53 protein-coding genes (1 of these 53 running past the window's edge) are annotated in these 57,671 nt (G+C 65.9%); 19 read left to right on the top strand and 34 right to left on the bottom strand.

Translation table 11 applies throughout. The features are described from left to right. Positions 1-785, top strand: partial view of a PfkB family carbohydrate kinase gene (locus ABIE56_RS20830; RefSeq protein WP_429245722.1) — the 3' portion only. The gene continues 70 nt to the left of window position 1, outside the view; only the last 785 of its 855 coding nucleotides appear in the window; its start codon lies off the left edge, out of view; the stop codon is at positions 783-785. 88 nt (positions 786-873) lie between these two features. On the opposite strand, the gene ABIE56_RS20825 is transcribed toward ABIE56_RS20830, so the two are convergent. From ABIE56_RS20825 to ABIE56_RS20815, 3 genes are all read right to left on the bottom strand, one after another. Further along, positions 874-1,656, bottom strand: coding sequence for a glutaminyl-peptide cyclotransferase (locus ABIE56_RS20825; RefSeq protein WP_429245721.1), 783 nt, complete (start codon positions 1,654-1,656; stop codon positions 874-876). Positions 1,657-1,755: 99 nt separating this feature from the next. Beyond that, a complete protein-coding gene (locus tag ABIE56_RS20820; protein ID WP_429245720.1) occupies positions 1,756-4,374 on the bottom strand; it encodes a M1 family metallopeptidase in 2,619 nt (872 codons plus the stop codon). Positions 4,375-4,468: 94 nt separating this feature from the next. Beyond that, on the bottom strand, positions 4,469-5,707 hold the full coding sequence (locus tag ABIE56_RS20815) for a tetratricopeptide repeat protein (RefSeq protein ID WP_429245719.1): 1,239 nt from the start codon (positions 5,705-5,707) through the stop codon (positions 4,469-4,471). Positions 5,708-5,893: 186 nt separating this feature from the next. On the opposite strand from ABIE56_RS20815, the gene ABIE56_RS20810 reads away from it, so the two are divergent. Continuing rightward, positions 5,894-6,247: a response regulator gene (locus ABIE56_RS20810; protein WP_429245718.1), complete on the top strand. Its 354-nt coding sequence runs from the start codon at positions 5,894-5,896 to the stop codon at positions 6,245-6,247. A 59-nt stretch (positions 6,248-6,306) separates the two neighbouring features. On the opposite strand, the gene ABIE56_RS20805 is transcribed toward ABIE56_RS20810, so the two are convergent. Next, the gene (locus ABIE56_RS20805; protein WP_429245717.1) at positions 6,307-6,690 is read right to left on the bottom strand and encodes a nuclear transport factor 2 family protein; all 384 of its coding nucleotides are present in this window, start codon (positions 6,688-6,690) and stop codon (positions 6,307-6,309) included. 18 nt (positions 6,691-6,708) lie between these two features. Further along, the gene (locus tag ABIE56_RS20800) at positions 6,709-7,608 is read right to left on the bottom strand and encodes a LysR substrate-binding domain-containing protein (protein ID WP_429245716.1); all 900 of its coding nucleotides are present in this window, start codon (positions 7,606-7,608) and stop codon (positions 6,709-6,711) included. Between the two features lie 115 nt (positions 7,609-7,723). Between ABIE56_RS20800 and ABIE56_RS20795 the strand changes: the two genes are divergently transcribed. The 4 genes from ABIE56_RS20795 to ABIE56_RS20780 all read left to right on the top strand — a co-directional run bounded on the left by ABIE56_RS20795 (position 7,724) and on the right by ABIE56_RS20780 (position 12,293). Next, positions 7,724-8,788: an aldo/keto reductase gene (locus ABIE56_RS20795; RefSeq protein ID WP_429245715.1), complete on the top strand. Its 1,065-nt coding sequence runs from the start codon at positions 7,724-7,726 to the stop codon at positions 8,786-8,788. Positions 8,789-8,904: 116 nt separating this feature from the next. Further along, a complete protein-coding gene (locus tag ABIE56_RS20790) occupies positions 8,905-10,254 on the top strand; it encodes a hypothetical protein (RefSeq protein ID WP_429245714.1) in 1,350 nt (449 codons plus the stop codon). Positions 10,255-10,426: 172 nt separating this feature from the next. Beyond that, on the top strand, positions 10,427-11,803 hold the full coding sequence (gene cycA / locus ABIE56_RS20785) for a D-serine/D-alanine/glycine transporter (RefSeq protein WP_429245713.1): 1,377 nt from the start codon (positions 10,427-10,429) through the stop codon (positions 11,801-11,803). A gap of 154 nt (positions 11,804-11,957) precedes the next feature. After that, on the top strand, positions 11,958-12,293 hold the full coding sequence (locus ABIE56_RS20780) for a hypothetical protein (RefSeq protein WP_429245712.1): 336 nt from the start codon (positions 11,958-11,960) through the stop codon (positions 12,291-12,293). A gap of 12 nt (positions 12,294-12,305) precedes the next feature. On the opposite strand, the gene ABIE56_RS20775 is transcribed toward ABIE56_RS20780, so the two are convergent. From ABIE56_RS20775 to ABIE56_RS20765, 3 genes are all read right to left on the bottom strand, one after another. After that, positions 12,306-12,791, bottom strand: coding sequence for a hypothetical protein (locus ABIE56_RS20775; RefSeq protein WP_429245711.1), 486 nt, complete (start codon positions 12,789-12,791; stop codon positions 12,306-12,308). Positions 12,792-12,874: 83 nt separating this feature from the next. Further along, the gene (locus tag ABIE56_RS20770) at positions 12,875-13,372 is read right to left on the bottom strand and encodes a PH domain-containing protein (RefSeq protein ID WP_429245710.1); all 498 of its coding nucleotides are present in this window, start codon (positions 13,370-13,372) and stop codon (positions 12,875-12,877) included. A gap of 13 nt (positions 13,373-13,385) precedes the next feature. Further along, positions 13,386-14,708 carry a lysozyme inhibitor LprI family protein gene (locus ABIE56_RS20765; RefSeq protein WP_429245709.1) on the bottom strand — a complete coding sequence of 441 codons (1,323 nt, stop codon included), beginning with the start codon at positions 14,706-14,708 and terminating at the stop codon, positions 13,386-13,388. A 285-nt stretch (positions 14,709-14,993) separates the two neighbouring features. On the opposite strand from ABIE56_RS20765, the gene ABIE56_RS20760 reads away from it, so the two are divergent. The 3 genes from ABIE56_RS20760 (at position 14,994) to dbpA (ending at position 17,458) form a co-directional block, all read left to right on the top strand. After that, positions 14,994-15,704 (top strand): restriction endonuclease, encoded by a 711-nt coding sequence (locus ABIE56_RS20760; protein WP_429245708.1) that lies wholly within the window; start codon positions 14,994-14,996, stop codon positions 15,702-15,704. 52 nt (positions 15,705-15,756) lie between these two features. Next, positions 15,757-16,020 carry a hypothetical protein gene (locus ABIE56_RS20755; protein ID WP_429245707.1) on the top strand — a complete coding sequence of 88 codons (264 nt, stop codon included), beginning with the start codon at positions 15,757-15,759 and terminating at the stop codon, positions 16,018-16,020. A 67-nt stretch (positions 16,021-16,087) separates the two neighbouring features. Further along, positions 16,088-17,458, top strand: a complete 1,371-nt coding sequence (gene dbpA / locus ABIE56_RS20750; protein ID WP_429245706.1) for an ATP-dependent RNA helicase DbpA — start codon at positions 16,088-16,090, stop codon at positions 17,456-17,458. Positions 17,459-17,908: 450 nt separating this feature from the next. On the opposite strand, the gene ABIE56_RS20745 is transcribed toward dbpA, so the two are convergent. The 9 genes from ABIE56_RS20745 to ABIE56_RS20705 all read right to left on the bottom strand — a co-directional run bounded on the left by ABIE56_RS20745 (position 17,909) and on the right by ABIE56_RS20705 (position 30,084). Then, positions 17,909-19,417, bottom strand: a complete 1,509-nt coding sequence (locus ABIE56_RS20745; RefSeq protein WP_429245705.1) for an N-acetylmuramoyl-L-alanine amidase family protein — start codon at positions 19,415-19,417, stop codon at positions 17,909-17,911. Between the two features lie 489 nt (positions 19,418-19,906). Beyond that, the gene (locus tag ABIE56_RS20740; RefSeq protein ID WP_429245704.1) at positions 19,907-21,421 is read right to left on the bottom strand and encodes an FAD-dependent oxidoreductase; all 1,515 of its coding nucleotides are present in this window, start codon (positions 21,419-21,421) and stop codon (positions 19,907-19,909) included. Between the two features lie 175 nt (positions 21,422-21,596). Beyond that, positions 21,597-22,862 carry a diguanylate cyclase gene (locus tag ABIE56_RS20735; RefSeq protein ID WP_429245703.1) on the bottom strand — a complete coding sequence of 422 codons (1,266 nt, stop codon included), beginning with the start codon at positions 22,860-22,862 and terminating at the stop codon, positions 21,597-21,599. Positions 22,863-22,929: 67 nt separating this feature from the next. Next, positions 22,930-24,111: a hypothetical protein gene (locus ABIE56_RS20730; protein ID WP_429245702.1), complete on the bottom strand. Its 1,182-nt coding sequence runs from the start codon at positions 24,109-24,111 to the stop codon at positions 22,930-22,932. Further along, the gene (locus ABIE56_RS20725; protein WP_429245701.1) at positions 24,108-26,441 is read right to left on the bottom strand and encodes a putative bifunctional diguanylate cyclase/phosphodiesterase; all 2,334 of its coding nucleotides are present in this window, start codon (positions 26,439-26,441) and stop codon (positions 24,108-24,110) included. Before ABIE56_RS20725 ends, ABIE56_RS20730 begins: the two co-directional genes overlap by 4 nt. A 6-nt stretch (positions 26,442-26,447) precedes the next feature. Then, complete coding sequence (locus ABIE56_RS20720) at positions 26,448-27,092, bottom strand: carboxypeptidase regulatory-like domain-containing protein (protein ID WP_429245700.1); 645 nt, start codon at positions 27,090-27,092, stop codon at positions 26,448-26,450. 46 nt (positions 27,093-27,138) lie between these two features. Continuing rightward, complete coding sequence (locus ABIE56_RS20715) at positions 27,139-27,339, bottom strand: hypothetical protein (protein ID WP_429245699.1); 201 nt, start codon at positions 27,337-27,339, stop codon at positions 27,139-27,141. 34 nt (positions 27,340-27,373) lie between these two features. Beyond that, a complete protein-coding gene (locus tag ABIE56_RS20710) occupies positions 27,374-29,056 on the bottom strand; it encodes an ATP-binding cassette domain-containing protein (protein ID WP_429245698.1) in 1,683 nt (560 codons plus the stop codon). A 2-nt stretch (positions 29,057-29,058) separates the two neighbouring features. Further along, complete coding sequence (locus ABIE56_RS20705) at positions 29,059-30,084, bottom strand: serine kinase (RefSeq protein ID WP_429245697.1); 1,026 nt, start codon at positions 30,082-30,084, stop codon at positions 29,059-29,061. Positions 30,085-30,217: 133 nt separating this feature from the next. On the opposite strand from ABIE56_RS20705, the gene ABIE56_RS20700 reads away from it, so the two are divergent. Beyond that, positions 30,218-31,654: a B12-binding domain-containing radical SAM protein gene (locus ABIE56_RS20700; protein WP_429245696.1), complete on the top strand. Its 1,437-nt coding sequence runs from the start codon at positions 30,218-30,220 to the stop codon at positions 31,652-31,654. Positions 31,655-31,656: 2 nt separating this feature from the next. After that, positions 31,657-32,865: a nucleotidyltransferase family protein gene (locus tag ABIE56_RS20695; RefSeq protein WP_429245695.1), complete on the top strand. Its 1,209-nt coding sequence runs from the start codon at positions 31,657-31,659 to the stop codon at positions 32,863-32,865. Positions 32,866-32,963: 98 nt separating this feature from the next. On the opposite strand, the gene ABIE56_RS20690 is transcribed toward ABIE56_RS20695, so the two are convergent. Genes ABIE56_RS20690 through ABIE56_RS20620 form a run of 15 tightly spaced genes read right to left on the bottom strand, consistent with a single transcriptional unit; the run spans position 32,964 to position 47,741 of the window. After that, a complete protein-coding gene (locus ABIE56_RS20690; protein WP_429245694.1) occupies positions 32,964-34,130 on the bottom strand; it encodes a glycosyltransferase in 1,167 nt (388 codons plus the stop codon). Continuing rightward, positions 34,127-35,251, bottom strand: a complete 1,125-nt coding sequence (locus ABIE56_RS20685) for a glycosyltransferase (protein ID WP_429245693.1) — start codon at positions 35,249-35,251, stop codon at positions 34,127-34,129. Before ABIE56_RS20685 ends, ABIE56_RS20690 begins: the two co-directional genes overlap by 4 nt. A 12-nt stretch (positions 35,252-35,263) precedes the next feature. Continuing rightward, positions 35,264-36,769: a B12-binding domain-containing radical SAM protein gene (locus tag ABIE56_RS20680; protein ID WP_429245692.1), complete on the bottom strand. Its 1,506-nt coding sequence runs from the start codon at positions 36,767-36,769 to the stop codon at positions 35,264-35,266. Between the two features lie 9 nt (positions 36,770-36,778). Further along, on the bottom strand, positions 36,779-37,480 hold the full coding sequence (locus ABIE56_RS20675) for a class I SAM-dependent methyltransferase (RefSeq protein ID WP_429245691.1): 702 nt from the start codon (positions 37,478-37,480) through the stop codon (positions 36,779-36,781). Continuing rightward, complete coding sequence (locus tag ABIE56_RS20670) at positions 37,480-38,640, bottom strand: amidohydrolase family protein (protein WP_429245738.1); 1,161 nt, start codon at positions 38,638-38,640, stop codon at positions 37,480-37,482. The genes ABIE56_RS20675 and ABIE56_RS20670 overlap by 1 nt, the downstream gene beginning before the upstream one ends. Positions 38,641-38,666: 26 nt before the next feature. Then, positions 38,667-39,503 carry a class I SAM-dependent methyltransferase gene (locus ABIE56_RS20665; RefSeq protein WP_429245690.1) on the bottom strand — a complete coding sequence of 279 codons (837 nt, stop codon included), beginning with the start codon at positions 39,501-39,503 and terminating at the stop codon, positions 38,667-38,669. Continuing rightward, positions 39,463-40,362: a Wzz/FepE/Etk N-terminal domain-containing protein gene (locus ABIE56_RS20660; RefSeq protein ID WP_429245689.1), complete on the bottom strand. Its 900-nt coding sequence runs from the start codon at positions 40,360-40,362 to the stop codon at positions 39,463-39,465. Before ABIE56_RS20660 ends, ABIE56_RS20665 begins: the two co-directional genes overlap by 41 nt. Before the next feature lie 13 nt (positions 40,363-40,375). After that, the gene (locus ABIE56_RS20655) at positions 40,376-41,509 is read right to left on the bottom strand and encodes a hypothetical protein (RefSeq protein WP_429245688.1); all 1,134 of its coding nucleotides are present in this window, start codon (positions 41,507-41,509) and stop codon (positions 40,376-40,378) included. Beyond that, the gene (locus tag ABIE56_RS20650) at positions 41,506-42,429 is read right to left on the bottom strand and encodes a glycosyltransferase (protein ID WP_429245687.1); all 924 of its coding nucleotides are present in this window, start codon (positions 42,427-42,429) and stop codon (positions 41,506-41,508) included. Before ABIE56_RS20650 ends, ABIE56_RS20655 begins: the two co-directional genes overlap by 4 nt. After that, positions 42,426-43,682 carry an O-antigen translocase gene (locus tag ABIE56_RS20645; RefSeq protein WP_429245686.1) on the bottom strand — a complete coding sequence of 419 codons (1,257 nt, stop codon included), beginning with the start codon at positions 43,680-43,682 and terminating at the stop codon, positions 42,426-42,428. The genes ABIE56_RS20650 and ABIE56_RS20645 overlap by 4 nt, the downstream gene beginning before the upstream one ends. After that, entirely contained in the window at positions 43,679-44,794 is a 1,116-nt protein-coding gene (locus tag ABIE56_RS20640; RefSeq protein ID WP_429245685.1) for a DegT/DnrJ/EryC1/StrS family aminotransferase, read from the bottom strand. Before ABIE56_RS20640 ends, ABIE56_RS20645 begins: the two co-directional genes overlap by 4 nt. Then, complete coding sequence (locus tag ABIE56_RS20635) at positions 44,794-45,726, bottom strand: GNAT family N-acetyltransferase (RefSeq protein ID WP_429245684.1); 933 nt, start codon at positions 45,724-45,726, stop codon at positions 44,794-44,796. Before ABIE56_RS20635 ends, ABIE56_RS20640 begins: the two co-directional genes overlap by 1 nt. Beyond that, a complete protein-coding gene (locus ABIE56_RS20630; RefSeq protein WP_429245683.1) occupies positions 45,719-46,642 on the bottom strand; it encodes a hypothetical protein in 924 nt (307 codons plus the stop codon). Before ABIE56_RS20630 ends, ABIE56_RS20635 begins: the two co-directional genes overlap by 8 nt. 11 nt (positions 46,643-46,653) lie before the next feature. After that, positions 46,654-47,319, bottom strand: coding sequence for an acetyltransferase (locus ABIE56_RS20625; RefSeq protein ID WP_429245682.1), 666 nt, complete (start codon positions 47,317-47,319; stop codon positions 46,654-46,656). After that, entirely contained in the window at positions 47,304-47,741 is a 438-nt protein-coding gene (locus ABIE56_RS20620; RefSeq protein WP_429245681.1) for a sugar 3,4-ketoisomerase, read from the bottom strand. Before ABIE56_RS20620 ends, ABIE56_RS20625 begins: the two co-directional genes overlap by 16 nt. Before the next feature lie 151 nt (positions 47,742-47,892). Between ABIE56_RS20620 and ABIE56_RS20615 the strand changes: the two genes are divergently transcribed. From ABIE56_RS20615 to dusB, 8 genes are all read left to right on the top strand, one after another. Beyond that, positions 47,893-48,447, top strand: a complete 555-nt coding sequence (locus ABIE56_RS20615; protein WP_429245680.1) for a cytochrome b — start codon at positions 47,893-47,895, stop codon at positions 48,445-48,447. A 38-nt stretch (positions 48,448-48,485) separates the two neighbouring features. After that, entirely contained in the window at positions 48,486-49,835 is a 1,350-nt protein-coding gene (locus ABIE56_RS20610) for a cytochrome C (RefSeq protein ID WP_429245679.1), read from the top strand. A 19-nt stretch (positions 49,836-49,854) separates the two neighbouring features. Next, positions 49,855-50,256, top strand: coding sequence for a c-type cytochrome (locus tag ABIE56_RS20605; RefSeq protein WP_429245678.1), 402 nt, complete (start codon positions 49,855-49,857; stop codon positions 50,254-50,256). A gap of 54 nt (positions 50,257-50,310) precedes the next feature. After that, positions 50,311-51,102, top strand: coding sequence for a TorF family putative porin (locus tag ABIE56_RS20600; RefSeq protein WP_429245677.1), 792 nt, complete (start codon positions 50,311-50,313; stop codon positions 51,100-51,102). A 66-nt stretch (positions 51,103-51,168) separates the two neighbouring features. Next, on the top strand, positions 51,169-51,747 hold the full coding sequence (locus ABIE56_RS20595; RefSeq protein WP_247432988.1) for an RNA polymerase sigma factor: 579 nt from the start codon (positions 51,169-51,171) through the stop codon (positions 51,745-51,747). Further along, a complete protein-coding gene (locus ABIE56_RS20590; RefSeq protein ID WP_429245676.1) occupies positions 51,744-52,385 on the top strand; it encodes an anti-sigma factor family protein in 642 nt (213 codons plus the stop codon). Before ABIE56_RS20595 ends, ABIE56_RS20590 begins: the two co-directional genes overlap by 4 nt. Next, entirely contained in the window at positions 52,382-53,674 is a 1,293-nt protein-coding gene (locus ABIE56_RS20585; protein WP_429245675.1) for a S8 family serine peptidase, read from the top strand. Before ABIE56_RS20590 ends, ABIE56_RS20585 begins: the two co-directional genes overlap by 4 nt. Before the next feature lie 902 nt (positions 53,675-54,576). Further along, positions 54,577-55,563, top strand: coding sequence for a tRNA dihydrouridine synthase DusB (dusB, locus tag ABIE56_RS20580; protein ID WP_429245674.1), 987 nt, complete (start codon positions 54,577-54,579; stop codon positions 55,561-55,563). Positions 55,564-55,709: 146 nt separating this feature from the next. Here dusB and ABIE56_RS20575 read toward each other — a convergent pair whose 3' ends face one another. After that, a complete protein-coding gene (locus ABIE56_RS20575) occupies positions 55,710-56,585 on the bottom strand; it encodes a hypothetical protein (protein WP_429245673.1) in 876 nt (291 codons plus the stop codon). Positions 56,586-56,598: 13 nt separating this feature from the next. After that, positions 56,599-57,363, bottom strand: coding sequence for an SDR family oxidoreductase (locus ABIE56_RS20570; protein ID WP_429245672.1), 765 nt, complete (start codon positions 57,361-57,363; stop codon positions 56,599-56,601). Positions 57,364-57,671 lie beyond the last annotated feature (308 nt).

The raw sequence follows: 57,671 nt of genomic DNA, 5'->3' as shown, positions 1-57,671 counted from the left end.
CTCGCCCCGGTGAACCGGTCCACGCTGAGAACTTCGAACGCCGGCCGGGAGGCAAGGCGTTCCACCAGGCGGTCGCCGCCGCGCACTCCGACGCCGGTGTCGGCCTGATCGCCGCCATCGGCGACGATGTCATCGATCCCTCCGGGCTCCCGCCCCTGGTCGATGCGCGCTGGCAGGTCGTCTCCGGCATACGAACAGGCCGTTCCGGCCTGTTCGAGGATTCGCGCGGCCAGACGCTGGCCGTGCTCTCCTCCGGTGCCAACGATCACCTCGATGCGGCGTTCGTCGCCGCGCAGGGCGATATGTTCGATGACGCCTCGGTATTGCTCGCTTCGGCGGAAGCCAATATCGATACGATCGCCGCCGCCCTGGAGTTTGCCGGCGCCCGCCGCATGCTGCGCATCCTGGATCCAGGCCCGCTGCCGCCGCGTTTATCCGTACGCGAGTTCGCCAGTACCGATGTGCTGCTGCTCGGTCTGCATGAGTTTGCCCAGGCCTGCGGCCGGTTTCTCTCGATTGAGATCACAGCGCAGGCGGTGACCGGCATGGATGACACCACGATCAACGCACTCGCCCGCCGCCTCTGCGCCGGCACGGTGGTCGTTTCGCTCGACAAGAGCTGCCTGGTCTCGCACGGTGCCGACCGGCACGACGATCATGCGGATGTGTACCGTGTCCCTTCCTGCGGCCACGGCGATGCGTTCAAGGGCACGCTGGCCGCGCGCCTGACCATGCCCGGCAGTTTCCGCGACGCCCTGACCGCCGCCTGCGACCGCTCCGTGTAGGAGCGCGCTTGCGCGCGATTCGGTTTACGGCGAGCCCCTATCGCGCGCAAGCGCGCTCCTACAGGGGCTGGGGCATTGCGATGGCAGGTCAGGGTTTGATCTTGATCTCGTAAAGGTTCGCCCAGCGCTTGCCGGTAACGAACAGGCGATCGTGTTGTTCGTCGTAAGCGATGCCGTTGAGCACGGCATCCGGGTCGTTACCCACGTGCTGCTGCGCGACCAACGGGGCCAGGTCGATCCAGTCGATCACGTGGCCGGTCTTCGGATCGATGCGGGCGATGCGGCTGGTTTGCCACACGTTGGCGTAGATCACGCCCTTCACCCACTCCAGTTCATTGACCTGCTGCACGGGCTCACCGTGGTCGGTGACCGTGATGGTGCTCGTAGGCTGGAACGTATCCGGATCGAGCACGCGGATCACCGGCGTGCCATCGCTCATATAAAGGTGTTTGGCATCGCGCGTGAGCGCCCAGCCTTCGCCGGGGTAATGGAGCGTGCCCTTCAGTTCGAAGGTGCTGCGGTCGTAGAGGAAGCCCACGCCCTGCTGCCAGGTGAGTTGCAACAGGTAGGGACCGGCAAAGATGATGCCTTCGCCGAAATAGCCGGTGGGTACGTCGCGCTGCTGCACGATCTCGCCCGTCTCCAGACGCACCTTGCGCACGCCGGCGCCGTCGTATTCGCCGGTGGCTTCGTAGAGGTAGCCGTCGTCGTAGAACAGGCCTTCGGTGAAGGCTTTGGGATCGTGCGGGTAGCGATGGACGACCGTATACCCGCGCACCGGGGTGGTGTCTTTCGCGCAGGCCGGGAGCGTGGTGGCCGCTGCGACGGTGGCGAGCATCGCAAGATGTAGCGGTTTCAGGATCGTTCGCATTCGACAGCCGTGGTGTGGGAGCGCGCTTGCGCGCGATGGAGGGTGAGGCAAACGTCCATCGCGTGCAAGCACGCTCCTACGGGGAACGGCGCTAGCGGTTTAGCCGTTCTTCTTCAGCCACGCATCCACGGCCGGCAGGCGCTGGTCGCGAACCATCACGCGGTAGCGAATGGTCGCCACCGTGGTGTCGGCATCGCGGCGTGAGCCTTCGGCGATGTACTTGGTGGCGAACGCCTGCACCTTGTCGATCATCTTCAGGTCCAGGGCGCTGGTGGCGATCGCGGGGTAATAGCGGGCGGTCGAGGTCGAGTCGACGAACTTGTCGACCTGGTCCTTGTGCGCCACGGCGAAATCGAACGCCAGCTCCGGATGCAGGCGCGAGACGCCGCGGATCAGGGCGGCGCTGTTGGTCGCACCCGGCTCATCGGTGAGCGAAAGATCCAGCGCGCGCTTGGCCAGTGCTTCATCGCGGGCGGCCGAGAGCATGCCGTACAAGCGATCCTTCACCAGCGGGGTCTTCTCCGCCTTCGCCTGCTCGTGCAGCTTGTCCCAGGTGGCGCTATCGGCGTTGGTGGCGACCACGCCCAGGATCACCTTGCGCAGCTCGGCCGGCATGGTGTTCTTGGCGTAGCGATCGCGCGCCTCGGCCACCACCTTCGCATCACCCAGGAAACCGAGCGTGCCGATCAGGTGCGAGCGCAGGATGGCGACCGGGGCTTCCTCGCCCTGCTTCGCTTCCCAGCCCACCTGGTCGAGCTTGGGCGACAGGCGGCTGATGGCGTACTTGCGGAACGTCGCCTGGCGCTTCGCATCGCCCTCGTAGTAGGCATCGAGGCTGGACAGGTCGGTCGCGATCTCATCCCACAGCTGCGGCGTGGCATCCAGCGGCGCGGCCTTGATCAGGTCAAGCACGTCGGAGGTCGGCTGCAAGCCCACCATGCCCTGGGCCCAGGTATCGCCCATCACGCCGAGCTGGTCGATCGGCTCCAGCTTGGCGAACGCGCCCTGCAGCTGCTTGGTCTGCGCCGGGGCGTACAGCGTGCGGTAGTAGCCGGTCTGGCCGGCGTTGACGATCACCGGGCCGCAGCCGGCGACGGTGAGCGTGCCCTTGCCATCAAGCAGCGTGGAAGCGGGTGCGCCGCCCACGGTCTTCGCAATGACCGGCACGTGCCAGGCCAGCGGCTTCTTGTCCGGGCGATCGCGGGTGAACTCACCCTGCGACAGGGTCAGTGTGGTCGAACCATTGGCGCACGACACGGATTCCACCTTCACCAGGGGGATGCCCGGCTGGAGCGTGAAATCGTGGGCGATCTGCGTGACCGGCTTGCCGGCGGCCGCTTCGATTTCCTTCCACAGGTCATCGGAAACCGTGTTGCCATAGGCGTGGGCCTTGATATAAGCCTGCACGCCCTTGCGCCACGCATCCGGGCCCACATAGGCCTCGAGCATGCGGATCACTGATTCGCCCTTGGCGTAGGTGATCGCATCGAAAGCCTGGCTGGCCTGTTCCACCGTTTCCACGTGCTGCACCACCGGGTGGGTGGTGGCGATCGCGTCGCGGCCCATGGCGCCTTCGCGCGTATCCACGGCATCGAGGTTGGTGTGCCATTCCGGGTGCAGGCGCTCGGTGGTGCGCGAGGCCAGCCACGAGGCGAAGCCTTCGTTCAACCACAGGTCATCCCACCAGCGCATGGTGACCAGGTCGCCGAACCACTGGTGCGCCATTTCATGCGCCGCGGTGTTGAACACTTCCTGCTTGTCGCCCTGCGTGGAGATGCTAGGGTCGAGCAGCAGCGCGTATTCGAAGGTGTAGATGGCGCCCCAGTTTTCCATGGCCGCGAAGAACTGGCTCGAGCCCGGGCTGGCGATGTTATCCAGCTTCGGCAGCGGGTACGGCACGCCAAAGTAATCGTTGTATTCCTTGAGCACGGCACTGCCGGAGTCCAGCGTGAACTGTGCCTGCGAGGTAAGGCCCTTCTGCGTGATGACGCCGATCTCGACGCCTTCGCTCTTGGTGGTGATGCGATCGAACTCACCGGCACCAAAGAAGACCAGATAGGTGGACATCTTCGGCGACTGGTTGAAGGTCCACTTCACCAGGCCATTGCCCACGTCCTTCTTTGACGCGGCCGGCATGTTGCTCACTGCCATGTCTTCCGACGGCACCGTGGCATCCAGCGTGAACGTGGCCTTGTAGTTCGGCTCGTCCCACGACGGGATGAAGCGGCGGGCATCGGAGTTCTCGAACTGGGTGTACAGCGCGCGCTTCTTGCCTGAGGCCTTGGTGTCGTAATCGATGGCGAACAGGCCGTTGGCCTGCGTGCCGATCTTGCCGGTGTAGTCCATCGAGAGGCGGTAGGCACCCGCCGGCACCGGCTTGTCGAAGGTGAAGGTGGCTGTCTGGTTTTCGGCATCGACCGAAACCTTCGGGGTGCCGAACGATGCCTTGCCCTTGGCCGGGGCGAGCTTCACGTTGGCAAACGTCATGTCGATCGCGTTCAGCGTGATCGTCGCGGTGGGTTCCAGCACATCGATGTTGATCGCGACCTTGCCATCGAAAGCAAGCTTGTCGGCGTGCGGCACCACCGACACATCGTAGTGCGACGGGCGCACGGTACGCGGCAACTGGGTGGGGGCCTGCTGGGCGTCGACGGCGCCGGCGAGGGTGGAGAGGCCGGCGAGCGCAAAGGCGATCGCGCTGACGAGAGTTTTACGCATGGGGAACCCCTGATGGTGGACCGTGTGATGGTCAGCCCAAACGAGGGGTTTTAGTAGCGCCGGAAGTCATGCTCGCAAATTCATGCGCCGAAAATCACCAGAACTTCCACCAACGCCGCTTTTCAAGCTTTTTCAATGCCTTGAGATGCCCCCGCGCCGCCGCCTTGCGATACCAGGCGCGGGCAATGGCGGCGCTGCGCGGCACCCCATCGCCATTTTCGTGCAGCACACCCAGCTCGTACTGGGCATCGGGCACGGCCTGTCCCGCTGCCAGGCGGAGCAGGCGCAACACTTCTTCGATATGGCGCGGCACGCCGCGGCCACCATCGATCATCCGGGCCAGCGCGAACTGTGCCTGGGGGTGGCCCTTGTCGGCGGCCAGGGCCAGCCAGCGCACGGCATCCGGATCGTTGCGGGCCACGCCATCGCCGGTGGCCAGGCGCATACCCAGCTGGTACTGCCCCGCGGCATCCTGCGGGCCGGTCACGGCCTGGCGCGCGGATACGACCGGGTCAGCCGCCTCGGCATCCAGTTCCGCCAGGCGTTGCTTCGCCTCGTTGTCGCCCTGCTCGGCCGCGCGGCCGAACCAGTAGCGGGCCTGCTCGCGATCGGCGGGCAGGCCACTGGCTTCCACATACATCTTGCCCAGGGTGAACTGCGCGATGCTGTTGCCCAGTTCGGCGGCGCGCCGGTAGTGGTGCGCTCCCATCGCCGCGTCGCGCGGCACGCCCACGCCATCGACGTACATATGCGCGACGCTGCACAGGGCATCCGCGTAACCGCGGCTGGTCGGGTCGCCACGTTCGATGGCCTTGCTATAGAAAGCGAAGGCAAGCTCCGCATCGCGCGGTACGCCGCGGCCGAAATAATGCGAAACGCCAAGGTTCACGCAGGCCTGGGCATGGCCCTGATCTGCCGCCATCCCCCACCAGTGCAGGGCTTGTTCGCGATCGGCGGTGACACCGTGGCCGCGCGCGTAGAGGGTGCCAAGGGCGCACTGGGCCTCGGCGTGGCCGGCATCCGCGGCACGGCGCAGCCACTCGGCCGCCTCTCCGGTATCGCGAAGTACCCCATGACCCTCCGCGTATTGCATGGCCAGGCGGAACTGGCCATCAAGGTGGCCTTGTTCTGCGGCACGGCGCAGCCAGTGGGCCGAGCGGGTACGGTCCTGGGCCACGTGCTCGCCATCGAAATACATGACGCCGACGCGAAACTGCGCCTGCGCGTCGCCAAGCTGCGCATCTTTCTCCAGCCGGCCGAATTTTTGCAGCGCGTCCATTTCCGCGACGAACCGATGGTCGCCGAGCACGCCGCCCCTGGTACCTTCCGACATCCCGTTCCCCTGCAAAACGCCTGTCGTCGTTTGTGGGGGCATCATAAGTGGTTGCGGGGTATTGGGATATCGGCAATTTCGGATAGCCAGGGGCAACCATGGCCGTGCGCCGACGTACGTACCTCCACGGCACCTTCACGGCGGCCGCGTTATTTGCCTCGATGATCCATCTGTGAAAGCTGAGCCATGCCCACTGATCCCCTGGTCGTACTCCTTGTCGAGGACGACGACGCTATCCGCGAAATCTCCGCCATGATCCTTGAGGGCGAGGGGCATACCGTGCATACCGCCCAGAACGGGGACGAAGCCGAGCGCTGGCTCGAGACCGGCACGGCGGACATCCTGTTCACCGATGTACGCATGCCCGGCATGGTGTCCGGACAGGAACTTGCGATGCGACACGCCGACATGCGGGTCCTCGTCGCCTCCGGCGAATTGCGTGAACAGCACGACTGGCTGCTGCCGCGGATGGAGTACCTGGCCAAGCCGTATGACCGGAAGACGTTGCTGGCGACGGTGGCGAGGCTGGCGGCGGCCTGAGGGGCATCGCGCGCGAGCGCGCTCCTACACGGAGCGCGGCATCGGACGGACCGGCGGGATCAGGCGCGGTCGATGACTTTGTTGATCTTGCCGTTGGCGAAGCCGAACTCGGTCGTGCCTTGCATCTCGATGATGGTGCCCGCGCCCGGGCCATCGGGAATGTCTTCGGCGATCTCGCCGTGGAAATCGATGGTGGCAATGATGTCGTTGCCGTGCTCTTCGAGCGACACGATGGTTTGTTCGCGCGCGGCGAACAGCTGCGCGCCAACGCGTGCGAGCTTCTCCAGGTCGGGCTTGCCATCGGTGGCCACGCTTAATTCGCCACCCTGGTGGTGCTCGAAACGCACGTCATCGGTAAGCGCCGCCAGCATGGCGGGGATATCGAAGTGGTTGTACGCGGCAAGGTAGATCTCGATCAGTTGCCGGCGTGCGGGATCGATCATGACAGCCTCCGTGGACACTTACGTGGCGTGGCGCTGGCGCAGGAAATCGATGAAGACGCGCAGCTTCCTGGGCATGTGCACACGGCTTGGATAGTACAGGTGGAACGCGCCAAAGGTAGGCCAATAGTCCGTTAGTACCGGTACCAGCGTTCCACTGGCGAGATCCGCGGCCACGACGCCCTCCAGGTGGCAACACACGCCCAGCCCCTCGCGTGCCGTGGCCAGCAGCAGGTCACCATCGTTGCTGATGATGGCCGGGCGCGCTTCCACTTCCACGATCCGGCCATCGATGGCGTATTCCCACCGCTCCACGCTGCGATCGTGATCCAGCCGGATGCAGGCGCAGCGGTGCCTGAGCAGGTCGGCCGGCGTCGCGGGGGCTCCATGCACGGCGATATAAGCGGGCGAGGCAAACGTCGCGACGCGTTGTGGCGGCCCGATCGGCACGGCGACGACATCATTGGCCAGGCTTTCGCCCAAACGGAAACCCGCATCGAAGCCCATGGCGACCAGGTCGATAAAACGGTTCTCGCAGTGCATCTCCACCGTGACATCGGGGTAGGCGCGGGCAAAGTCCGCCAGGTGGGGCACGACCACGATATCGGCGACCGCCTTGGGCAGGTTCAGCCGGAGCACGCCCGCGGGCGCCTCGCGCGCATCGTTCACCGTATCCACTGCGCGTTCGATGGCGCCCAGCCCCGCGCGCGCCTCTTCGAGGAAGCGCTGTCCGATCTCGGTCACCCCTACCCGCCGCGTACTGCGATCAAGCAGGCGCACGCCCAGCTTTGCCTCGAGGGCGCGGACGCTTTGTGACAGCGCCGAGGGCGAGACCCCCAGTTCGCGGGCGGCCCGGGTAAAGCTGGCGTGGTGGGCCACGCGCGCAAACGCCGCGATGGCGGGCAGAAGGTCGTTCGGCACCGTGGGCACCCTCATTGTGAAGCCATGCTTCAAAGCGTATGCGCGCAAGATCCGTATATCCAGCACTATCGGAGCGCCTAAGGTGTGCGCATCCCCCAACACCCGAGGCAACCCCATGGCTCTGCAACTGGATAGCTACACCACCCTGGGCCGTTCCGGCCTGCGCGTCAGCCCAGTGTCCCTGGGCACCATGACCTTCGGCGAAGGCTGGGGCTGGGGTGCCGGCGAGGCCGAGTCGCGCAGCATGCTCGACACCTACATGGAGCGCGGCGGCAACTTCATCGATACCGCCAACTTCTACACCGGCGGCACATCCGAAACCCTGCTCGGCAGGTTCCTGGAAGGCCGGCGCGATCGCGCGGTGATCGCCACCAAGTACAGCCTCAACACCGAGCCGGGCAACGTGAACACGGGCGGCAACCACCGCCGCAATATGGTCCGTGCCGTCGAGGCCAGCCTGAAGCGCCTGGGCACCGATTACATCGACCTGTACTACCTGCACGTGTGGGACTACACCACGCCGGTCGAGGAGATCATGCGCGGCTTCGACGACCTGGTCCGCTCCGGCAAGATCGTCTACGCCGGTATCTCCGATGCACCGGCATGGCAGGTGTCGCGCATGCAGATGCTCGCCGAGTTGCGCGGCTGGGCCCCGTTCGTCGCGCTGCAGATCGAGTACAGCCTGATCGAGCGCACGGTGGAACACGATCTGCTGCCCATGGCCGACGCGCTCGACCTGGGCGTGCTGGCATGGTCGCCGCTGGGCAGTGGCGTACTCACTGGCAAATACAGCCGCGCGGATATCGAAGCGAACAAGGGCAAGGACATGTTCAACGGCGGCCGTGCCGCGGTGGCCGCGAACATGGGTGCGCTCAGCGAGCACAACCTCGATATCGTGGAAGTGCTGAAGGAAGTCGCCGAGGATGTGGGGCATTCACCTGCGCAGACGGCGATCGCATGGCTGCTCGCGAAACAGGCACCGCGCGTGATCCCGATCCTTGGCGCGCGTACCGCTAAACAGTTCGAAGAGAATCTCGCGGCACTGGATGTCACCTTTACACCGGCACAGTTGCAGCGCCTTGATGACGCCAGCGCGATCGATCCGATCTTCCCACACCGCTTCCTGCCGATCGTGCAGGCCTCGGTGAGTGGCGGTGCATCCATCGAGCGCGGCTGGTAAGCCAAAGTGTCCGGCCGGTGTCCGCGGACACCGGCCGCGATGCCACAGGCCGCATGGCACCGTGCTGGCCCGTGCCTTGCAATGACGTTCCCCGGATCACTACGGAGACGCCACGCATGGCACACGTTCCACGGAAGCTGGTACTCGCCGCACTCGTCGCCACCACCTCGATGGCCCAGGCCGATGAGCCACCGCCGCTGCGTTACACCATCACGCCGGTGCTGGTGAAGGGCGTGCTTACGGCGCTGGATATTTCGCTGGAGGCTGCCACCGGCTCGGATGGGAGCCTTCTGCTCAGGATCGGCAGCCCGCCAGGCGACATCCGCGCCACCGCGGCCGTCGATAGCAGCAAAGCGGGCCTCATCAAGGTCACCGCCGTAGCCGGTGCACCGTTTGTCCTGCATTACCGAATCACCGCCGATGCCGATCCGGCGGCGAAACACAACGTGGGCCCCTTCTTCACCGCGGACTGGAGCAACAGCGCCTGCCCCATGATCCTGGCCCTCCCCGACGATTGGGTTCCGCGCAAGATCGACCTGGACTGGAGGCTGCCCGCAGGATGGCGTGGCTTATCGAGCATTCCGGCGGGTGTACCGGTGGATGCTGGCAAGCTTGGGATGTCCGGTTGCCTGATCGGCAGGCACATCGTCGATGCCAGCCGCCCGCTTGGTACGACAGCGACCCTGCATGCGTACACCACGGATGCCCAGGCATCGGCAAGCCTGATCGACAGCGCTGCCGCCGCGTTGCGCCCGTTCGCGGAAGCCGCCGGCAGTGGTGCCGTCGATTTCCCGATGTACATCGGCGTACTGCCAACCACCGGCACGTTCTATAGCGCGTGGAGCAGCGGTGGCTTCATGAGCGTGGTGCAGGGACCGGATGCGCCGGGACGGGAACTGGCCGCACCCCTCATCCAGAACTACGCAAGCATGGTGCAAGCGGGCACGGGCGACCCCGCCACGGCCTGGTACACCCATGGCCTGCGTACCTACCTTGCGGTAAGCCAGGTCACAGAAACCAACACGTTGGCCCGGCAGGATGTCGCCGCCTATCTCGACCAGATCAGTGCGGACTATGGCAACTCGCCCTTTCGCCGCGCCAGCAATGCGCAGGTGGTCGCGGACTGGCAACGCGCGCCGCTTATCCAGAACATCCCCACCCAACGCGGCCTGCTGTTCGGCTGGTTGCTTGATGCCCAGCTGCGCAACGCGACCGGTGGCAAGGCGTGCATGGCCGATGTGCTGCGCGCCATGGACCCGAAGGAAGCCGATCCGGCCGCTGCCCTGGTGGCCGCCATCAAGGCAGCCGGCGGTGGCGACATCACCCCGCTGTACGAGAAGTACATCGTGCGTGGTGAGCTTCTGCAGCTGCCACCGGGTGCACTGGGGCCCTGCATGTCAGTCAGCACCCTGGCCGATAGCTCCGGCTGGCAGGTCCAGGGCATCGCAGATACCTGTAGCCCATGAAGCTTCCGTAGGAGCGCGCTTGCGCGCGATAAGGCTTGCCGCAAGCACCCATCGCGCGCGAGCGCGCTCCTACAAGAGCCGGGGTGGGGGGCGTATGCCGGGGTGCCTGGCGTTTGCCGGAATCCGGTAACGCGACTATGGTGCAGCCTTCCGTCCCGTCCCGAGCACCTCGATGAGCCAAACGCAGGAATCCAGCCCCGATCACCTCCGGCGCAGCCTTTCCAACCGCCACCTGCAACTCATCGCCATCGGCGGCGCCATCGGTACCGGGCTGTTCATGGGCTCGGGCAAGACCATCAGCCTGGCTGGCCCCTCCATCCTGTTCGTGTACCTCATCATCGGCGTGATGCTGTTCTTCGTCATGCGCGCCATGGGCGAGTTGCTGCTCTCCAATCTCGACTACAAGTCGTTCATCGACTTCTCCACCGACCTGCTCGGCCCCTGGGCCGGTTTCTTCTGCGGGTGGACGTACTGGTTCTGCTGGATCATCACCGCCATCGCGGATGTGATCGCCATCGCGAACTACGCGCAGTTCTGGTTCCCGTCGCTGGCGCCGTGGATACCTGCCGTGTTCTGCGTGGTGCTGTTGCTCGCGCTAAACCTCACGACTGTGCGCCTGTTCGGCGAACTGGAGTTCTGGTTCGCGCTGATCAAGATCATTGCCATCTGCGCGCTGGTCGTCACCGGCTTCGGCATGGTCGCGTGGGCGTTCCGCTCACCGGATGGGCACGTGGCCTCGCTGGCCAACCTGTGGAACGACGGCGGCATGTTCCCCATGGGCATCAACGGCTTCTTCGCCGGCTTCCAGATCGCGGTGTTCGCCTTCGTCGGCATCGAGCTGGTCGGTACCACCGCGGCGGAAACGGCGGACCCGGAACGGAACCTGCCCAAGGCGATCAACTCGATCCCCGTGCGCATCATCATCTTCTACGTGCTCGCGCTGGTAGTGATCATGTCGGTGACACCGTGGCGCCAGGTGCTCCCGGGCAAGAGTCCGTTCGTGGAACTGTTCGTGCTGGCTGGTATTCCTGCCGCGGCAAGCCTGATCAACTTCGTCGTACTCACCTCGGCCACCTCTTCCGCCAACAGCGGCATCTTTTCCACCAGCCGCATGCTTTACGGCCTGGCTGAAGAAGACCACGCACCGTCGGCGTTCAAGCGCCTTTCGAAAGCGGCGGTGCCTTCGCGCGGCCTGCTGTTCTCGTGCGTGTGCCTGCTTGGCGGCGCCATGCTTGTGTATGTCGTGCCGAACCTGGTCACCGCATTCACCCTGGTCACCACGCTCTCGGCCATCCTCTTCATGTTCGTCTGGTCGCTGATCCTTTGCTCGTACATGGCATACCGGAAGAAACGCCCTGAACTGCATGCCGTGTCGTCGTACAAGATGCCCGGCGGCGTGATCATGTGCTGGGTGTGCCTGGTGTTCTTCGCGTTTGTACTCGTGCTGCTTACGCTCGAATCGGATACCCGCCAGGCGTTGATCGCCAGCCCGGTGTGGTTCGCGATCCTGGGCATCGCGTATGTCCTTCGCCGGAAACGCGCATCCTGACAACGCTCGTGTAGGGGCGCGCTCGCGCGCTTCTACACATACGTGAAAGGCCGGGGTGGTTCTTCACACCCCGTGGCACGCGCATTGCTGCCTTCCCGCAACGGGGAGCGCTTCGTCGGCTTCCCGTCGCCATATGCCCGGGAACCCAGCCCCCATGCCCTTTCCGCTACCTGCCGCGTCGCGGCCAAAAGTGCCCCTGCTTGCCGCCCTTTGCGCGGCGGCTTGCCTGTGCGTCGCGCTGCCGGCTTCCGCTGCGGGGCCGCTTGACGGTAGCCAGCCTGCTTTCCGGCCCGGCAACCCACTGGACGACAGCCAGCCGTATCGCACCGCAGTGCTTCCCGATGCCTTGGTCCAGGACCGCAGCGTGCTGCGCACCTGGGGCAAGGGCAGCTATCGCCTGTCGATATCGCGCGAAACCATGGCGCCCGGCCTGTTCAGCGGTGGCGCGCGGGACCAGGCCCTGCGGGTGAGCGTCACCATCAAGTGGTGACGCCCTGGGCGGTTAGTGTCGTTCGCGGCTGGCGATCTGGACGTTCAACGCCTGGTGCACGGCAGGCAGGCCAGCCAGGTCGAACGTAAACGGGAAGAACGACGGCGCACGCATGTGCAGCACCGGATGGGTCGCCAACAGGTTCTCGAAGGCACGCCGCGTCGGCGTGCTACGCGGCACGAAGGTAAACGTGCCGTTGATGCATTCGCGGCGGAAGTTGAGCCGCTGGCCTTCAATATCGAACGTGGTGCTGCGGCCGATCGAGCCCGCGGCGCAGTTCGAGCGCTGCGGCAGCTCCCGGAATCCATATGACACCCGATGCGTGGGGCGATCGACATACGCGACCAGGCCCAACTGGGCGCCGTGCTCGTCGGGCAACAGGTACACACCGCGGCCCTGGTCCCAGCCCTGCGATTCGGTGGCGAACGACGTGGTGGCGACCGCAAGGCACGCGAGGGCGGCCGCGGCGAGGGGGAACATCCGTGAAGCACGTGCCATGGTGTCGGCTCCTGCCGGTGGGGATAGTTCGTATATAGCACCAGGGCGCAAGTTCTTGCCACCTCGCCCTTGCCCTCACCCGGTCAATTCGACAGCACGGCGCCCTCGGCTACCGCGGCGGCCACGAACGCCCTGGGATCATCCGGCGACACGACCACCTTGCGGCCGCTGGGGGGCTGGATCACGACGCCGTGGTCACGATGACGGGAAGCCACCTTCACCATGCCCAGGTGGCGCGAATAGAACAGGCCATCGAAGGCAAAGAAGCCGCCATTGCCGAACACGCGGACCAGGCCTTTGAACGCGTCCTTGTCCTCGCGAATTATCGCGCCGCGCAGCTCCACGGTCGAGCGGCCCACCTGCCGGCGGATGACCAGGCGGCCACCACCCATTTCGTAGCGTAGTGGCGAGATCGCATAGGCGAGCGCCAGGGCAAGCGTGAGGATGCCGGCAAGTGGCACGCCAAGCGTGGCCGGTGCATCGCGGCTCATCACGATCGCGATGGCGGCGAGCACGATCATGACCGTGGAGATACCGATCCAGCGCACGGCGTTCGACATGGTGGTGGCGAAGGTTTTCATGCGGCGCGGGGTCTCAGTGGGTCTCGGGCGGCGGTGCCGGAACCGGCGCGGCCAGGAGCAGTTTGCTGCGGCCCACCGCGACGTAGGCCGCGGCGGCGGGCTCCAGCTTGCCGGCCTTCAACCGCCATGCGGACACCATCCAGTCGTTGTTCTCGCGCCAGCCGACATGGCCATGATCGATCAGGCCGAGCAGCGTCTCGCCGCGGAACACTATGGGGAAAGGCTCCGCATCGTGGCTGTAAATCGTCATACGCCCGCCCGCATCATCGAGCAAGGGCAGTTCGGGGGATTCGCTGTCCTTGTCGAGCGGACCGTTCGCGGCGCGTGCTGCCTTCAGCTGAGCTGCGAAGGCTGCCTTGTCGACAGGCGAGAAAGCGGTATCGAGCGAGCCCTTCTGCGGGCTGCGGTCGTAACGCGTGGCAGCGGCCATCGCCACCTTCGCGAAGTCCTCGCACGCTTCTTTCGTCGGTGCGCAGGCGCTGGCAACGGTGCTGAGCGCGTGGTCGAAACGCAGCACCAGCATATGGTCCTCCGCGAACGCCTTGCCGTTCCATACGGAGGTCTCGAACCTCACTTCGTCCGCCGAGCCGTCGCCCACCACATAGGCCACGACGTCGCCCGCGATGCGCGCCATGCCATGGTCGGTCATGCAGTCGCCGCCGCTCCATGCAGCCGGTGCGTCCACGGCAATGGCCTGCTTTCCTTCGATCCGGAATGGTGTTTCCGTCCAGCAGTGCGCGGTGCCGCCCATGGACCACAACGAACTGATGGGCGAACCCTCGAGCTTGCGGTAGCCCGCATAGCTTTCCATCTCCTTCAGCGCCTCGCGCAGGCTGGCATCCGGCTGCCAGGGGAACGCGGCGGCATCGGCCAGCTGCACGTCCTTGCTCAGCGTGATGGCCACGCCCGTCTTCGCGAAATCCGCCGGGACCTTTGCGTCGCTGGCCGGCAGCTTTGCCAGCACGGGGCGCAGGGCCGCATACGGCTTCGGCCACGTGGTGGCATCCAGCCCTTTCAGGAAATCGATGCGCGATTGGTAGAGCGTCAGCACGCTGCCCTCGGCTTCCTTGATCGACGAGTATGTCGAAAGCGCCGCGTCACGCGATGCCAGCCAGTGCCGCTGGTCGAGCTTTAGCGCATCGGCCTGATCCGGGTGGTTCTTCAGCGCAGCCTTGAAGGCTTCGCCCAGCTGGCCATCCGCGGCAGAGACCTTGGGAGCGGCGCAGATCGCCTTCTCCACGCCCGTGCCTGCCTTAGCACAATCGAATCCCGCACCGTGCGCCCAGGGCGCCAGCATCGCCAACGCCACACCGAGCCCTGCCTTCCACTGCCTCACACTGTTCTCCTTTTCCGCCGGTTGCCGGCGAATGGCTGCCATTGTACGAAGCCCGGCCTTTCCTCAACCTGATTTCACAATTCCTTCGCGATGTCGGTCACTTACCGCGAACGTGTAGGCGTAGGACTACAGCAAACCCTGCAAAGACACGCTAAATTCCAGCGTCCGGTCTGGACCGTCGCGGGGGCGTCGGCAGCCGGGTTTCAGGGGAATCGACATGGCTGTTGTCCTGGGTGCCTACGGGCGCCGTGTTCCGATCGTTATCCATCCGCCGGCGCGCACCGCGTGAGCGCGGCGTTCAAGCCCGTGCGGCATCTGTACGAGGATGCGCTCGCCCGGCTGTCCTGGCTGGAGTTCCAGCAGCGCATCGCGGCGCATTTCGAAGGCCTCGGCTATTTCGTGGAATGCACGCGTGCCGGGGACCCGGTGGAGCGCGGCTTCGACCTGGTCCTGTCCCGTGGCGATGAAACGCTGGTTGCCACGTGCAAGCACTGGACCGCGTTCCAGGTGCCGCACGACGATGTGCACCGTCTGATCGGCCAGTTGCCCACCTCCGGCGCCACCGGAGCCCTGCTCATCACCTCGGGCGAATTCACCCGTTCGGCGATCGATGCCGCCGCGCGTTTCCGCCATGTCCGCCTGGTGGATGGGCGTGCTTTGCGCGCCCTGCTCGGCCCCATCGAGGAACCGCATGGTTTTCGGCTGCCGCCACCGGATTCCCCGATCTGGGCACCGGTCAGCAGCGGCCGCCCGGTACATCGCCAGGCCACGAGCCGAGGGGCGAGCCGGGCGGTGGCTATCGCCGCGGTGGCCGCCGTGCTCGTGATGGCGCTGGCCATGCTCACCCTCTATACCTGGTACATCCGCGACATCCACGTGGCCCCGTCCGGAGGCATGGCTGGCGCCAGGGCGGTCTACACCCACGCGGGGGTTGCCCCCGCGCCGCCGCCGTTCGCCCAGCCGCCGCACCCGCCGGGCACTGGCGGAGCGCCCTGAAGCCACCTAGGATCCGCAGGGTCCGCCATAGCGGGCCACAGGGGAAAATCGCATGGATAGTCAGCGCAACGAAGCGCAGGAAACGGAGCGCCCGGCGTCCGGCCACCCGCGCCTGGGCCGTTTTCGCCGCGCGCGTGCCGAACGCGCCTACCCCGACCACGGCACCGCGCGCCGTCCACGCCACCTGTCGGACAAGGTCCGCCGCTACCTCTGGTACACGGCCGGCGCCGCCGCCATCTACCTCGCCAGCCTGGCCTACGCCCACCTGGAGCAGGCCTCCCATGCCGCCATCCAGGCCACCAACCCGCATAAATAGGGCACTCCTGCAGGAGCGTGCTCGCACGCGATCACGGGCCGCCGGGGCATTCATGCGAAACTAGGCCATGAACGCCTTCAACGAACTCGCCCTCTCCCCCGCCCTCCTCGCCGCCATCGACACCATCGGCTACACCGAGATGACTCCGGTGCAGCGCGAGAGCCTGCCGCCCATCCTGGCCGGCCGCGATGTGATGGCCGAGGCGCGCACGGGCAGCGGCAAGACCGCCGCTTTCGGCCTGGGCCTGCTCCAGCGCCTGGACCCCTCGGAAATCCGGCTGCAGGCACTCGTGCTCTGCCCTACCCGCGAGCTGGCCGACCAGGTGGCCAAATCCATCCGCCGCCTGGCTGTGAACATCCCGAACGTGAAGCTGCTCACCCTGTGTGGCGGCATGCCACTTGGCCCGCAGCTTGCGTCGCTGGAACACGATCCGCACATCGTGGTCGGCACGCCCGGCCGCGTGCAGGAGCACCTCAAGCGCGGCAGCCTGCACGGTGGCGGCATCACCACGTTCGTGCTCGACGAAGCGGACCGCATGCTCGACATGGGTTTCGAGGAAGCGATCGACGACATCATCAAGCGCATCTCCAAGCATCACCAGACGCTGCTGTTCTCGGCCACGTACCCCGATGAGATCCGCGCGGTGAGCAGCCGCGTACAGAAGGATCCGGTGATCGTCACCATCGACGAGCCACACAACGAGACCACGATCGAACAGCGCGTGGTGGAAGTGGAGCCGGCGCTGAAGACCGATGTGCTCGCGCGCATCCTCAACCACGAGAAGCCGGAATCCGCGCTGGTGTTCTGCAACATGCGCAAGGACACCGACGAACTCGCCGCCGCGCTGGATAAGCTAGGCTTCAGCGCCATCGCCATCCACGGCGACCTGGACCAGCGCGACCGCGATGAGGCCCTGGTGCGCTTCGCGAACCGTAGCTGCAACGTGCTGGTCGCCACCGACGTCGCCGCGCGCGGCCTCGATATCGTCGGCCTGCCGATGGTAGTGAGCTACGACGTAGCCCACGATCCGGATACTCACACCCACCGCAGCGGCCGCACCGGGCGTGCCGGCGCCAGTGGTCTTTCGATCACGCTGGCGGGCTCGCGCGAACTCAACAAGGTTCGTGCCATCGAAGAACGCCTCGGCAAACCGCTGGCCCGCTACCCGGCCAAGCCGGGCGATGGCCGCAAGGTGCTCAACCTCGCGCCGATGAAGACCCTGGTGATCGACGCCGGCCGCAAGGAGAAGCTGCGCCCCGGCGATATCCTCGGTGCCCTCACCGGTGATGCCGGCCTCAACGCCAACGATATCGGCAAGATCGATGTCTACGCCACCCGTGCCTACGTTGCCATCAAACGCGACCTCGCCAACAAGGCCCTCAACCGCCTGCGCGAAGGCAAGATCAAAGGCCGTAATTTCCGCGTCCGCTCGATCTAACGACCGCCCAGGCCTGGTCACCGCCCATGTAGGAGCGCGCTTGCGCGCGATCCGCCGCGCCTCACCGCCGAATCGCGCGCAAGCGCGCTCCTACACAGAGCTGCTCATTAGTTAACCAGCAAGACGCAACCTGTTGATGAGGCTGCGGGCGGCCGACTTATCCACATGGTTATGCATTTGGTATCCACATAGGCTGTGGATTAACTCGCACACCTTGGTTAATTCGTGACCAATGAAAGATAAGTGATTGAACTCGATGCACAACCAGAGGTTATCCACACGGTTATGCATCTACTGTCCACATAAGCTGTGAATGACTGAGCTACTGCGACGTCCGCTGTCTGGCCGCCTTGCGAGACACTTCGGATGGACAAGAGCGGGGCTGCGAAGGACTAGCTCAAACAATCGCGCGCCGCGAAGCCCCTGACGCTCATCGAGTGTCGAGCAGGACTACGCGGACCCAGGCGCACAGTGCACGCTGTGCTCTATCTCCGGTGATTCGATATCGTTCTTATCGTGCGCCTTCGCGACAAGAATTGATTCAGGACGGAATGCATCCCCGCTTCTGCACAAGAACCCGTGCGCGTATTCATCGTAATCTTCCTTGCTGTAGAACACCAAGCTCGACCGATGGCAATACCAGGCATCGCAGTCCTTTTCGATCACTGACAACGCAACCGGAAAATCAGGATTGCCGGAGAACGTGAGAGGGAAACGTACAACCTCCCCGGCGCTCCCTTGTGACTCTTTCGGGGCTGACAGAGTAAAGGCCTCGCAGCTCTGCCCGTTCTTATAGAGGCGATATCCTTTTGCAATGCCGCGGACGGCCGCATTTCTGAACCTCACGTCCTTAAGGGCTTCGGCGTCCTGTACATTTGTGTGAAAGCCTACCTCAACGATGATCGATGGCATATTTGCCAAACGATTTTCACCCTTATCTCCTTCATGCACGGAAGATTCGACCGGATACGTCGCATAATCCGGAATGGCCCTTACTTGCTCTTTCATGTAGCAAAGAACCATGTTTCCAAATTTTGCATCCTCGCTGCGACCCTTATGAACAACGACGGTGGCGCCCCTGGCTGCCACGTTTTCACTTGCATTGGTGTGCAGGTGAACTAGCTCATCCACTTCAAGGAAGTTCGCGTAGAGTGGCCGACTACGGATATCTTCAAGGTATTCACGAATGGGGCTTGTTGAGTCGGGAAGCGAATGCCAAATGCTCGGCATGAAAGAAAGTAGTTCTTCAAGTTGGTACCGCGCGGCGACCATTAGGTAGGGTTGTTTGCTGGGCTCATGGTCTCTTGGGTCAGCGGTTCGTGAATACGTGACCACGATGCCCTGTCGCATTAACTCGTTGCCAAGGCCTTCAGCGAGCACCGGGGTTATCTGATCCTCCAGCACGCCGTTCGACGCTTCGCGCTGAGGCCGCCAATCCTTATAACCATGGTGGAAGTAATATCCATGCCCGGCGCTGACAAGCATGCTTCCGCCGAAGCGTGTTACGGCGCCTTGCCGGGGTGCAGCGTCATCCGACGGGCGCCGATCCTCAGGAAACCAATAGTACAAATCGCGCCCGCCATACAACCAGTCGATCCGCACATAGTTGGGCAGAAGCTTCGCAATGGGCCGGACAGCCAAGTTGACCTCGTCCTGCAGCTCCTCAACCTCCGCGTATCCCGAGATGGGCCCGAACCGAATACCGGGATCAAGAAATAGCACACCTTGCGCAAGGTCATATCTGGCCTCTACGCGAATCCTCCCATAGTCGTCATGGAAGAACTGTCGTGAGTTTGCAACAGCGGTTGCGATCCGGGTGATCTCCACTTCCGACCGCGCCACACCTTGGGCGGCAATCGCGGCCGCGGAAGAGTCCGGATCCTGCGCGCGAGCAACCTGCCCCAAGGTAGCAAAACACATGAAGGCTAGGATCGCGGTTTTTGACGTACTTTTCTTCAAAGCTGAGTCTCGTTTAATTGATCCGCCGCAAAGAACATGGATTCTCTTGCCAGCGAATGTTTGAGTTCCTTGACCAAATGAAGCAAGCCGTCCGCGCTCGTGGTCGTACGCACGGCAAGCTCTCCGAAAATTAGGCTTTTCCAAACCTCCATCGCCCTGATACAGACGATGAAACTAAGATGGGAACGCAACGAAATATATGAGACGAATCTGAAAAATGCCGCGGATGACACACGCCGCGGCGAAGGACTACGCAGATCGCCCTTCCGCTCAAGTGTTTCGCATCGAAGCGCCGCCGCGGGCGGTATCTCGATAGCCGCACGGATACTCGTCCGAACAGCGAGGTTGGCGTCGATAGCTCTTAGCTCATGGCTCAGCCGCCAGACGGCACAAGCCGCCGGTCGCATCTGTTCGCCAAGCGAATGAAGCAATTAGATCGGTATTTGCCGAAGTCAACGAGTATCGCGCGCAAGCGCGCTCCTACAGAGATCAGGCGTTCGCGAGGCGCTCGGCTGCTTCGAGCGACGCCTTGTCGCGGTTGATCGTAGCGACGGCCAGTTCGCGGCCGGCTTTCTTGTAGCGCACTTCGGCGTCCTTGGCGTCGATGGAGCCGAGCACTTCGATCTCATCCCATTCGAGGGCATGGCCGACGTAGCGGATGCTGGTGTCGTAATGCATGCTCCAGAAGAACGGGGCTTCGTTGTAGATCTCATCGAATCCGAGCATGGCGGCCGCGGCGACCTGGCCCTGGCGTTCGGCGACGACCCAGTGCTCGACGCGCTGGCGCGAGTCGTCCAGGCCGGGGAAGCGGGCGATGTCGCCGGCGGCGTAGATGTCTTCGTTGGAGGTGCGCATGGTGGCATCCACGAGCACGCCGTTGTCGATATCCAGGCCGGCGGCTTCGGCCAGCATGATGCGGGGACGAACGCCGATACCCAGTACCACGTGGGATGCCTTGACGCGGCTTCCATCGTCCAGCGTCACCGCACCATCGACGTAACCGGTGGCCTTGCGGCCGAGGTGGAAGGTGACGCCGTGTTCCTCGTGCAGTGCGCGGATCATCGTGCCGATACCTTCGCCGAGCACGCGCTTCAGCGGCACGGTCTCTGGCCCAATGACGTGCACTTCCACCTTGCGTTCGCGCAGCGAAGCGGCGACCTCCATGCCGATGAAGCTGCTGCCCAGCACGGCGACGGGGCCGCCGCCATCGATGGCGGCGATGATCGCCTGCGCATCCTGCATGGTGCGTACGGTGAATACCTTCGGATCGTCGAAACCGGGGCCGTCGGGGCGGATGGGCTCGGCGCCGGTGCACAAGAGGAGCGTGTCGTAGTCGAGGCGCTCGCCCGAATCCAGGGTGACCGTGCAGTGCTCGCCATCGACGTGGTCGACAGTCACGTCGACGCGCAGGTCAATGTGGTTTTCCTCGTAGAAGCTTTTGTCCTTGAGCGGCATCCACTCCGGTTGTGCCGTGCCGGCCAGGTAATCCTTCGAGACATTCGGCCGGTCGTACGGCGCATCGGGATCATCGCTGATCATCGTGATGCGGCCGTCGAACCCCAGATCACGCAAGCGCTGCGCGGCCGCAAAGCCGGCTGCGCCGCCACCGATGATCACGATGTTCCGTTCAGGGGTATCCGTCGGCTCGGCGGGATCCGCCGCCGGCACCTTTTCGCGGATGAACACCTTGCCGTCGCGCTCTTCCACCTTCCAGCGATCGACGGGCGACAGCGCCGGCGCACGCAACGCGCGGCCGCTGATCAGGTCGAAGCAGGCGTGGTGCAGCGGGCAGTGCACGGTATCGCCAACACGCAGGCCATCGGCCAGCGCGCCACCGTAATGGCTGCAGGTACCGGTGATGGCCGAGAGCCCTTCCGCCGTACGCCCGACGATCACGACGTCATCGCCCACATGGCCGGCCAGCACACCGCTATCCGGGATCGACCCTGGCGGTACCCCCTGGGTGAAGTCGGGGCCGGTGGGTTTCTCGGATGACTCGGACATGGCGGGCTCCTGGGGCAGCGCGGGGACGCTCGAAGCAGCGGGTGTCTAAAAAAAGACGGCGCCGCCGAGTCTGGCTGTGGACGGGGCGCCGGGGATTGAAGGAATCCGGTACCGATGATGGCCGGATCCGCGTGTGCGATTTGTTATCGGCCTGCCGCCCCCTGCGGCACGGGCCTCACAACACGATGCAGGTGTTTCGTCCCGCGCGCTTGGCCGCGTAAAGGGCGCGGTCGGCCCGGTCGAATGCGGTGGCGGCGCGCTCTTCGCTGCCAAAACGGGTCAACCCGCCCGACATCGTGACCTTGACCGGCTTCTGGCTTGCGTGGAAGGCCAGGCCCTCGACCAGGGAACAGATTTCCCGAGCCACCACCAGCGCGTCATCGGGGCTGTACCCCGCGAACACCACGGCGAATTCCTCGCCGCCGTAGCGGGCGACGAAGGCACGGTTATCCAGCGCCTTGGCCAGCGTGTTGCCGACGATGCGCAGCACGGCATCGCCGGCGGCATGGCCGAAGGTATCGTTGATCGTCTTGAAGTGATCGATATCGAAGGCACCCACGCAGGCGGTGACCCTGCCCTCGCGCACATCGGCTTCAAGTTCGGCCATCTGGCGCTCGTAGGCGAGCCGGTTGGGCAGGCCCGTGAGCGGATCGGTCAACGCCAGCTCGTGTTCGCGGCGCAGCGAATCCTGCAACGAGGTGGTTTGGGTTTCCAGTTCTTCCACGCGATCACGCATGCGCTCCGCGCGCTCGCGGTACGTCGCCAGCCGCGCGTCCTCGCGTTCACGGTAGTCGCGGAAATGCTGGTCGATCACGGCGAGGCGGGCGGTGACCTGATCGCGCAGCGCCGTGACATCGCTGGCCTCGAGCGTCTGCTCGGCCAGCAGGCGCATTTCCTCGCTCACCTGTTCACCCAGCGTGCGGCCCGGATCGTTGCCCGCCGTGACCTCGTCGAGCTCCGCCACGAGGTAGCGGGTCATGTCGCCCAGCCGTCCGCTCACCTCGGCCAGCAGATCCTGCAGTTTCGCTACGTCGGCACGCAGGGCGGCTACCGCCGCTGCATCGGCATGGGCGTCGGCATTTGCGTCGCCGCCCGCATCAACGTCGGCCGGTGCCGGGGCGGACGGGGGAGCGTCGGGCTCGGCCACCTCGGCACGGACGTGTTCCTGGGGCTCACTCGCGATCCGCCTATCCAGCGCCGCCACCGCCTCGGCTAGCTCGTCCAGCAACGGTTCGAGTTCTTCGGGCGAGGCGGCATGCTTCAGCCCGTCGCCAAGCCGGTCAAGCAGGCGGTCGGCCGCCTCGCTCTGCCCGCGGGCCAGCGCGGAAAGGCGCAACACGAGCCGGCGCAGGCTCTCCTCGATGGCGCGGAAATCGCGCTCGTCGCGCTCCATCCGCTCCAGGGCAAGGTTGTATTTGCGCTCCCAGATGTCCTGCTCCACGCGATGCCCCAAGCTTGATCAGGTGGTGCGGACGGCTGTCCGCAAGGCCACGATAGACGGTGTGCGGTCAGTACAACAACCGCGCCAGCAACTGCACCTGGTTGCCGCGCTCGCGCGGGCCCAGGCCAAAATCGGTGCGCTCCGCGCGGGTGGCGTCCACGTGCAGGCATTCCGCCGTGAGCCGCAGCCAGTCCAGCGGCCGCCAGTTGAGCGCGGCGGTCAGCGCGTGGCCGCGCTCGCCATCGGGCCAGGTGCGGAATGTTTCGTAGCGCAGCGTGGGCCGCCAGGCGCCACGGTTCCACCCGGCCAGCAGGAAGCCCGACTGGTAACGCATGCGGAAGCAGCCGCCCGGAGGACAGATTTCCGTATCGCCATCCATGCCCTGCACGATCCAGGTGACCGGGCCGGTTTCCAGCTGGCTGCCGAGCGACCAGAAGCGGGTGCGCCAGGCGAAGATTCGCTCATCGCCGTCGTACACATGGAAGGCCGAGGGGTCGGCCCGGTTGTCGTAGCGCAAGGCGCGCAGCTCGAATCCCTGCGGGGATTTCCAGCCCGCATCGGCGTACCACCCCGTGCGCCCGCCGATCGACTCGAACGGCGAGTAGCTTTCGCGCTCGCCATCGGCCGAGGGCTCGGGCAGCTTCCCGCCCAGGCCGATCGTGGCATCGCTGAGCGACCAGCCGCGTTTCGCCAGCACACGACCCGCCACATCGTTGTGCCTGACCAGGCCGCCGCCGAACGTGGCCGTACCGCTGTCGCCACGCCATTCCTCGCGAATATCCGCGCCGATGCCGCGGATCTCCTCGCCCACCCAGCTGTTCAACGCAGAAGGCGTGATCGTCCACGGGCTGGTCCAGCCGATGCCATCGTTCTCGAGCGAGATGGGCAGGAAGTACACGCCGCCCTTGAGCGCCAGGCGCCATGCGGAAAGCGACATGGGCCGGTAGCGCACGTACGCTTCCGGCACCTGCCAGTCGTTGTGGTCGGTGCGTTGGACTTGCACGTCCGCGAGCGCGAACACCGAAGGGGTCAGTTGCGCCGTGGCGACGATACCGGCGGCACCGAACCGGGCGCCATGCGCGTCATCGCCATAGCGGGTACGGCCCGGGCCACTGTCGATAAAACTCTCATCCGCGGGGGCGTCCACCAGCCGGGCATCGGCGAAGGCATGCACTTTCACGTCCTGCGCCGTAGCGAAGGTGGGCAGGAAGCTGGCGATGGCGAGTGCGAATAGAAGGCGCCGCGTCACGCCCCACCCGGACCCGGCGCCCCAAGGCGCGCCACGAAGGAAGCAAAATCCATCGGGCGGCCGACGTGGTATCCCTGGGCGTGGTCGCATCCCGCCGTAGCGAGAAAGGCCATGCTTTCCGCATCCTCGACGCCTTCGGCCGTCACCTGGTACCCCAGGCGATGGCCAAGCTCCACCAGCGAACGCACGATGGTCCGGTCGGTAGGGTCGGTGGCGAGGTGCTGGACGAACATCTTGTCGATTTTCAGTTCACGAACGGGTAGCCGGCGAAGGTAAGCGAACGACGTCTGGCCCATGCCGAAATCGTCGATCGCCATCTCGATACCCATATCGGCCAGCCGGCGGAGGACTTGAAGCGCGGCCTCGGGCTCGCCGATGACGGCGCTCTCGGTGACCTCCAGGGCGATGGCCGACGCGGGTACCCCGTAGGCGTGCAGCAGCTCCGCTACCCGATCGGGCAGCGTCGGATCGCCAATGTCCCGGGCGGAGAGGTTCAGCGAGACCCTCACAGCGTGGCCGGCGTGCGCCAGTTCCGCCGCATGGGCGATGCCGTGGGCGAGCACCCAGCGGGTAAGCCGGCCGATGTTGCCGGTCTCCTCGGCCACCGTGATGAACAGGTCGGTGGGCACCATGCCGCGGCCGGGGCGGTGCCAGCGCACCAGCGCTTCAGCCGCATCGGTCTGCCCATCGGCCAGGCGCAGCTTGGGCTGGAACCACAGCTCTAGGGCGTCGGCTTCGATCGCGGCACGCAGCTCGCTCATGAGCGCCAGGCGCTCGGGGCGGTGCGGGTCGGATTGCGGGTCGTACACATCGACACCGCGGGTGGATTTCAACGCGGCGAATTCGGCCACCTCGGCCCGGCGCAGCAGCGGCGCGGCGCGTTCACCATGGGCGGGGGCCAGCGCAATACCGACCGCGGGGCCCATGTCGATGCTGACATCGGCTTCCGTGTAAGGATGAGCGAGCGCATCAACCATCCGGAATGCGGCGGCGATCGCCTCGGCGCGATCCGCACCGTGCAGCCACACCGCGAACTGGGTATCGGTGGCGCGCCCGACAAAGTGCTGCCCGGCCGCGTGGCAAAGGCGCTGTCCGGCGTCGCGCATCAGCCGGTCCGCGAGGGCATGTCCCACGGTCTTCACGATATCGGGAAGCCGCGTGACCCCGACGATCAACAACGCGCCCGTCTGTCCTGAAGCCGCGGCAAGGTCGCCATCGATCGCATCTTCGGCAGCCGCGCGGTTCGGCAAGCCAGTGACCGTGTCATGCATGGCCTGGTAGCGAATGTGCAGCTCGCGCTCGCGCACGGCATCGCCCATGGTGCGGAACGCGGTGGCGAGCTCACCGATCTCGTCATTGCGACGTACCTCCGGCGCATCGTGGTAATCGCCACCGGCGATGCGCCGTGCCGACTCGGCAAGTGCTTCCACGGGCCGGGAGACGCCACGCGCCACCAGCCATGCCACCAGGAAACCGGCGACCAGCGCCAGCACCAGCAGGCCGAGCCACGCGTTCCACACGGGCTGGAACGGCTTCAGCGCATCATCGAGCGAATAGCCGAGCACGGCATACACCGCGCTGCCGCCGCGAGGCTGCGTGAGGGGCTGGGCCAGTACGAGGTACTCAGGGCCGCCAATGCGGACCAGGCTCGGCTGCGAGGGCAGATGCGCGCCACTCTCGAACTGGGCGGTGAGTTCCGAGTGCGAACTGCCACGTGCTATCACCGTGTAGCCGCCTTTCACAGGCGTAGCGAGTTCCACATCGCGTGGTAACGCGGAGAGCTGCTGCATATGGGCGATGAGCGCATCGTCCACCGGAATACTCGCCACCACGAGCCCAACCGGTTGCGGTGCGTAAATCGGCACCACGACCATCCATGAGGCCTTGCCATCGGCCACGGCGATGGCCGCTGTGCGTTCGTCGTAAGCGCGCGCCAGCAGATCGGGCCATGCAAACGGCTTGCCTTCATCACTGCCGGCGGTATCCACCTGCACGGTGCCATCCAGGTGCAGCAACTGCATGCGCGATGCGCCCACCCGGCGCCCGTGGTTGCGCAGCACGGAAAGGATGGTGCCGCGATCGCTGGCGGCGATCGCCGAGCGCAGGCCGTAATCCAGCGACATGATCTGCACGCCGCTGGCCACGCTGGCGGAGAGGTCGTTCATCTGCGCCACGAAGGCGTGTGCGTTGGCGGTGAGCTGGCGGCCGCCTTCCTCGACCAGTTCGCGGCGGGCGACGGTGTAGCCCAGCACGGCGGTCACGCCCTGCACGAAGACGAGCGTGGCGACGAAGAACAGCGCCAGCCGCGTGCGGAAGCCGGGAGCGCGCATGGGCGCTTAGTACCCGATGTGCTCGCGATCCATGGGCCCGCGCGGGTTCGGCAGCAGTGCGAGCACGAAGCGCAGCGTGGTGGGGTTACCTTCGGCCACGGTCACGCCCTGGATCGGCAGGGTCACGCCCGGCCGCAGTTGCGGGTGCCACGCGTGCGCCTTGTACTGGCCGGCGGCTACGCCATCGATCATCGCCTTGCCCTTCGCATCGGTCACCGCCATCTCCGGATCCTTCGTGACGTAGAGGTACGTGAGCATGTAGTCGTGAATATTGCAGCCGACGGCGGCGTTACCCGCGTTCTTCATCACGAGCGGGGCGGAGCTTTCGCCGGGCGCGAGCATGTCCTCGAACTTCACCAGTTCCGAAAACGAGTACACGTGGTGGCGCGTGATGTCGCTGTTACGGAACACGACGCTGTCGCCCACGCGCAACGCGGTCACGTAGGGAATGAAGGTTTCATCCTTCTGGTCGACATAGCGCGTTTCCGGCGCAGGCACGCGCGCGGGCGTGCCGGGCTGCGGCGCGAGCGTGACCACCGCATCGGGGATCGGCTTGCCCGCCGGGTCAACCACTTCAATGGCGATGCGGCCCGCCAGCGCGGGGCCCGCAGTGAGCATGGATAGCGTGGCGACGGCAAACAGGCAGCGCATGAGGACTCCCCAGGTGGCGGGGCCCTAGCCTAGCCCAGTTGCATGCTTAACCTCTAACGGGGCGCAGCATCCGGCAGATGCCCGCGATAGGCCGATACGGGCCGCACGGGTCGCTATGCCAGGGATCGGGGCGGTGACGCGCTGCGACGGTATCGAACGACGGCTGACCCAGCCCACCGGCACTGCCACAGGCGAGCGCGAGGGCAAGGCCCGCGAAGAACGTGCTGATCGTGCGCCTGGTAGCCATGGTGGCGGTCCCCCCGCTGTCGTCGGCATTGACGTTAGGCTGGCCAGCGTGAAGGAACAATAGTCCGAATGGGCTGGCTGGCCTGGACAATGGCACGATTCCCCACCACACGCACCTGTATGGTCGCGAGTGCGGCCACCGCCTCGCGGTGCGACACCACCACGATCACCGTATCGGGCAGGCTGGCCTGCACGCCGCGTAGCACCGCCATCTCCGAGACAGCATCCAGTGCGCTCGTGGCCTCATCCAGCACAGCCAGCACCGGGCGGCGCAGGATCACCTGGGCGAGCATCAGCCGTTGCAATTCGCCGCCGGAAAGCCGGTTTTGTGCACCGTGCACTTCCAGATCCAGGCCCTGGGCGGAGGCGTTCACGCGATGATCCAGGCCCACCGTGCGTAGCGCTTCACGCAGCGTCGCCTCGGTGGCATCCGGATCGGCCCATGCGAGCACCTCGCGCACGGTGCGTTGCCACGGCCGCACGCCCTGGCTTACATAGGCGCCGCGCGCGACGTACGTGCGCCAGTCGGTGTAGGAGATCGGCGCACCTTGCCGGGTGGCTTTGAAGGCCTGGGGCGGCGCCATGCCCGCCAGCACATCCACCAGGCTGCTCTTGCCGATCCCCGAATCGCCGGTCACCAGCACGAGTTCACCCGGACGCAGCGCCAGGTGTTCCAGCGTGACGCCTTCACGCGGGGGTTTCACGTACAGGTGGTCGATGACGACCTCATCGAGCGTGTGGTCGCCGCGCGGCGCCGCCGCATTCACATCCAGGGCCATGTAGCGCCGCCACAACGCGAGTGCGGGTTCCGCAGAGCGCAGTTGCTGGATACCTTGCCGGGTGGAAACGAGATACGGCAGCAGGCGCCCAAGCAGAAGGCCGATGGCGATGAGCGTCGCACCATCGACCCCGTGCCAGCGATCAGCCAGCACGAACACCAACGGTATTCCCAGCGCCGCCCCCAGCTCCAGTACGAAGCGGCTGGACGACACCAGTTCCAGCTGGCGGCGATAGCCTTCACCGAGGCGGCGCGATACCTCGCCATAGCTCGCGCGCTCTGCGGCTTCACGACCGAACGAACGCACATGACGAAGGCGCCGGGGAAAATCCTCGCTGTGCCAGAACAGCCCGGTCATGTCCGCCACGTAGCGACGGCTCACCTCGGCGTGTTCACGCCCCGCCATGCGCGAGGTAAACACGATGACCAGCACCAGCACCGGGGCAGCAAGCATGAGCAGCGGAGAAATCCAGAACGCGAACGCCACGGTCACCAGTGATGTCAGCACGGCGACAGCCAGCTGCTGCATGGCGCTAAACCCCTGCACCAGGCTCTCGCCGTTGTAGGTGAGCACGTTGGCGATTTCCGCCGAACTGGTGCCGGCCAGGCTTGGCACAGGCACGTGAAGGAGGTGTGCGTGCACATCGCCGCGCAGGCGCACGGCGAAGCGCGCGACCTGTGCCGCGCCCAAGCGTGCCGATTGCCAACGCAACAGCGCGAACGCGACACCGCTCAGGGCGAACCATGCCGCATTCACCGCCACATCGTGGCTCGCGAAGGGCACCGCCTTGCCGGGCTGCACCAGCGGCACGAGCAGCACGGCGGAAAGGCTTCCGCTCACCGCCGCGCCCGCCGCGAGCAACGCGTACAGCAGCACGGAAACGCGTTCCGCCCGTGGCAGCAACGCCAGCAAGCCACGCCCTGCCAGCGGCATGCGCATGGCTAGCCCACGGCTTCCTGCAGGGTTAGCCAGGGTGCCAATGCATCCAGCGTTGCCCGCGGGGTCGGGCCGCGTCGCAACACCCAGGCGCCGCGCATCAACGCGGTATCGACAAAACGTCGCCAGCCAGGCTGGCGCGCGGCGTAGGGCTGATCGGCGGCCAGGCGAACCATGGCGTCATCACGCGCGAGCGGCTCCAACAACGGGCCATCGCTGCGCTGCGGTGAAAGCAAAATGGTAGCGGTGATATCCAGCGGCTCGGGTGCGGGGCGAAAACGCCCCGTGCGCAGGTCGATCTCGAACTTCTCCACGCCGCTGCGCCGACGGATGCGCGGAAACGACATCACGGAACGCCGCGCAGGCCCATCGAGCCAGACGAGGCTGTCGTCGGTCACATGCAGGTAGTTCGGCACGCCGGTCGCCCGCAGGTGGCGGGGATCGACGAACACACCATCCTCGGCCATCACGTCGTAGCCATCCAGCGCTGCCTGCAAGGTGAGCGTCGACTTGCCTGCACCGGAGGGGCCCAGCAGCAACACGCCACGTCCTTCGCCACCGATGCATGCCGCGTGCAGGGATACGAGATCCTGGCCACGTGCCGCCAACAGATACACCGCGAACTCGATGAGTTCGTAGCGCACGTGGTAGGCGTTGGCGAGCCGGTCCTCCGAAACGGTGACCACGGCCCGTCGCTGTGCGGGCGAGACCACCACGTGGTTACACGCATCGACGATGCCGACCAGCATGCCGCCGCCGGAGGAGGTCCGTACGGGGGGCGGTTCGCGGTGGCTGCCCGCACCGCCCGGCACCAGCCTCAATTCGACGTGGAAGACCGGCGGTACGGCGCCCATGCGGTGCGCCGGCAGGTTGTCATAGGCCACCGCCGCGAGGGCCAGCAGCGCCTCGCTGTTGCTCGCGAACACGAACGACGCGCCCAGCACGGGCCAGCTGCGGGCATAGGGCAGCCGCATCCGCTCCTTGAACGGATCGGCGAACTCGTGTGCCTCGAAGGAATCAGTGGTCGCCATCGTCACGTTCGCCCGGATAACCGGCGTAGGTGCCACCGCCGGCACGGAAGGTTGTGGACGCCTGCCCGGCAACCTGCCCGGAGGCCCGGGGCACTCACGCCTAACCCCGCATGACGCGAAAGGCGTTCACCCCATGCTGAACATCCAGGTTGGCCACTCCTACTTCCTGCGCTACGACCGCAAGCAGTGGGAGCGCGGCAAGCCCTACCCGCCGCTCGCCACCCTGCATATCGCCGCCCTGCTCCGGCGCATGGGCCATGCCGTGGGCCTGTTCGATGCCATGCTGGCCGAAGGCGTGGAGGACTACGCGCCCACGCTGCAGGCGCAGCGGCCCTCGCTGGTGGTTTTCTACGAAGACAACTTCAACTATCTCACCAAGATGTGCCTGGGCAATATGCGTGATGCGGCCTGCCGCATGATCGGCGAAGCCAAGGCCGATGGCGCACGCGTGCTGGTGGCGGGTTCCGATGCCTCGGATCATCCGGAAGCGTTCCTCGCCGCTGGTGCCGATGCGGTGCTGACCGGTGAAGGCATCGGCGCCTTGATGACACTGGTAGATCGCCTGGAGCGTGATCCGCTGATCGATCCGGATGCCTGGACCGAGGGCGTGCCGGGCATCGCGACGCGCTCACCCACCGGCACGCGTGTTACCCGGCTTGGGGTGGTACCGCCCGATCCGCGCGTCACCGGCCTGCCCGCCTGGGATCTGGTCGATATGCCGCGTTATCGCGCGCTGTGGATGGAGCGCCACGGCTACTTCAGCCTGAACATGGCTGCCTCGCGCGGCTGCCCGTTCCGCTGCAACTGGTGCGCCAAGCCCATCTGGGGCAACCACTACAACCAGCGCTCACCGCAGGATGTCGCGGCGGAGATGACTTACCTGAAGCGGACGTTCGCGCCGGACCACATCTGGATGGCCGATGACATCTTCGGTTTCCATGTGGACTGGGTCAGTGAGCTTGCAAACGAGCTGCAGGCCAGCGATGGCTCTATTCCTTTCATGATCCAGACCCGCGCCGATCTCTCCAGCGAGCGCATGGCCACAGCCCTCGCCGCGGCAGGCTGCGTGGAAGCGTGGATTGGTGCGGAGAGCGGCAGCCAGCGTGTGCTTGACCGCATGACCAAGGGCACCAAGGTCCCCGACCTGATCGCCGCGCGCCAGCGTCTGGGCGCGCACGGCATTCGCGTGGGCTTCTTTATCCAGCTGGGTTACCTGGGCGAAGAGCTCGAGGACCTGATCGCGACGCGCACGCTGGTGCAGGCCGCGGCGCCCGACGACATCGGTGTAAGCGTTTCGTATCCGCTACCGGGCACGAAGTTTTTCGATGAAGTGCGCGCGCAACTGGGGCGCAAGACGCACTGGGATGACAGCGACGACCTGGCCATGATGTTCCGTGGCGCGTACGACACGGCGTTCTACCGCGAAGTGCGCGACTTGCTTCACCGTGAAGTTACTGCGCCAGGCGCGGCACTGGATGCCGACTGGGCCGAGTTGGTTGCCCGCGAGCAGCAGCATCGCCACGAGGCGCCCACCCAGGCCGCATGGGCCCGGCGCGCCACAGGAGCCTGAGCATGTTGCCGCCCCTCCCGGTACTGAAACGCGGCCTCGCGCTCACCACCGAGGCGCTGGCCAATGAACTGGCATTGGCGCGGGCCGGCACCGCGATGCCGGCGTGGACTGACCTGGAATGGCGGCTGGCCGGCGCGGCCGCTGTGGCACACGGTGTATCGCCGTTGCTCGCCGGCTTCTCCACGTGGGCGCCCGCAGGCTGGCAGGATTTTCTTGCGACACAGCGAGAGCATGTGGAAATCAGGCAGCAGCGCATCGCCGGGCTGATCCTTCGGATCGACGCCCGTGCGCGCGAAATGGCATTGCCGCTCGTCGCACTGAAGGGCGCCGCGCTGCATGGCCTTGGTATCTACGTTGCCGGCGAGCGGCCCATGGCCGATATCGACCTGCTGGTACGCCAGCGTGATGTCCCGGTGCTGCGCGCGTTACTTGAAGAAATCGGCTACGACGAATCGTTCCGGCAATGGAAGCACCTGGTGTTCAAGCCGCGCACCGGGGAAACCGTGCGTGGCCTGGGTGAGCACCGCGATACCCCGGTGAACATCGAAGTGCATACGCGCATCCAGGAACGTCTGCCGATCCGCACCGTCGATATCACCGACACCGTGTGGCCCGTGGATGCGCGTCCTGGCATCAACCCGTACCGCTCGCGGGGTGCCTTGATGGCGCACCTTCTACTACACGCCGCTGGCAATATCTGCGGCCGCAGCCTGCGCCTGCTGCACCTTCACGATATCGCCCAACTCGCCCGACGCATGCCGCGCGAAGCATGGGCCGCCCTTTGGGAAGGCCCGGCACTGCCGTGGTGGGCCTGGCCGCCGTTACGCCTGGCCGCACGTTATTTTCCCGGTACGGTGCCCCGCACCATCCTTGAACGCCTGCGCCAGGATTGCCCCCGCCTGCTCCGTCTCGCCGCCCGCCGGCAGACGCTGACCAGCGTCTCGTGCTCGCAGTTGTGGCTGAACCTTCTGCCAGGCGCCGAATGGGCGCGCACACCGGGCGACATCACCCGTCTGCTCATCAACCGTGTGCGGCCCACGCAGGAGAGCCGCGAGGAACGTGCCGACATGCTCCGCACGCAAGTGTGGCTGCAAGGGCAAACCTGGGTCCGCCGTGGTCACTTCACCCGACTCGTCACCGGCCTCACCCGTCCGGTACCGCGCATGGACACGCTGTACGTCATCCGCGCGGCGCTGGGCGAACTCGCGTAACAGACCGTCCCGCTGATCCTGCGGCGAACCACCCTGTAGGAGCGCGCTGGCGCGCGATCGGCCTTCCCCTCAAGCACCCATCGCGCGCAAGCGCGCTCCTACAGCGTCATGGCTGCGTATTGACGGTTGAAGGCGTGGGCCGTGGCATCGGCGTCTTCCAGCAGGGCCAGCCGTTGGGCTTCGCTGGCCAGGCGTTGGCGGAGGGCTTCGTCGGCGGCGAGGGTGGCGATGGCGGCGGCGAGGCCGGCGGCATCGCCTGGGGGTGCCGCAAGCGTGGCGGTGGGCGACCATTCGGCGAAGTGGCCAACGGCGGTGCCGGCGGCGGGCACGCCCAGGACGGCGGCCTCGAGAAGGACGAGCGGACCTGCTTCGTGTCGGGATGACATGACCAGCAGATCGGAGGCGGCCAGGATGGGGCGTAGCTCCGCTTGCGTGCGAAAGCCGAGGAAGCGGATGCGGTCGGCAATGCCCAGTTCACGCGCAAGCGCTTCGATACGGCCGTCGAGCGTATCCACACCGACCACATCGAGTTCGAACGCGATGCCCTGCTTCGCGAGCAAGGTCAGTGCATGAAGCAGTGTGGTCTGGTCCTTTACTGGGTTCAGGCTGGCGACGTGGATCAGGCGAAGCCTGCCGCCGTTGCGTGGGCGCGGCGGTAAGGGTGGCCAACGGTCGAGATCGACGCCGAGGGGCACGCGTGTCGCGCTGATGCCTATCGCGCGCAAGGACTCGAGTATCGGCGTGCTGGCAGCGGTGACGCTTGCCGCGCCACGGAGCACGGCGGCCTCGCTCAAGCGGCTGCGCAAGCGGCGGCGGCCGCCGTAGCCGATATCGTTGAGGGCAACCAGTTCGCCGCCGGCGATGTGCACGGCATAAGGAATGCGCAGGCGCAGGGCGGCCAGGGCGGCTACCTGGCCGCAGGTGCCGGAGAAGATGGATTGGAGAGCGTGGAAGGGGGCGTTGCGGTGTTCGGCGAGGATGGCGCGGAGGGTGCGTAGGCGGAGCCACGGGGAGCGGCGTCCATGCTTCGTTGGCTTATCGCGCGCAAGCGCGCTCCTACAGGGGGGAGCGGAGCCTCGGTCGCCTATGTTGTGGATGTGGGCGCCGCGGAGCATCCAGCGGGCGGGATGGGGTTCCTGGTGGAACACGAAGACATGGACCTCATGTTGGCGGGCCAGGCGTTCGATGAGGGCGAGGAAGGCGGGGATGACGCGCTCTTCGCCGCTACGGTCCACGCCGCCGGGGAGCACGATGCCAATTTTCATGCACGCAGCCTCCGTGCCGTATCCAGTTGCGTGTACGCGGCTGCCCAGCGCCGGCCGAGCGCGGGGAACGCAAGGCGTGCCTGGAAGTGTTCGCGTACCAGTTCACGCGGGGTCCGCTTGCGCGCCGCGTTGATCAAGGCCGCGCCACAACGCGCCGAGTCGCCTACCGGATACAGGCGGCCGACAGCGCCATTACCGGTCAGCTCGCGAAACGATGGGATATCTGTCACCACCGGCGTCAACCCACAGGCCATCGCCTCCAGCAATGCGAAGCCGCAGCTTTCGGCGTGGCTGCCGCTCACAAACAGGTCGGCGGCGCGCATGAGCGTTTCTACCTGCGCGTGTGGCACGCGCCCCAGCAAGTGCACGCGGCCGCGCACGCGATCATCAGCCTCAATGCGCGCCTGGACAGCTTCGCTTAACGGTGCACTACCAAACACGCAATACAAGCGCGCCTCGGGCATCTCCGCCGCAAGCAGCGCGAAGCCATCGAGCACGGTAAGCGGATCCTTGTTGTCATTAAGGTGGCCAACCCACAGCACCGCCGGAGATCCTGTAAGCCCCGTCGATGCGCGCGCCGCCTCCACGTTCCCCGGCGTGAAGCGGCTGCTGGATTCAGGGATCGCGAAGACCCGCAACATCGGAGGGAACAAGCCAGCCGCCTCGAAGCGATGCGCAAGCGCAGGCGCGGTAAACGCCACCGCATCCACGCTGCGCATCCACCGGCGCCACACAGGGCGTCGCCACCATGAGGGAACGCGATCGGCGTGATCCTGGAGCACGATCGGCAGCGAAGGCAGAAGCTGCGCGATCGCGAACGCCCCCTCTGCACAGGCCAGGCTATGGATGTGCAGCACGTCGGGCAGGTTTCCGCGAAGCAGTGAAGCGACATGCCGCCCACGGGCCCGCGGCGATGCGTAGGCGCGCAGGTCCACGAAGCGATATTCGATACCGTTCCGCACCAACCGCGTGTCGTGGTCCGCCGCCTGCACCACGCTCACCCGCGGGCCGCCCGCCGCGACCGCCTCGGGGATATCCGCCAGCGTGGGCCACTGCAGGAAGAGCTCGGCGGGCGGCAGGCCGGCTGGCGCGGGGTGCAGGTTGAGCTGGACGACGCGCATGCGCAGCGCCGCCTAGATGCCGGAGACCTGCGGCAGGCGCAGCTTCACCAACCGGTTGGCCAGATTCAGTTCCCATGGCTTGTCGTAACGGCGGCGGTGATAACGCCACGCAGCCAGCGCGCTCAAGCTGCGCTTGGCCCACGAGGGCGAGCGCATATCCTGCACGGTGGGGAAGCGGCAACGCAGCACCGTGACGAAATCCTGGATGTGCCGGCGCAGATCATCGGTGAGCCAGGGTGCATCCGCGTGGCACGCGTAATCCACCCAGCGCTTTTCCGTCCATTCTTCCGGCGATGAAGGAAAGACCATCGGCTCGCCATGCAAGTCGAGCAATGGCATGGAGGCGCGCTTGCCGCGGTCCTTCTCGTGCTTGCTGCCCTCCGGCAGCGGCGTGTAGATGTAGACGATGATCTCGGAGGCTGGATTGATCCGCTTGAGCTCGCGAATGAACTCAAACGTATGCTCGGTTTCCTCCTCGGTGTTCTCCGGCGGCGCGACCATAAAGGAGAGCTCGGGGATCACGCCGTGGCGCCGGCACAGCTCCGCCACCTCCAGGGTCTGGTCGGGGCGGGTGCCTTTGCGAATCTCCTTCAGCATGGCGCCGCTCGGCGATTCCGCGCCGATATAGGCCATCTTCAGCCGGCTCTTGCGCACCAGCTTCCAGCTGCTCTCCGAAAGCTTCAGCAGCGCATCGGAGCGGGCGTAGCACCACCATGGCAACTCCATCTTCGCCATGACTTCGAGCAACGGCACCATGTCTTCTTCGCGATCGAAGAAATTGTGGTCGAAGTACTGGATGGAGTCCGCCCCCAGTTCGTACTTCAGGTACGAGAGATCCCGCTCCAGCCGTGCCGCGGCGGGCAACTGCGTGGTACCGCCAAACATGGCTGCCACGCCGCAAAAGGTGCAGCGGAAGCGGCAACCGATCGCCGCCTGGTGCGCCGCCGTGCGGCGACCGAGGAAGGTGCGCGCCAGATAGCGGCGCGGATCGCCGAGCTTGTCATACGGCAAGACGATGCCGGGGTCATCCAGGTGGAACTTGCGGTTAGGGTTGTGTACCACGTGCCCTTCCGCGTCCTTCCAGGACATTCCCGCGATACGTGAGACATCGCGGCCGGGCCGGCCCAGCGCGGCGATGAGGTCGGGCATGGTTTCCTCGCCCTGCCCGCGCACGGCGTAATCCACATAGGGCGCGGAGAGTGCGGTATCGGTGTAGAGCGTGGGGAAATAGCCGCCCCAAATGATCGGCAGGTGCGGGTGATGCTCGCGAATGGCCTTCGACACCGCGATGGATGGCGCCATCTGCGGGCCACCCATCACGCTGATCCCCACCGCATCCACGCGTTTTCCGGCGATCGCACGCAGCGTCGCGTCCACGATGTCGCGATCGACATTGCCATCGACGATCGTGCTCTCGCCACGGCGGTCGAGCGCCGCCGACAGGTTGAGCAGCGCCAGCGGGAAGCGGGCGCCCTGGCGAGAGGTGATGGTCGGGTTTACCAGCAAGGTGTGGGACATGGGGGCTCGTCAGCTAGCAAAGCGGCGCAGGCGCATCACCAGCGCGACCGGTACATTCAGGGCCACGGGGTCGAACCGTGCGCCAGCGGGGATATCCGCCGGATCGAGCATTGGCTCGGCCACCGCATCGATGGCCAGGCCGGCGCGCACGCACGCGGCATGCCAGTGGCTGTAGTAGTGAGTGGTGTGGCGCACGGCATAACGTTGCCCATCCGCCCGAAAATCGCGTTGCCAGCCAAGCGCGCTGCCCACGGGGTGGAAATCACTGACCAGCAGCACTGCCCCCTTGCGCGCAACGCGCGCGAATTCGCCCAGCACGCCATCGAGGTCGGCCACGTGCCCCACCGCGAGCCCGCACAAGAGCACGTCGGCGCTCGCGTCAGGAAGGGGCAACGCAGCCAGGTCGCCCTCAGTCAGCGCGATGCTCGCGGCCGCCGGGGCGTCCCCGAGCGACGCGGCGGCCCTGCTGAGCATGGGCGCGGAGAGGTCCACGCCGACCAGCGCCGTCGCACCGCGCGCCAGGGCATGGCGGAGGTAGCGACCGCTGCCGCAACCGGCATCCACCACGCGCTGACCATCAAGGCGTGACGGCATGAGCGCGAGCATCGCCCGCTCCTCCGCATGCATGAGCGGGTTGTGCGCATGTGCCGGATAGCTGGCGGCCCACAGCGCATACGCCGGTGCGGGATCGAGGACGGGCGCATCGGCCATCAGTGCACCTTCCCCGAGCGTTCGAAGCCCGCTTCCAGCGCCATCACGGCAGGATCGGCCAGTCGCGCGTCTACCAGCTTCGGCCGGCCATCCAGGGTCACGGTGACGGTATCGATGCCTGCCGCGTCGAACCAGTGGGCCAGGTCGGGATCGGCAATCCGCGGAAGGCCGCCGCGAACGACAGCCCGCAGATCGGCGCGCCGCACGCCTTCCAGCGCGGACACCGCCGCCGCACCACGGTCGGCGACCACCATGAAGTCCGCGCCGACGCCTTCATCGAGGGTGCCGTGCGTCGCCAGGCCGAAGATGCGCGCGGCATCGGTGGTGACCGTGCCCAACAAGGCCGCCGCCGGTAGCTCGTCGCGTTCGCGGACCCCGCACATCTCATCGAGCAGATCGCGCGCACCGGATAGCCGCGAGTCACTGCCGAGCGCCAGGCGGCCGGCGGCGACGAGCGCCCGTGGATCGAGCGTCGTACCCAGCAGGTTGCGATTGCTTGCCGGGCACCACACCACGGCCGCCCCGCGCGCCACGACCCGAGCCATGCCTTCTTCGCCCAGTCCGACCCCGTGCACCAGGACGCTGTTCGCACCCAGGCAACCCAGCGCATCCAGCGCATCGAGCTCCCCACGCGCCGTGGCATCGCTGCCTTCGGCAAGGTGGATGATCCACGGCCGATCCGGCGGTGTGGCGGCATAGCTTTGCTGCACGGGCGGCCCATAGGCGGGACCACCCAGCGCATAACTCCAGCCGTGGTTGCGAAGCAACCCTACGGGAAAATCATGCGCATCCAGCACGTCATGCCAGGGGTCGTGGTGCACCACGCAGGTCGTGCCAGCTAACAGGTTTTTCAGCGCACCATGCCGGAGCCGTATCGCTTTCGGCACGGCGAGCGCCGCCTTGACCCCAGGATGTTCGAAGTGCGCCTGGAACGCATCGATCCACGCGTAACTGTTCGGGAATACCACGCCACCCGGCAGCGGCGGCACGCAGTTCACCTGCAGGTGCTCGTGGGCATTGATCAGGCCCGGTACGACGATCTGGCCGCGAAGGTCGATCTCGACAGCGCCGTGCGGCGGGCGCGCGGCGAAACGCGCACCGCTCACCGCGGGCGCATGGCGCGACACGCCGTGAGCGGTCAACGACGCGGCGCCTCGCAGGACCGCTCCGGTGGCACGCCGGCTGCTCAACGGCGGTGCATCACGATGAGGAAGTGGTCGCCCATGTCGCGCAACAGCGGCAGGCCACCCAGGCGATCATCCATGCGACCCAGCCGCTCATAGAACGCAGGATGGCGACGGGTGCGCTCGACCATGTACGGCGGCGGCAGGAACAGGCTCAGCGCGCAGTAGCGGCTCAGCGCGAAGTGCTCGGCAAATGCTTTGTAGAACTCACGGGGAAAGTAGTAGTAGGTCCAGATGGTGTGGCGATTCATCCCCACTGGCGTGACGCCACGGGCGCCACGCACGAGCGCACGGCGGAAACGCCCGCGCGCCGCGTAGTGGCCTACTTCCCAGGGGCACACCCTGCCAATCACCGAGAAAACCAGCGTGCCGCCCGGGCGGACCAGGCGCGCACACTGCGCGGCTACCTGGGCCAGGTCGGGGGCGCAGTTAAGCGGGCCGAAGTTCGAGTAGATGCCATCGAACTCACCTTCCAGCTGGTCGAGTTCCTGCACGCCGACATGCACGGCGTCGAGGCGTTCCGTCACGCCGGCGGCCTCGGCGCGGTCGCGCGTCCGTTCCACCATCCGCGGCGACCAGTCGCTGGCGGTGACCTGGAAGCGACTGCGTGCGAACTCCACCGCATCGATGCCGGTGCCGCAGCCCAGGTCGAGCAGGCGCGAGCCGGCCGGGAGTTCCTGGCGCACGGTGGCCCACAGGGTGAGGCGCATGCGCTGGATTAATTCGTTGTTGCCACGCGGCCCGTCGTAATCGGCCGCCACGCTGTCAAAGGCCTCCTGCGTCTCGCGCAGGCGGATATCAAGCGGCGTCGGCGTTGCCAGGTCGTGCCTCGTACTCATCGTGTTCTCCGCCGTGCCGGTTACCTGCCCAGTGAGTGCCGGTAGCGGGCACTGCGGTTGAACGGCGCCGCGCATCGGCGGCAATCGCCGCCAGCACGCCAAGGAACAGGCCGCCGAGCACGCCCAGCCCGCCGACCAGCGGGATCATCGGTGCCACGGGGAAATCGGAGACGTGGACCGGCCAGGGCATGGAGGTTTCGTAGGTGTAGTTCCTGGCCAGCCGCGTGCTGATCTCGTTACGGGCCTGCTGCAGGTCGCGAATGCCCTCATCGGTACCCGCCAGCGAGAAGCTGGCCAGGGCGCCTTCTCCATGGGAGCCGGCAAGCTCGCCGCGCAGGCGCTCGCGGTCGGCCATGGCCGCCTTCAGCTCACCATCGATTTCGGCCAGGCGTTGGTGGGCGCTGGCGAACAGCCCCGCACCTATCGCCTGGTGGATCGCCTGCAAATGCGCCACGGTGGCCAGCGCGAGCTGGCGGGCATCGCTGGGCGAATACGCGCGCACCGTCACGTGCAGAAGATTCGCGTAGGGCTGCGGGTCGAACTTCATGCTGGCGCGGTAGAGCGATGCCTCGGGCCCCTTCAACGGCAGGCCGATCCCCGCGAGCACTTCATCCTTGAACGCATCGGTCTTCATGCGCTCCATCACGCGCAACAGTGATTCCACCTTGGGATCCTGCCCCGTCGGCGCCGACCCCACCTGGCCGATCTGGATCCATGCATCTACCTCCCACTGTCGCTTCGCCGTTGCCAGATAGCCGGCTACCAGCACGAGCACGACCGCGAACACGCCGATGAACCACCAGCGCTGCCGGCTCAGCAGCCGCCACATATCGATCAGGTAGACCTCGTCGTTCTGCATGGGTATGTCGTCATCAATGAGAGAGGGAAAGGGACAAGCGACGCCTTGGCAACCACACGGCCACGACCTGCAACACGAGGCAGAGCCCGATGAAGCCGAAGTTCATCCAGATAAAAGCCTGCGGCGCGAAGGGCGCCATGAGGCACACGTAAGCCATACGCAGGAAGATGAGCAGCGAGAACAACGACCGCGACGCGGCGACGCGCCGTACGCTCCAGCGCATCAACAAGTACAAGGCAACCAGCGCCGCCATGGCACCCAGCGGACCCCATGCGAGCAGGAACGGCAGGAATTCGGTACCCACGTTCACGTTGGAGGCATCGAGCGGGATATCCGTGCCGAAGGTGGCGATGGAACCGCGCAACGGTACGAGTTGGTTCATCAGGAAATCGGGATTGTGGTAACCCTTTGCCACCATGGAGGCAAAGTTGTAGGGCCCCGCACTGATGTAGAGCAGCAGCCACTGGATGCCGGCGGGTGCCGATTTATAGGTGTCACCAAACGGCAACGCCACGGTGGCCACGGACCCCGAGCGCAGCATCCCCAGCAGGGAAAACGCTGCCATGCCGATCACGCCGAGCAGCACCACGCCCCGCCATGGCAACGGCCTGGCGGGGTCGCGCCGAAAAATCATCACCAGCGCCAGCGCGGCCACCCCCGCGAAGATCCGGTTGCGATCGACCACCAGCACGGGGAACAACAACCCGCAGGCCACCAGCGCGTAGCGCACCGGCCGGTTGTGCGTGCAGAGCATGCCAATCACCGGAAGGATCCAGCACAGGTCGGAAATGCGCCGGATATGCTCGTGGCCGCCCTCCATCGTCGCGTACATGGAGGGATCGTGGATGAGCGCCACCGGGAACAGCGCCAGGTCCAGCGCGCAGAAGAAGAGCACACCGCCGGCCAGGGCCAGGCCGAGAAAGCCATCGCGGGTATGCGCATAGTCGCGTTCGCGCAGCGCCTGCCACGCGGGCAGCCGGTCGTGGCCGATGAAATCGCAGATAACGATGCACACCGCGCCAAGCACCAGGAGCAGCAAGCCCGGGGCATACCCGTCAGGCAGATGGAAGATCGCACCGGTGACGGCGCAGGCCAGCAAGAGCGGCCACGCGATGTACGTGGAAGGCATGCGCAGCAGGGCCCTCATGCTTCCTCCGGCCGCGGATGTGCCGCAGACGGGCGGATGGCGGCCCACCCACGTAGCAGCGCATAGCAGCCGAGCCGCAGCGCCACCCGCGCCGGCTTGCCTTGCAGGAACGCCACCTTCGCGCCGATGTAATGAATCTGCGCACGCAGCAGCGTGCGGCACGGTTCGTCGAACAGGCCCATCCGGCGGATCGCCACCTCGCGCGATTCTTCCAGGTTCACAATGCGCGTCGCGCGGTGCCGGGTCTTGCTTAGGTTGGCACCATGCAGGCGGTACGCGCATACCGGGGTATCGATAAACCCGAGCGCATCGCTCGCCGCCAGCCTTAGGAACAGGTCCCAGTCATCGATGCGCAACCCCTCGGTCCAGCGCGCCACGGTTTCCAGCGCGCTCCGGCGCAGCAGCGCCACCGGACCGCCCACCGCCCAGCGCGTGATCACCGCGCGGCGAATGCCCTGGTCGGTGCCATACAGGCGCTTGTCCGCGCCGTGCAGGTCAGTCATCCCGCTGGCGTGCAATAGCCTCCCTTCCCTATCTACCACCACGGAGTCGCCGATCACCGCGCCCTTGCGCGGGTGCCGCAACAAGTAGCCCACCTGTGCCTCAAGGCCGCCGGGCAAGAGGTAGTCGTCGCTCGCACCCAGCCGGAAGAACTCGCCGTGCGCCCGCGCGGCGAGCTCATTCAGCGTTGCCGTGATGCCCTTGTTTGCACGCTGTGCAAACTCGATCGTCACCTCGTGGCCGTGCCGGGCGATCCACGCCTGGATGCGCTCGCTGGTCTTGTCCGTGGAACCATCATCGATGATCACGATCTCCTTGGCCGGGTACGGGTCCTCCAGCACGCTATCCAGGCAGCGTTCCACGAAGGCCTCGTGGTTGTACGCCGGGATGAGGATCGAGACGAGCGGCAGCGTGATCACGCAGGCAGCCTCCCCAGGTAGCGACGCACGACCACCAGGTTGAACAGCAGGTAGGCGACGTAGTTGAGTGCGAAGGCGAACATCGCACCGGGCAGGCCGAAGCGCGACGTGCACACATACACCAGCACGAGATAGCTTGCAGCGAACACGCACTCAGAAATGACAAAGAGCCGCGTCATCGCCTTGGCCAACATCATGTACGACAGGACGAAGGCAGCGATCTTCACGACATCGCCCACCAGCTGTGGCGCGTACAGATCGTTCGCGGGGGCAAAGTCCACACTGAACAGCAGGCGGGTGATCCAGCCCCGCAGCGCATAGATCACCACCGCGCTTGCCGCCACCGCCGGTAGCAGGATGCGTGCGGCGCCCTGCAGTTCCGTCGCGAGCGCCGCGCGATCCTGCGTCGAGGCCAGCTTGGGTAGGTAATAGATATTGATCGCTGTCGTGAAGAACAGCAGGTACGCATCGGAGACCCGGGTCACGGCCTGCCAGTAGCCCACCTGTTCCCAGCCGTAGGCACCGGCCAGGTGATCCCGCACGGCGATATTGACCAGCGGCGGGAGCAACGCCGACGACAGGCTCATGAGCGAGAACGCCGCCAGCCGGCGCGTCATCTCCGGATCAAAGCGCATGCTGAGCATACCGCGCTGGAAATACGGGCTGCGCCACCACGCCGGCAGGCCAACCAGCAGCCAGAATAGCTGCCCCAGCACGACCGCGAGCAACGCGCCATACAGCGCGAACCAGCGCGCCAACCATAACGCAAGCGCCACGCTGAGCAACGAACCCAGCACCTGTACCAGCGCCAGCCGACGCACATCCATGAACCCATTGATGACCGCCAGCACATAGTTCACCAGGGCGATACCGAGCTGTGCGACGGCCAGCACGCGAATCAGGCTCCCATAGGCAGGATCACCCAACAGCCACACCGCGAGCGGCCGCGCAAACAACAGCGCCGAGCACGCCATGGTGCATGACGCGGCCATGGCATAGCCAAGCGCCGAGGCAAGCAACCGCGACAGGCGCTCGGGATCGTCGCGGTACTCGGCGACGTACTTCACGATGCCCGCGCTAATGCCGCCGCCGGCCAGTACGGCAAGCAAGGACATAAGGCTCATGAATTGCCCGAGCTTGCCCACGCCCACGGGGCCGGCCAGCCACGCCACCAGCTTCACAACCACCAGCGCGGCCGCCAGGCGTGCCGCCGTGCCCAGGGCAGACCAGGCGCCAGCACGCACGATGTTCATGCCGCCGCCTCCGCAAAGGCGCGGCACGCCGCGACGACCTGGGCCACCTGCGCGTCGCTGAGTACCGGGCTCATGGGCAGGCTCAGCACCTCGTCATGGAGTTGTTCCGTGACGGGGAGCCGCAGGTGGGCAAGCTCCGGGTAGGCGGCCTGGTGGTGGGGTGGCACCGGGTAGTGCACCTGGGTCTGGATGCCCAACGCGTGCAGATGCCTCTGCAGCGCATCGCGCCACGCGCAGCGCACGACGAAAAGGTGCCAGACATGAGCCTCCTCGCGGGCCACAGCAGGCAGGAGGATCCCGGGGTGATCAATACCTTCGCGATAGAGCGCAGCAATGGCGCGACGACGCGCGGAATCCGCATCCAGGTGGCGAAGCTTCACGCGAAGGATCGCGGCCTGCATTTCATCCAGGCGCGAGTTAATGCCACGCATGGGGTGGTCGTACTTCACCTCGGAGCCGTAGTTACGCAACGCGGCAACGTAGGTCGCGAGCTGGTCATCATCCGTCACCACCGCGCCGGCATCCCCCAGGGCGCCAAGGTTCTTCGTGGGAAAGAAACTGAAGGCCGCTGCATGACCAAACGCACCAGCGCGGGTACCCGTGTGCACAGCACCATGCGCCTGTGCGGCATCCTCAAGCAGCAATAGTCCTCGGCGGCCGGCAATCTCGGCCATCGCACCCATGTCGGCCAACTGCCCATACAGGTGCACGGGCATGATCACGCGGGTCCGCGGGCCGATGGCCGCCTCCACACGCGCGGGGTCGATATTGAACGTCCGCGGATCGGGCTCGACAGGAACAGGCTGCAGCCCGTTCTCCGTGATGGCAAGAAAGCTGGCGATGAACGTGTTCGCGGGCACGATCACCTCATCGCCTTCCACCAACTCGCCCATTTCGCGCCAGGCGCGCAGGACGAGTGACAGTGCATCGAGGCCGTTGCCAGTACCGATGGCGTGGCGAACGCCGCAATATGCCGCAAACTCGCGTTCGAAGGCGGCAAGCTCCTCGCCGAGGATGTACCAGCCCGAATCGATGACCCGTGCGACGGCCGCCTTCAGTTCATCGGCATGACGGCTGTTCACATCGCGCAAGCTTAGAAAGGGTACGTCCATCACAGTACCCACTCGTAGCGATCGTGGACGACGGCCCTGGCGCCAAACGATTCCTTCTGTGCCACCAGGCCGCCATTGAGCACCTTGCCCTCGTCTTCCGTGGATATGCCAAAGCTGAAGCGCGGCCGCTGGGCATACACGCCGCCGACCAGCTCGGCGAGGAGAAAACTCAGGGCACCACAGGCACGGCCCGCGGCGGAAGCCGCCAGGTACTGGGTATGCACCGTATGGCCGAAGTCGTAGATCACGACGCCCGCAAGCAACTCGTCACCGCGGTGCGCCTCATGCAGCACGATCTGGCCAGGGAATCGCGAGCGCAGCAGGTCCAGCTCGGCCAGGCTGTGCGTCGGCGTGGCATCGTGTCGGAGCAATACGTCGGCCAACATCGCATGGAACGGCGCCATCTCCGTGCCGACGCGCGTGGCCACCCCGGCCGTGCGCGCCTTGGCCACGGCACGTCGCCGCATGGTGTTCATGGCCGGGGAATCGCCCAACGCCAGCACCGATGAAAGGTCGCGACGCGTGAGCGAAGCACCCAGCCGGTGCAGTGCGTACAGGTCTTCCTCCGCCGGCAACGTGTGGAAGACGTGGGGCACCGGCTTGTAGACGAAGCGACTTATCCCCTCGCGGCGGTAATGGTCACCGATGCGCTCGAACGCCTCCAGGGTGCGCTCAGCGCGCAGTGAGCGCAGCGCGACCAGGCCGCCGTAGGTGAGGCCGGCATGGCTGCACACCGTGCTGCCGTCGCGGTTGGCAGCGAGCACCGCCACGACCTCACCGTCGTCCTCCAGCACCAGGGAGGCATCGGTGAAGCGATCGGCGTGGTAGTCCATATAGGCGCGGCTGTGCAGGAACGTGCCATTGCGCGACTGGGCAACCACGGCGTTCCAGCGGGCCTCGTCGGCGCGTGTGTAGCATCTGACGTTAAGCATGGTCCGCCTCCGCCAGGCCGAAGCCATCTACGCCCATGTCGTTGCCGTTGTAGAACATGAGCGTGCGGTCACCGTCGGCAAGCAGCGCCGGGTAGCAGATGGTTCGCGAATCCCAGCCCTGCTCCGATAGCGCCAGCCCAAAACGCTCGTCGTGGCGTTCCCAGTGAATGCCATCCATGCTGGTGGCACATCCCGGGAAGTAACCGCCCTGGGTGTCGCCACGCGTGAAGTACATCAGGTAGCCGTCGCCATCCCGATAAACACGCGGCCGACCGATGCGGTATTCCTGGCCTTGCGGGAGCAGGCACACCTCGTCACGCAACGGTGCGCCGTGCAGGTCATCCGTTTCCATATAACGAATGTGGTAGCGGGGATACGGCTGGCCGCCGATCAGCTCCCAGCCATCGCCAGCGGCATACCACAGGCGCCAGCGTCCGTTCTCGTACATGGCGGAGTGAATCGCGGCAATGCTGCTGCGACCGGGCGCGCGATCGAGCACGGGTGTTTCCTGCACGCGGGCGAAGGTCTCACCCTCGTCCGACGAAAGGGCGAGCCCGGAGAAGGCCAGGAACTTGGCCCGTGCGACGCGCTGGAACCCTACGTAGAACAGGTGCAAGCCGCCGGGCGCATCCACCAGGTCACCGAGGATCATGCCGTTGTCATCGAAACAGCCACCGCGCCCTACATCGAGTACAGGCTTCTCGCTGACGCGTGCGACGTCGCGGGGCCGGCCCGCTTGCAGGTCCACGAAGCCGATCCGCCCCGTCCCTTCGTCATCGCGAAAACTCGCGTAAACGCGAATGCTGCCGTCTTTCCTACGCCACGGGGTGGGGGTGAGCGCCGAATGGCGCATCCAGCCACCCACGCCCTGGCGCAGGGTATCGAACACCAGGCCTCGCTTGATCCATGCCGTCATGCGCGCGCTCCCTAGAGCACCGCATCGAGGCTGCGCTTGCCGGGCAGCGGTTTGGCCGGCGAGCCCACATAGATCAGCCCGGGCTCGGTATCACGCACGACCAGCGCGCCGGAACCAATGATGTTATCGGCGGCCACGCGCACCTTGTCGTTGAACGTGCTGTTCACGCCGATAAAGCTGTTCTCGCCAATCTCGCAGTACCCGGACACCACGGCGTGCGACGCCATGAACACGTTATCCCTGATCACCGTGCGGTGGCCGATATGGTTGCCGCTCCAGAGGATGCAGTTGTCACCGATCGTGACAAACGGCTGCACCACGTTCTCCTCGAAGATGAAGCAGTTCTCGCCGACGGTCGCGTTGCGCCACACGAAGGCGCGCGAGCTGATGTAGCGGGCGAAGCGGTAACCGCGGGCTTTGAGGTCAAGGTAGAAGCGCGTCCTCAGGCGGTTCAGGCCGCTCGCGGGGATGGCAACGAACACATCCACCTCGTCGGGTGGGTAGATCGTCTCGATATCTTCGTAGGCCACCACCGGCGTGCCGTCGATCGCATCACGATCCAGCCATGCGCGCTCCACGGCAAAGGCCGCGATGTCGCGACCCGCATCGTGGGTGAAGTATTCACGGGCAATCAACGCGAACTCGCCCGCCCCCACCAGAACTAGCGGCCGGGCCATGCGGCGGCGACTCCCGGGAACGTGAGTGCATTGGCTTCCTGCAGGAACTGCTCGTAGTCCGCGATGTAATCGGTCGGATCGTAGAGCTGGTCCGCGAGCACCATCACGACACAGTCCTCACTGAAGTGGTGCAGCTCGCGCCACACCATCGGGCCGATCAACACGCCGCTTGCCGGGTCATCCAGGGTGACTTCGGCCGGTCCGGTACCGTCATCGAGCAGGAAGGTCACCGAGCCACGCACCGCCACGGCGAGCTGGGTGAGTGTGCGGTGGGCGTGCTGCCCGCGCCGCACGGCTTCAGCCGTGGCGAAGATGTAATAAACCCGTCGGATATCGAACGGCACATCGCGCATGCCCTCGAGCGCCACGAGCATGCCGCGGCTATCGCCGTGGATCTGGAAAGGTATGCGAGCTATATCCATGGCGAATCCCGGCGTGCCGCGGTGGTCTTCGAATGAGTGCAAGGCGCGGCGGGAAAGGTTGCGGAGGCCGCCGCGCAACCTTTCCGTGCCATGGCCGGCACTCATGGCCATGCGTCGCCCGGCTGGCGGGCGCCGAAGGGGATCGCCCTGCATGGCCTGGAACACCCAAGACCAACGACCGGTACCGTGGCCGCGCCCCTTGCGGGTGCTGCACTGGCTCACCGTCGTCTGCGTCGTAAGCGCTGCGGCGCTCATCCTGCTGCGTGACGAGGTATCCGGGCGCAGCCTGCGCATGTGGTTACTCGAAGGCCACCGCCACTTTGGCCTGCTCGTACTGGTGATGTTCGCTGTCCGCGTGGTGTTGCGCATGCGCACGGCGAGGCTCCCACCCATTCCCATGCCGCGGCTCATGCATACCGCCGCTGCGGCCACCCATATCGCGCTCTACCTGTTGTTGCTTGGCATGCCGCTGGTCGGCTGGGCCATGAGCAGCGCGGCCGATCACGACGTGCATTTCTTCGGGCTCACGCTGCCGCGCCTGGTGGCACCGGATGACGACCTCGCCGATCGACTACAGGCACTGCATATCGACGCGGCCTGGGCGCTGCTGTCCCTGGTCTGCCTGCACATCGGCGCTGCCCTTTTCCACCACTTCGGCCGCCGCGACGGCCTGTTGCACCGGATGTGGCCACGCAAGGGCGCGTAAGCGCCCGCTGGCCCCCAAACCACAAGGAGTTCCGCCCCATGCCACCGTTACCGTTCCGACGTCGACCGCGCGCTTCCGGCCACGCCGCGTGGTGGGCGGCCCTTGCGCTCGTGCTTTCCCTGGTGAGCCACACCGCGCAGGCCATTCCCGCCTACGCACGGCAGACCGGTTCGGCCTGCGCCGATTGCCACGCAGGTGCCTATGGCCCGGCGCTCACGCCGTACGGCATGCGCTTCAAACTGAATGGCTATACCGATACCGACGGCCAGGGCACCAAGATCCCGGTGGCCGCGCAGATCACCGAGAGCCATGTGAACCCCAAGACCGGCCCCAGCGATACCACGCTGACCGAAGGCGACCTATACCTGGCTGGCAGGCTCACCGAGAACGTGGGCGGCTATATCAAGGTCGAGGCCGACCACACCGGGCATAACACGTACAACACGCGGCTCAGCAATATCGACCTGCGTTACGTGGCGAAGGAGCTGAAGATCGCTGGCAAGGACACGACGATCGGCGTGACCGTGAACAACAGCCCGGGCTTCCAGGACCCGATCGCCGCGCTGCCGAACGCCTCGTTCCTCGCGCCGGGTGGCGCCACGGGCACGCTGCTGAGCCCAGGCGCACCCAACACGCTGACCAACCGTGTGGTGGGCGCCAGTGTGTACGCGCTGTACGACAAGGTCTGGTACGCCGAAGCGGGCACCTACCGCTCGCTGCAGCGGAGCACGCAGGATGATCTCGGCTACAACGTGGGTGGCGACCCCGGCAAGTTGAGCGACACAGGGTACTTTCGCTTCGCGTACATGAAGGACATGCGTTCGCAGTTCTTCTCCGCAGGCGTCGTGGCACTTACCACCAAGCGCGAGTTGCCCCGTGGCGCATCGAAGGACGACATCGATGACTTCGGTTACGACCTGACCTACCAGTACCTGGGCAACCGCGAGCACATCGTCCAAGCCAGCTACGTGAACATCTACGAGCGCCGCAAGTACGGTACGCCGCTGGCCAACCCGTTCGTGCCAGGCTCGCTCGATTCGAACCGTGGCTCGGCGCGCGACCAGGTCGGCTCGGTGACCTACACGTTCAAACAGACCTACGGCATACAGGTGTCGCAGCTAAAGAGCACGGGTAGCCAGAGCGACGTGCGTTACCCACCGTTCGGCAACCCGGATAGCACGATCAACCTGTTCACCCTTACCTGGGCGCCGTTCGGCAAGGACGATAGCTGGATCACCAAGGGCAACCTGAAGCTCGCCGCCACCTGGTTCCGCGTCGCCCGCTTCAATGGCCGCGGCTCCAACATCTTCGGTGCTCCGCCTGGCGTACGCGGCGTCGACGCCTCCGACCTGAACGCCTTCACCCTTTCCGCAAGCATCGCCTTCTAGCCCACCAGGAACACGAAGCGTGACTCCCCCAAACCTCCCCACCCTGCCCGCGCGCCTGTTGGCCGCGGGCCTCATCGCGGGTTCGCTGCTGGCATCGCTGCCAGCCACCGCCGGCGACGCGAAGGCAGGCCAGGACGTGTTCAAGTCCGAATGTGCCGAATGCCATGCCGTGGCCCAGGGCCGCAACAAGAAAGGCCCCAGCCTGTTCGGCATCGTGGGCCGCAAATCGGGCAGCCTGCCCGATTACAACTACTCCGATGCCCTGAAGAACATCGGCTGGACCTGGACTCCGGAACAGTTACATACGTACCTATCGCAGCCGGCGAAACAGGCGAACCCCGGCACCAAGATGAAATACGATGGCCTCGATAACGCGAAGGATCTGGACGACCTGCTTTCCTACCTCGCCACGCTGCATTGAGGCAGCCAACGCCAGGACCACGCCACCAGGGCGGGCCAAGTAAAAGATGATGTGATGGCGGACAACCTGACCCAAGGCAGGCCAGGCAAGCCCACGGCCCGCCGCGACGCATCGCCGTCGCGGTGGACTTTGCGCGTGGCCGTCGCCGCGGCCGTATCCGCGTGCCTGCTGCAACCGACACAGGCCGTGGCGGGCGACTGGGGTGGTACCGTCGCCGTCAGCTCTCAGCTGGTCGATCGCGGCGTGGCGATCACCCCCCCCGCCCCTATCGTGCAAGGCGGCGTGAACTGGGTCACCCGCGATGGCTGGTCCATCGGCGCCTCGGCCAGCTACCAGACCCGCTCGCCCGGACGCATCGCCGAGACCCTGGCCCAGGTCGCAAAATCCTGGTCGCTCAGCGACGACTGGCAGCTCCAGGCCGGCCTGCTCGATTACCGCTACCCCGGCAGCTCCAGCGGTACCCGCACCTATGACCGCACCGAGCTGGGCGTGAGCCTGCTCTGGCGCGATGTGCTCACCATGGGCGTCTCCGCCATCCAGCTTGCCCACCGCGGCGGCGGCCCGCGCGGCGCGGCCGATGTGGGGTTCCGCTGGCCCCTGGCCTGGCACGTCTCGGCCACGGGTGGGATCGGCCTGGCGCAATACCTTGTGCCGCCGTACCGGTACTATCACGGCAGGTACTATCAGGACAGCCAGGCCAACCGCTACAGCTACGGCCACGCTGGGCTGGTATGGCAGAACGACGGCTGGCGGGTGGAACTCATGCATGTCTTCACGAACCGCGAGCGCAGCCAGGGTGAACAGAGGGTTTCCCCCTGGGTGGCCACCCTGGCCCGCACCTTCTGATGCCATGGCAACCATTGGGCCCTCCGCACGCACTTACGGTCCAGGCACCCCACGTAAACCACAGCCATGACCCAGGCCGATACCGACGCCAATGACCGCCTGCTCCTGCAGCGGATGTCCGCGGGCGACCGTGCCGCGCTAACGGTGATGTACCGGGCGTACCACGGCCGGCTCACCCGCTTCCTGGCCCGTCTTACCCGCCGCGCGGACATCATCGAGGAAGTGATCAACGATTGCTTCTGGATCGTGTGGCAGAAGGCGGCCAGCTTCCAGGGCGAATCGCGCGTATCCACCTGGATCATGGGCATCGCGTACCGCTGCGGCCTGAAATCGCTGCGCCAGCACGGCAGCGAGCCGGTCGATGAGGACAGCGTGCCGGAAGACCGGATCCCCTCGCACGACCCGGGCGACGATCGCGAACTGCGCGACTGGCTGGGACGTGGCATGGAGCGGCTCTCGGCCGACCAGCGCGTGGTGGTCGAACTGGTTTACGGCATTGGCCATTCGCTCGACGACGTGGCGGCGATCATGCAATGCCCCGTCGGTACCGTGAAGGCGCGCCTGTTCCATGCGCGTGTGAAACTGCGCAACGTACTACCGGGCCTGGCCGGCGAAACGGCCACGTCCAAGGAGAAACTGCCATGACCCGCCCCACCCCAGCCGGCAGGGATTGTGCCCGCGCCTGGGAAGCGATGCCCTGGATCCTCCAGGCCACCGCCAGCCGCGAACAGGAAGCGTGGCTCGATAGCCACCTTGCCACCTGCGACGATTGCCGCGACGAATTCGAGCAGCAGCGGAAGCTCGCGCGCGCCGTGCAGTTGCCGCCCACCGTGAACCTGGATCCCGAGCAGGGCCTGCAGCGCCTGTTCGCCCGCCTGGATGTGGATGACCCGCAAGTGCAGCCCGAGCCGCGCGCCGCCAGCCATGGCTGGCTGCTGCGCAGCCTCGTCGCCGCCGTCGTGCTGCAGGCGATCGGGCTTGGCGCGCTTGGCCTGAAGTTGTGGTCCACCGATGCGCCAACCGGCCCCTACCGGACCCTCAGTGATGCCGCCCCTGCCGCACCCGCCGGCGCGATCCACGTGGTGCCGGACAAGAGCATGAACATGTCGGCCTGGAACGCGCTGCTGCAGGCACAACACCTGCGTGTGGTGGATGGACCGAATGGCGTGGGCGCCTACACCGTGGTATCGGAAGACGCCGCGGTGGGAGCGAAACAGGCCTCCGACCGCCTGCGCACCACCGCGGGCATCCGCTTCGCGGAACCGGTCACCGGGACGCCATGAAGCAACGCGTACTCGTGCTACTGGCGGCGTTGGCCCTGGGGGGCTGTGCCGCCACGCGCCCCTCTGGCGCCGCGATGACGGCGCCAGAGCCTGCGAACGCCGCAACGAGCGTGGCGGCGGGCATGGATAGCTCACGCGATATCGTGCTTGCCGTCTCCAACCCGCTGGAACCCGCCGCCACGCACGCGGGCTCCAGCCTGCTCGGCTACGCGCCAGCACCGAACTACGGTGCCGGTCAGCGTGCGCGCTCCCTGCTTTCCGATCTGCGCCGCCAGTACGGCTGGAACGAAGTGGGCGGCTGGCCCATCCGCGCGCTGGGCGTGTACTGCATCGTGCTTCGTCCTCCCGCCGGCATCGACCGGGATGCACTTATCGCTGCGCTGGCGAAGGACCAGCGCGTGGAACTGGCGCAACCGCTGCAGGAATACGCGGTGTACTCGGACCAGGACGAGGCTCACTACAACGACCCATACACCGACCTGCAGCGTGGTTTCGTGGAAACCCACGCCGCCGAAGCGCACACGGTGACCCAGGGTGATGGCGTACACGTCGCCGTGGTCGATACCGGTGTGGATGTGTCGCACCCCGACCTGAAAGGCCACATCGCCGATACGCGCGATGAGGTCTCCGACCACGACAACGCCTTCGCCACCGACCGGCACGGCACCGAAGTGGCCGGGATCATCGCGGCCGTCGGCAACAACCACCAGGGCATGGTGGGCATGGCGCCCAAGGCCGAAGTGAGCGTGTACAAGGCCTGCTGGTATGCCGATGCGAAGAGCGGCGCACGCTGTAACTCCTTCACGCTGGCCAAGGCGCTCGCTGCGGTGAACGACACCGATGCGCGGATCATCAACCTGAGCCTCGGCGGCCCGGCGGATCCGTTGCTCGGCAAGCTCCTCGACCAGTTGCTTTCCCAGGGCCGCATCGTCATCGCGGCCCTGCCGCCCAACGGCGACCCACGCGGCTTTCCTGACAGCGCCCCTGGCGTGATCGTCGTCCGCACCACGGCCACGGGCCCTGCCCCACCCGGCGTGGTCAGCGCGCCAGGCAACGACATCCTCACCACGCAGCCCGGCGGCGGCTACGACTTCACCTCGGGCTCCTCCATGGCCACCGCCCACGTCAGTGGCATCGTCGCGTTGCTGCTCTCCGTGGCTCCCGGCCTCAATGCGCCAGCCGTGCGAGACATCCTGTTACGCACGAGCGGAACCAGCGGTGGATTGGTACAAGTGGACGCCGCCGCAGCAGTTAACGCGATCACCAAGAAAGACATTGCGCGCCGATAGACGCCGTCAAGGCGAATATTCTGAAATCTTGTCTCCTTGATCTGATTCTGCGAACAAAGCTGCATTCCGCGGAGCGGAAGGTGCACTTTCAGAATTGTTCTATAGCGGCGGGCGTGGCCCCCCGGAATCATGCGTCTCGGAACCCACTACCGTGAAGACTCATGAAACACCTCGCTTTGATTGCGGCATGGATCGCGCTCGCAATACCGTTACATACGCACGCATCCGACGCGCTCACCGTCACCCTACATAGAACGGCTGCACCAAGCACGCGCGGGAATATTGAGATCCTCGTAGTGTTCACCAACCACACTGACGAGCCGGACTACATCTATCGGCCAGAGTCCCCTTTTGGTCGCGACGATCAGCTCCCCTCATCAGATTTTATTAAAGTGTTTGATTCTTCCGGGAATCCCGTTCGCTACGTCGGCGCCCGCGATCATTGGGGTCCTATTCGCGACTCTCACTTCGTCGAGATCGCGCCACACGAATCAGTAAGCAGGGTAGTCAATATCGCGGACGCTTACGACTTCGGAAACGGTGGCGTGTTCTCCATTCGTTACGCAGCGATAAAGCGTAACGTGAGCATGGCGCGCACTAGTAGCAACCAGGCCAGACGACTGGAGCAAACAGACATCAGCTCTGGGGAGCTGGTGATAGACGTCGACGGCCCGGGGGCTGCTTCCTTTAGGTCGACCGCAAGACCTGGCGGTACAGGACAAGTTAACTGCTGTTCGCAATGCCGACAATCTGGAGTACTTCGTGATGGATACCACTCCGTACGACGAACTGCGAAGCGGTCACAGGGCAGACAGCCTTACGTCTGCGTTGCCGGTAAGTTGCCGGGCAAGCGGGAGCCCCTGACAACGCCGCGATCTCATATCGGGTAAAATCGCGCCACTATGCGTATCGGCCCCTATGCCATCGCGCCCGCCGTGGTCCTCGCGCCCATGGCCGGCGTCACCGACAAGCCGTTCCGGCTCCTGTGCAAGCGCATGGGGGCCGGTCTCGCCGTGTCCGAGATGACCACCGCCGATCCGCGCCTGTGGAATACCCGTAAGTCGCTGCGGCGCATGGATCACGAAGGTGAACCTGAACCTGTCAGCGTACAGATCGCCGGCTACGACCCGGGCATGCTCGCCGAGGCGGCGCGCTATAACGCCGATAACGGCGCGCAGATCGTCGATATCAACATGGGCTGCCCGGCCAAGAAGGTCTGCAACGTATGGTCCGGCTCGGCGCTGCTGCAGGATGAGCCTCTGGTCGGCCGCATCCTTCATGCCGTGGTGAAGGCCGTCGATATTCCGGTCACGCTGAAGATCCGTACCGGCTGGGATCGGGATAACCGTAACGCCTTGACCATCGCCCGCATTGCCCAGGATGCCGGCATCGCCGCACTAGCCGTGCACGGGCGCACGCGCGCGGACAAATACGAGGGCGAGGCGGAGTTCGCCACCATCGCTGCCGTAAAGGCGAGCGTCTCCATCCCCGTGCTGGCGAACGGCGACATCACCACGCCCGATCGCGCGCGTGAAGTGCTCGCGCTCACCGGCGCCGACGCCGTGATGGTGGGCCGCGGTGCGCAAGGCCGGCCGTGGATCTTCCGCGAGATCGCCCATCACCTGGAAACGGGCGGTTACCTGGCCGAGCCAACGCCCACCGAAGTGCGCGACATCCTGGTCGGCCATCTCGAACACCTCTACGCGTTCTATGGCGAAGTGATGGGCGTGCGCATCGCTCGCAAGCACCTTGGCTGGTACGCGAAGGACCGCGCGGAGAACGCTGCCTTCCGCCACGTTGTGAACAAGGCTGAAGACGCGGCGACCCAGTTGCGCCTCACGCGCGAATACTTCGACGCGCTGGCCGCGGGCGTATCCCTCGCTGCGTGATCTGCCTCACGACCTGATCTACCTTGCTGCCTGATCTGCCTTGCTGCCTGATCTGCCTTGCTGCGTGATCTGCCTTGCCTTTTGTAGGAGCGCGCTTGCGCGCGATCGCGCGCAAGCGCGCTCCTAAACAGATGCCCCTCTCATGCTTACGGGATCGGGAAACCTGACAACCACAGTGCGATATTCTGCGCGTAGCGGCGGATAGAGCGCCGCGCTTCCGCGGAGTGCGCCAGCGCGTCGCCCGGCGGCTCGCTGACAAAACTCGGCGCGCCAAGGCCCGGATCCCAGTTGTAGTCCGCGAAGTGGTGGAACGTGGATTCCGCCACCGCGGGGCCCGTGCCGCCGTGAGGCTCGAACGCCACGGCGATATTGAATGTGCGCCCTGTCAGCTCGCTCTTGCCGGTGGCGATGATTCGCGCGGTATCGTCGCCTGCGGGCTGGCCCACGGCGCCCTCATGCGGGTGCGACGGAAGGAGACGAAGCACGCCATCGGCCGCCTCCGGATTGCGCAGCACGGGGTGCAGGGGCAGCACCGGCTCGATCTCCTGGAAATTGCCGTTCGCACCGGAGTGATAGTTCGGCCACTGGATCGCGGTGGTGATGGTGTCGTCGTTCTGGTGCCGGCTCGTGTCCGGATCCTGGTTCTTCGAATGGAAGAAGTGCGCGGCACCCACGCCGCCCAGGGTACATACCGAACTGCCCAGGTCCATGTGGTCACGTGCCACCAGCATGCCGCCTCCGCGCTCACGGAAGCGGCCGATCGCCTCGCAGTCGTCAGGTGTCAGGCCGTCGCCGACATCCACGGCGAACAGCCACAACTGGTCATACGCGGAGGTATCCAACGTGGAGAGCACGCTATCAGGCGCGCCCACCGGATCGCGATCGCGCGCCGTAACCTCAAACAACGGCTTGCCGTCGGCACCGACCATGGTGGCCAGCGTCTCCCGAAGTAGTGAGAAACGGCCGATGTGCCAGTCATCGGCCGTCGGTGGGATGGTGCTCTGCATGAGGATGCGCTTCATGGGTCCGGTCTCTTCACCAATTTGCCCGAGCGTACTCGGAACGGCGCAGCCACGTATTGAACGGCATGGTGCAGCAGCGCGCGTCCCGCCGCGGCACGAGGGAGGCCTCATCGACCCGCGCGCCGAAGTAAAGTGCGGCCGGATCCGAGATCACATCGAACGGCGACTCCATGTCGCCCACGAAGCGCCGCACCAGATCGGACATACGTTCCCGCTCGGGGCCAGCCAGCTCCAGGCTGGCATTGATGGGGCTGTCCACGGCGATGGCCGCCATGGCCTCGGCCACGTCAGATGAGGCGACAGGCTGGATAAACGCCGGCGACAACCGCAGCACCTGCTCCGTAACAGCGGCCTCGACGATAGCCAGCAGGAATTCGTAGAACTGTGTGGCATGCAGGATCGTGTACGGCACGCCCGAGCCCCGGATCATCGCCTCGGCATGGGCTTTCCCGCGAAAATACGGGCTATCGTCAAGCCGGTCGGTACCCACCACGGAGATAGATACGTGGTGGCCCACCCCGGCGCGCCGCCCGGCATGGAGCAGGTTGCGGGCACCGGTCGCGAAGAAGGCATACGACGCCTCGCCGTAAGGTGGTGCCGCGTTGCTGGCATCCACGACGACCTCAGCTCCCGCGAGCGCCGCATCCAGCCCGGCCCCACTGATGATATCGACGCCTGTGCTGCGTGATGCCGAGGTAACGTCATGGCTGTCGCCGCGCAGCAGCGCCACGACCTGTCGGCCCACCAGGCCGTTGCCGCCAATCACCACGATCTTCATGGGCCACCTCCGCTTCTGGCCACGGGTTTCGTGACGTCGATGCTAGGCCCGGCGTGGCGTCGCCGGAAGTCGCGGCACCGGCTATGGCGCGTTGCCCTGAGGGCACCAATCGTTGTGCGGGGTTTGTAAAACCTTGCCATGCACATGTAGGAGCGGGGGGGGGGGGGGGGGGGGGGGGGGGGGGGGCCCCACCCCCCCCCCCCCCCCCCCCCCCCGGCGGGGGGGGGGGGGGGGGGGGGGGGGGCCGCGGGCGGGCGGGGCGGGGGGGGGGGGGGGGGGGGGGGCGGGCCCCCCGCGCCCACCCCCCA

This window comes from Luteibacter sp. 621, from assembly GCF_050435445.1.
Lineage (GTDB): Bacteria > Pseudomonadota > Gammaproteobacteria > Xanthomonadales > Rhodanobacteraceae > Luteibacter.
The sequence above is the reverse complement of the archived record's forward strand: the minus strand, read 5'-3'. Positions and strand labels throughout refer to the sequence as shown.

Coding starts and splice junctions, on each gene's coding strand:
- ABIE56_RS20825 (WP_429245721.1), bottom strand. CDS start 1,656: ATGCGAACGATCCTGAAACCGCTACATCTTGCGATGCTCGCCACCGTC.
- ABIE56_RS20820 (WP_429245720.1), bottom strand. CDS start 4,374: ATGCGTAAAACTCTCGTCAGCGCGATCGCCTTTGCGCTCGCCGGCCTC.
- ABIE56_RS20815 (WP_429245719.1), bottom strand. CDS start 5,707: ATGTCGGAAGGTACCAGGGGCGGCGTGCTCGGCGACCATCGGTTCGTC.
- ABIE56_RS20810 (WP_429245718.1), top strand. CDS start 5,894: ATGCCCACTGATCCCCTGGTCGTACTCCTTGTCGAGGACGACGACGCT.
- ABIE56_RS20805 (WP_429245717.1), bottom strand. CDS start 6,690: ATGATCGATCCCGCACGCCGGCAACTGATCGAGATCTACCTTGCCGCG.
- ABIE56_RS20795 (WP_429245715.1), top strand. CDS start 7,724: ATGGCTCTGCAACTGGATAGCTACACCACCCTGGGCCGTTCCGGCCTG.
- ABIE56_RS20790 (WP_429245714.1), top strand. CDS start 8,905: ATGGCACACGTTCCACGGAAGCTGGTACTCGCCGCACTCGTCGCCACC.
- cycA (WP_429245713.1), top strand. CDS start 10,427: ATGAGCCAAACGCAGGAATCCAGCCCCGATCACCTCCGGCGCAGCCTT.
- ABIE56_RS20780 (WP_429245712.1), top strand. CDS start 11,958: ATGCCCTTTCCGCTACCTGCCGCGTCGCGGCCAAAAGTGCCCCTGCTT.
- ABIE56_RS20775 (WP_429245711.1), bottom strand. CDS start 12,791: ATGGCACGTGCTTCACGGATGTTCCCCCTCGCCGCGGCCGCCCTCGCG.
- ABIE56_RS20770 (WP_429245710.1), bottom strand. CDS start 13,372: ATGAAAACCTTCGCCACCACCATGTCGAACGCCGTGCGCTGGATCGGT.
- ABIE56_RS20755 (WP_429245707.1), top strand. CDS start 15,757: ATGGATAGTCAGCGCAACGAAGCGCAGGAAACGGAGCGCCCGGCGTCC.
- dbpA (WP_429245706.1), top strand. CDS start 16,088: ATGAACGCCTTCAACGAACTCGCCCTCTCCCCCGCCCTCCTCGCCGCC.
- ABIE56_RS20740 (WP_429245704.1), bottom strand. CDS start 21,421: ATGTCCGAGTCATCCGAGAAACCCACCGGCCCCGACTTCACCCAGGGG.
- ABIE56_RS20725 (WP_429245701.1), bottom strand. CDS start 26,441: ATGCGCGCTCCCGGCTTCCGCACGCGGCTGGCGCTGTTCTTCGTCGCC.
- ABIE56_RS20720 (WP_429245700.1), bottom strand. CDS start 27,092: ATGCGCTGCCTGTTTGCCGTCGCCACGCTATCCATGCTCACTGCGGGC.
- ABIE56_RS20715 (WP_429245699.1), bottom strand. CDS start 27,339: ATGGCTACCAGGCGCACGATCAGCACGTTCTTCGCGGGCCTTGCCCTC.
- ABIE56_RS20710 (WP_429245698.1), bottom strand. CDS start 29,056: ATGCGCATGCCGCTGGCAGGGCGTGGCTTGCTGGCGTTGCTGCCACGG.
- ABIE56_RS20705 (WP_429245697.1), bottom strand. CDS start 30,084: ATGGCGACCACTGATTCCTTCGAGGCACACGAGTTCGCCGATCCGTTC.
- ABIE56_RS20700 (WP_429245696.1), top strand. CDS start 30,218: ATGCTGAACATCCAGGTTGGCCACTCCTACTTCCTGCGCTACGACCGC.
- ABIE56_RS20695 (WP_429245695.1), top strand. CDS start 31,657: ATGTTGCCGCCCCTCCCGGTACTGAAACGCGGCCTCGCGCTCACCACC.
- ABIE56_RS20690 (WP_429245694.1), bottom strand. CDS start 34,130: ATGAAAATTGGCATCGTGCTCCCCGGCGGCGTGGACCGTAGCGGCGAA.
- ABIE56_RS20685 (WP_429245693.1), bottom strand. CDS start 35,251: ATGCGCGTCGTCCAGCTCAACCTGCACCCCGCGCCAGCCGGCCTGCCG.
- ABIE56_RS20680 (WP_429245692.1), bottom strand. CDS start 36,769: ATGTCCCACACCTTGCTGGTAAACCCGACCATCACCTCTCGCCAGGGC.
- ABIE56_RS20675 (WP_429245691.1), bottom strand. CDS start 37,480: ATGGCCGATGCGCCCGTCCTCGATCCCGCACCGGCGTATGCGCTGTGG.
- ABIE56_RS20665 (WP_429245690.1), bottom strand. CDS start 39,503: ATGAGTACGAGGCACGACCTGGCAACGCCGACGCCGCTTGATATCCGC.
- ABIE56_RS20660 (WP_429245689.1), bottom strand. CDS start 40,362: ATGCAGAACGACGAGGTCTACCTGATCGATATGTGGCGGCTGCTGAGC.
- ABIE56_RS20655 (WP_429245688.1), bottom strand. CDS start 41,509: ATGAGGGCCCTGCTGCGCATGCCTTCCACGTACATCGCGTGGCCGCTC.
- ABIE56_RS20645 (WP_429245686.1), bottom strand. CDS start 43,682: ATGAACATCGTGCGTGCTGGCGCCTGGTCTGCCCTGGGCACGGCGGCA.
- ABIE56_RS20640 (WP_429245685.1), bottom strand. CDS start 44,794: ATGGACGTACCCTTTCTAAGCTTGCGCGATGTGAACAGCCGTCATGCC.
- ABIE56_RS20635 (WP_429245684.1), bottom strand. CDS start 45,726: ATGCTTAACGTCAGATGCTACACACGCGCCGACGAGGCCCGCTGGAAC.
- ABIE56_RS20630 (WP_429245683.1), bottom strand. CDS start 46,642: ATGACGGCATGGATCAAGCGAGGCCTGGTGTTCGATACCCTGCGCCAG.
- ABIE56_RS20625 (WP_429245682.1), bottom strand. CDS start 47,319: ATGGCCCGGCCGCTAGTTCTGGTGGGGGCGGGCGAGTTCGCGTTGATT.
- ABIE56_RS20620 (WP_429245681.1), bottom strand. CDS start 47,741: ATGGATATAGCTCGCATACCTTTCCAGATCCACGGCGATAGCCGCGGC.
- ABIE56_RS20615 (WP_429245680.1), top strand. CDS start 47,893: ATGGCCTGGAACACCCAAGACCAACGACCGGTACCGTGGCCGCGCCCC.
- ABIE56_RS20610 (WP_429245679.1), top strand. CDS start 48,486: ATGCCACCGTTACCGTTCCGACGTCGACCGCGCGCTTCCGGCCACGCC.
- ABIE56_RS20600 (WP_429245677.1), top strand. CDS start 50,311: ATGGCGGACAACCTGACCCAAGGCAGGCCAGGCAAGCCCACGGCCCGC.
- ABIE56_RS20595 (WP_247432988.1), top strand. CDS start 51,169: ATGACCCAGGCCGATACCGACGCCAATGACCGCCTGCTCCTGCAGCGG.
- ABIE56_RS20590 (WP_429245676.1), top strand. CDS start 51,744: ATGACCCGCCCCACCCCAGCCGGCAGGGATTGTGCCCGCGCCTGGGAA.
- ABIE56_RS20585 (WP_429245675.1), top strand. CDS start 52,382: ATGAAGCAACGCGTACTCGTGCTACTGGCGGCGTTGGCCCTGGGGGGC.
- dusB (WP_429245674.1), top strand. CDS start 54,577: ATGCGTATCGGCCCCTATGCCATCGCGCCCGCCGTGGTCCTCGCGCCC.
- ABIE56_RS20575 (WP_429245673.1), bottom strand. CDS start 56,585: ATGAAGCGCATCCTCATGCAGAGCACCATCCCACCGACGGCCGATGAC.
- ABIE56_RS20570 (WP_429245672.1), bottom strand. CDS start 57,363: ATGAAGATCGTGGTGATTGGCGGCAACGGCCTGGTGGGCCGACAGGTC.